Genomic DNA, 56083 nt, shown 5'->3' on the forward strand with positions numbered 1-56083 from the left:
CCTTGATCAGCTCGGAGACGCCGCCGCACAGCACGGCCTGCTCACCGAACAGGTCGGTCTCGGTCTCCTCCTTGAACGTGGTGCGCAGCGCGCCCGCGCGGGTGCCGCCGATGCCCTTGGCGTAGGAGAGCGCGAGGTCGAGCGCCTTGCCCGAGGCGTCCTTCTCCACGGCCACCAGACACGGCACGCCGCGCCCGGCCTCGAACTGACGGCGCACCAGGTGGCCGGGGCCCTTGGGGGCCACCATGCACACGTCCACGCCCTCCGGGGCCTCGATGAGGCCGTAGCGGATGTTCAGGCCGTGGCCGAAGAACAGCGCGTCGCCCTCGACCAGGTTGGGGGCGACGTGCTCGGCGTACAGGTGGCGCTGGATGTGGTCCGGCGCCAGGATCATCGTGAGGTTGGCCTCCTCCACCGCCTCCGACGGGGTGAGCACGCGCAGGCCGTCGTTCTCGGCCTTCTCGCGGCTCTTGGAGCCCTCGGGCAGGCCGACGCGCACGTCCACGCCGGAGTCACGCAGGGAGAGCGCGTGGGCGTGGCCCTGGCTGCCGTACCCCAGCACGGCCACGTGGCGTCCCTGAATGATCGACAGGTCGGCCTGGTCGTCGTAGTAAATCTCGGTCACTTGCTCAAAACCTTTCAGGCGGTACGGTCCAGTGCCCTGAGGGACCGGTCGGTGATGGAGCGGGCGCCGCGGCCGATGGCCACCATGCCCGATTGGACGAGTTCCTTGATCCCGAACGGCTCGAGGACCTTGACGAAGGCCTCCAGCTTGTCGGGAGTGCCGGTGACCTCGATGGTCACGGCGTCGGCCGCCACGTCGACGCAGCGGGCGCGGAAGAGGTTGACCAGCTCTAGCACGTGCGAGCGGCTCTCGGAGTCGGCCTTGACCTTGATCAGCATCAGCTCGCGCTGCACCGACTGGGTCGGGTCGAGTTCGACGATCTTGAGCACGTTCACCAGCTTGTTGAGCTGCTTGGTGACCTGCTCCAGCGGCAGCTCCTCGACGCTGACCACGATCGTCATGCGGGAGATGTCGTCGTGCTCGGTGGGCCCGACGGCCAGGGAGTCGATGTTGAACCCCCTGCGGCTGAACAGCGCCGACACGCGCGCCAGGACGCCCGGCCTGTTCTCGACAAGCACGGACAGCGTGTGTCTACTCATCGTCGTTCTCCCACTTCGGAGCCATGTCACGGGCGATCTGGATGGTGTCGTTGCTGGTGCCCGCCGGGACCATGGGCCAGACCATGGCGTCCTGGTGGACGACGAAGTCGACCACGACAGGCACGTCATTGATCTCCATGGCCTTCTTGATCACGGCGTCCACGTCCTCGGGACGCTCGCACCGCAGGCCCACACAACCATAGGCCTCCGCCAGCTTGACGAAGTCAGGGATGCGGCGGGGGGACTGAAGGTCGGTGTTGGAGTAACGCTGGTCGTAGAACAGCGTCTGCCACTGGCGGACCATGCCGAGGTTACCGTTGTTGATGACGGCGATCTTGATCGGCACGCCCTCAAGCGCGCACGTGGCCAGCTCCTGGTTGGTCATCTGGAAGCAGCCGTCGCCGTCGATCGCCCACACGGTGGCGTCCGGCTGGCCCATCTTGGCGCCCATCGCGGCCGGCACGGCGAAGCCCATCGTGCCCGCGCCGCCGGAGTTGATGAACGTGCCCGGGTTCTCGTAGTCGATGAACTGCGAGGCCCACATCTGGTGCTGCCCCACCCCGGCCACGTAGTACGCGTCGGGGCCTGCGATGGCGCTCAGCCGCTCCATGACGTACTGCGGGGCCAGCGAGCCGTCGTCGAACGTGTCGTACCCCAGCGGGTAGGTCTGCTTGTAGCCGTTGAGTATCGTCCACCACTCGTCGTAGTCGCCCTTCTGCCCGGAGGCCTGGACGGCGGCGATGAGGTCGGTGAGGACCTCCTTGCAGTCGCCCACGATCGGCACGTCGGCGTGGCGGTTCTTGGAGATCTCGGCCGGGTCGATGTCGGCGTGCACGACCTTCGCGTACGGCGCGAAGGACGGCAGGTGGCCGGTCACCCGGTCGTCGAAGCGCACGCCCAGGCCGATGATCAGGTCGGACTTCTGCAGCGCGCCCACGGCGGAGACGCTGCCGTGCATGCCGGGCATGCCCATGTGCTGCGGGTGGCTGTCGGGGAACGTGCCGCGCGCCATCAGGGTGGTGATGACCGGGATGTTCGTCAGCTCGGCGAGCTGCAGCAGCTCGGCCGAGGCGCGGGCCTTGTGGACGCCGCCGCCGACGTAGAGGATTGGCCGCCTGGACTCGGCGATGAGCTTGGCGGCCTCACGGATCTGCTTGGAGTGCGGCCTGGTGACCGGGCGGTAGCCCGGCAACTGCATGGTGGGCGGCCAGCTGAACGTGGTCTCGGCCTGCAGCGCGTCCTTGGAGATGTCCACGAGGACGGGGCCTGGGCGGCCGGTGGAGGCGATGTGGAAGGCCTCCATGATCGTACGGGCGATGTCGGCCGCGTCGGTGATCAGGAAGTTGTGCTTCGTGATCGGCATGGTGATGCCGGAGATGTCCGCCTCCTGGAAGGCGTCCGTGCCGATCATCGGGGAGGCCACCTGACCGGTGATCGCCACGATCGGCACGGAGTCCATGAAGGCGTCGGCAATGGGGGTCACCAGGTTCGTGGCGCCCGGGCCGCTCGTCGCCATGCACACCCCGACCTTGCCCGTGGCCTGCGCGTAGCCCTCGGCCGCGTGACCGGCGCCCTGCTCGTGCCGTACGAGCACGTGCCGGACCTTGGTCGAGTCGTAGAGAGGATCGTAGGCCGGCAGAATGGCACCGCCCGGGATCCCGAACACTGTGTCGACTCCCACGTGCTCCAGCGCCCTGACCAGGGCCTGTGCACCTGTCATCCGTTCGGTCATCGGCTCGTTCCTTGCGTGGCTACTCGCTTAAGGACATAAAAAATGCCCCTTCCCACCAGGCGGCGGGTCTGGGGCGGCGCGCAGGTCGTCGTGCTTCGCTATCGGCCTGCGCGCCGGCGAAGTACTACGAGAATCTCACTGCGAAGCATGCCCTACACCATAGCCGCTCCGAACGCCATCACGCCAACTTCGTGGACACAAGTCTCAAACAGTGAGACTCGTCCGCATCAGCGAGTCGACTCCGCGCGCCGCCATCGGCCGCGCCACGAGGAAACCCTGCCCCCTCGTGCAGCCCATCTGCTTGAGCAGTTCGAGCTGCTCGGGACGCTCGATCCCCTCGGCCACCACGATAAGCCCGAGGTCGTGCCCGAGCCGCACGATCGTGCGCGTGAGCAGGGTCAGCGTGTCGTCCTTGCCGAGCCCGGAGACGAACGACGGATCGATTTTGATCATGTCGACGGGCAGCTGCCTGAGGAAGGCCAGCGACGCGTAGCCGGTGCCGAAGTCGTCGATCGCCAGCCGCACGCCGAGCGCCCGCAACTCCGACAGCCGCTTAATGGTCTCCTCGGCGTCCTCGACGAGCATCTCCTCGATCACTTCGAGGGTGAGCACGGAGGCGGGCAGCCCGCTCTCGGTCAGCGCCTCCTCGACGGTCTCGACGAACCTGGGCGCCATGATCTGGCGGGCCGACAGGTTCAGCGACAGCCCGATGTCCCAGGACGAGGCCCGCCAGGCGGCCACCTCGCGGCACGACTCGCGCAGGATCCACTCGCTCAGCGGCACGATCAGCCCGGTGTCCTCGGCCGCGCCGAGGAACTGCTCAGGCGGCACGAACACCGACCCGCGCCACCAGCGCACCAGCGCCTCCACCGCGGTCACCCGCGAGGTGGCCAGATCGACCACCGGCTGGTACTCGATCGCGAACTGCTGCTCGATCAGCGCCCGCTGCAGGTCGGCCGCCAGCTCCAGGCGGCGCATGACGTCGGCGTGCATCTGCGCGGCGAACACCTCCACGCGCCGCCCGCCCAGCTCCTTCGAGCGGGCCATGGCCACGTCGGCGTTGCGCATCAGGTCGCCCGCGGGCAGGTCGTCCTCGGCGAAGGCGACGCCCACGCTCGCGGTCAGCGCCACGTCGCGGTCGGCGACCCGGAACGGCTCCTGCGAGACCGCCCGGACCAGCCGCTCGGCCAGGTCGACCGCGATCTGCGCGTCGCCGCCGGTCTCCACCAGCACCGCGAACTCGTCGCCGCCCCACCGGGCCAGCGTGTCGTCGGCGCGCACCGCCCCGCGCAGCCTGCGGGCCGCCTGCCCGAGCAGGTAGTCGCCGCTGGCGTGGCCGACCGAGTCGTTGACCGAGGTGAACCCGTCGAGATCGAGGAAGATCACCGCGACGTTCCCCGTGCCGGTGCCGGACGTGCGCCCCGAGAGCACCTCGCGGGTGCGCTCCTCGAAGTAGGCGCGGTTGGGCAGCCCGGTGACGCCGTCGTGGAAGGTCAGGTGGGCGACCTGGTTGCGCAGCGCCTCCTCGTCGCTGACGTCGCGGGTCGTCACGAGCATCAGGGCCTCGCCGCCGGCGTGGCGGGTGGCGACGGACTCGGTGGGACGCCAGGTGCCGTCGGCGGCGCGCACGCGGCAGGCGATCAGGCAGGCGCCGGGCGCGGTGTTGTCCTCGTCGAGGTTCATCGCGCGCATGGCGACCTGGATGCCGGGCACGTCTTCCGGGTGGATGTAGTCGAAGATCGACCCGCCGACCAGCTCCTGCGGGCTGTAGCCGTACGTGACCTCGACGCCCGCGCCGATCTCGCGCACCACGCCCTCGTAGTCGCAGGTGAACACCACGTCGCCGGTGCTCTCCGCCAGCTCCTTGAGCTGACGCTCGCTCAGCTTGACCAGGCCGCGCAGCCGTACGTTGGCCACCGAGACCACGAACAGGCGCACCAGCAGGAGCAGCACCACCGAGACCGCGACCACCACGACGCCGGTGACCGGCGGCCCGACGCGCCCGCCCGCCTGGTGCACCAGCAGCGTGCCCGCGGCCACCGCCACCAGCGCCAGGGGCACCAGCGCCACCGCGTGACCGACCGACGGCCGGCTGGCCTGCCTGACCCGCGGCCCCCAGGGGACGGCCGCCAGCAGCAGGAACGCGACGGGCGCGAGCATGACGCCCCAGAGCTGCGGCTCGGCGTCCATGAGCCGGGCCACCGCCGCCGAGATGCCGGCCACGGTCATCGCGGCCAGCGCGCCGACGCCCGCCAGGCCGAGCAGCCAGGACGACGACCTGCTGGTCAGCACCGACGGGACCACGGCGAACGTCACCAGCAGCCCCACCAGCGGCGGCAGCATGACCAGGGTGAAGGCGGCCGCGTCGGCGGTCTCGGCGTACACGTGGCGCAGCGCCACCATCCAGCCGATCAGGAAGAGCGAGGCCGTGCACAGATAGGCGTCGGTGAGATGCCGTAAGGCGACCCTGGCCGGGAACTTGCGGTCGGCGGCGAGCAGCGCGCCGCTCGCCATGACGACCGTGCCGAGCAGCATGAACATGGCCGCGAAGCTGTCGAAGAAGCTCTCGGTGAACGGCCGCAGCGCCACCCCGGCGGTCCAGATGACGGCCCCGCCGCCCATCCAGCGGGCGCCCATGGCCGTCGGGCGGTGCGTGGTCTGCTTCACCGAGGCGATCAGCAAGGAGGCCGCGGCGATCAGCGCCGCCACTCCTCCGGCGACCGCTCCGGTGACCAAGGCCGGGCTCTCCGTCAGGAGGGCGGCGGCGAACGCCACCGCGCCGGCGGCCGCAGCGGCGGCCGGCGGCACCCGGGGATCACGCCAGCGGATCACAGTCGTTGCCCATCCCGTCTCGAACTCTGCACCAGTGACCGCCGAAGCCCGGTCGATCACTTCGCCAGTGTGTGCTGTCGTGGGTGCGCGGGTGGTGACAACGCCGATGTCGTCACCGATCTGATAACCAGACAGACCAATTGCCGCCAAGAGCTCCTTGACAGTGAGTCAGGAACTCCCTGCAAACGCAACCGTACGCACCGAAGGTCACGGACCAGCCACGTTCCGGGATCCTCTCAGTACGAGTCGGTGATGACATTCACCAAGGGCTCTCCCGCCAGGTATCTCTCCACCTGGGCGCGGACGAGACGCAGCGTGCGGCGTACGGAGGCGGGGGTGCTGCCGGCCACGTGCGGGGTGATCAGCACGCCCGGCGCGCTCCACAGAGAGTGACCTTCGGGCAGCGGCTCGGGCGCGGTCACGTCCAGCGCGGCGCGCAGCCGGCCGGTCTTGAGCTCGGCCACCAGCGCCTCGGTGTCGACGACCCCGCCCCTGGCGGCGTTCACCAGCACCGCGCCGTCCTTCATCCTGGCCAGGAACGCGGCGTCCACCATCCCGGCCGTGGCGGCGGTGGCGGGCACCAGCAGCACCACCACATCCGCCTCCGGCAGCAGCGCGGGCAGCTCGTCCATGCCGTGCACGCCGTCGCGGGCGCTCCTGGCCACCTTGACGATCTCCACCTCGAACCCGTCCAGGCGGCGCTCCAGCGCGGCGCCGATCGAGCCGTAGCCGACGATCAGCACCGTCGAGTCGGCCAGCACGCCGGTGTGGTGATAGGTCCACTCGCCCCTGCGCTGCGCGTCCACGAACCCGGGGAACTCCCTGAGCACCGCGATCATGGCCCCCACCGCCCACTCGGCGGTGCCCGCCTCGTGCACGCCGCGCGCGTTGCACAGCACCGCGCCCTCGGGCATGTGCGGCCGGTACGGCTCCACCCCGGCCGTCACGGTCTGCAGCAGCCGCAGCGAGCTCATCCTGGCCAGCGTCCCCGGCACGTCCGGCACGGTGACCAGCGGAGGGATCCACACCTCCACTTCCTCCACCCCATCCGGCATCAGGGACGTGCCGTCATATACGGCACATTCGACGCCGGGAAGCTTGGACAGTTCATCAGCCACCGAATCGGACGGAACCCAGGTCTTCATGCCGAGAACCTTACGACTACGGGGGAAGTATGGAACACATGAGGAAGCTCTGGACGATCATGCTACTGACCGCACTCACGGCATGCTCCGGGCTCACGGCCTGCACCACTCGCGGCGGAGAAGTGCTCCCCACGGCGGCCGTGTCGGCGGGGGCCGCCCCGAGTGATCCCGAGGACGTGGTGACCGGGCTCGCCGTGCCGTGGGGGATCGCCTTCCTGCCCGGCGGGGACGCCGTCGTCACCGAACGCGACACGGCCCGCGTGCTGCGCGTCAGCCGAACCGGCCAGGTGACGGACCTGGCCAGGATCGAGGACGCCCACCCCGACGGCGAAGGCGGCCTCATGGGCGTGGCCGCCAAGGAGAACCAGCTCTTCCTCTACTACACCTCCGAGCTGGACAACCGCATCGTGCGCTACCGCCTCACCGGCAACGGCCTCACCGACCAGCAACTCCTCGTGCAGGGCATCCCCAAGGGCGGCATCCACAACGGCGGCCGGCTCGCCTTCGGCCCCGACGGCTTCCTGTACGCCACCACCGGCGAGACCGGCGACCGCGACCTGGCCCAGCGGCTCGACTCGCTCGGCGGCAAGATCCTGCGCATGACCGTGGACGGCGCGCCCGCGCCCGGCAACCCGTTCGGGACGCTGGTCTACAGCTACGGCCACCGCAACGTGCAGGGCCTCGCCTGGGACGGCTCCGGCCGCCTGTACGCCTCCGAGTTCGGCGCCAACAGCTACGACGAGGTCAACCGGATCGAGCCGGGGGCCAACTACGGGTGGCCCGAGGTGGAGGGGCGCGGCAACGACCAGCGTTACGTCAACCCGATCCTCACCTGGTCCACGGCGGAGGCTTCCCCTTCTGGGATGGCTTACGCGAACGGGTCGCTGTGGGTGGGGGCCTTGCGCGGGGCCCGGCTGTGGCAGATCCCCCTCGGTGAGGACGGCTCCGCCGGGGCTCCGGTGGCGCACTTCACCGAGCGGTACGGGCGGTTGCGGGCGGTCGCGGCTACGCCGGACGGGAAGCTCTGGGTGGGCACCAGCAACAAGGACGGGCGTGGTTCCCCCAAGGACGGTGATGACCGCATCATGGCCCTGACCCCGTCCTGACCCCGCTACGCCACCGTAGCGGGCTGAGGTCCTCAGAGGTATGCGCTGGGGCCGGGCGCCGGCGGGTGACCTGGCGCCCGGGTCTCAGCGGGTGACGGCCGTGCAGGTGGTCTGGGTCTGCGGCCGGTACTTGGTGGTCAGCTTCTTGTCCTTCTTGACCACCTTGCCGTCCTGGTGGAACACCCGGGTCACGTCGATGGTGAACCCCTGCTCCCCCACAGTCGGCAGGCAGTCGGCCGCCGAGCTGCTCTCCCGCCGGAACGGCGTGAAGTCCCGCCGCTCCGACTCCACGGCCTCGACCTTGTCGTAGCGCTTGGTGCTCCACAGCGACACCGTCACCGACGTCGCGGTGGACGCGGTCTTGATCAGCACGCCGTGCTCGGAGTCGTTGCGCCACTTCAGGTCCAGGTCGGGGTGGAGCAGCGCCACGTCGCGCCCGGCCGGGTAGCGCGGCGCGTAGTAGTCCATCGGCTGGTGCTCGACGTCGTCGAAGCCGCCGAAGAACGCCGCGTTGTACATGGTGGTCGCGAACTGCGACCCGCCGCCGCCGACGATGTTGACCATCCGGCCGCCGACGATCTGCCCGGCTTCGACGTACCCGTCCTCGACGGTCCGCTCCCCCAGCACGTCGTTGACGGAGAAGGTGTCGCCCGGCTTGACCAGGTACCCGTCCACTTTCTGCGCCATGAGCTGGATGTTCTTCACCCGGGGCTGGCAGCAGTCGAACGTGGTGGTGAACTCGCCCACGAGCTCCTTGATGCCGAGCCCCTGGATCTGCGTGGTCTCCACGGTGGGCGCGACGGTGCCGAGCCGGACCGGGATCGCGCGGGCCCCGCCCTCGGCGAACACCTTCTCGGCGTCCCTGGCCAGCAGCTTGTCGTTGACGCCGCGGCCCGCGCGCGCGGGCACCAGGACGGGCTTGCCGTCCACGATCTGGTAGGAGGCGTCGCGCGGCTGCTGCGCCGCGTCCACGAGGTTGCCCTCGACGGAGGCGAGCACCTTCTCGGCGTCGAACTGGGGCACGAGGGAGCCGTCGCCGTCGGCGTTGAAGGTGAGGTTCGCGGCGATCATGGCCGGCGGGACCTGCACCTGCTTGCCGTCGAGCGTCAGCGTGAGCGGCGCGGCGACGGCGGCCTTGGCCTTGGCGACGGCCGCGGTGACGGCTTCGGGGGTGGTGGCGGGCTTGGCGGGCCTGAGCGTGAGGACGACGGTGCCGCCGCCGTTCAGGAAGGCCTCGCTGACCCGGCTCACGGCGTCGTCCCTGTCGAGCAGCACGCCGTCCTCGGGCTGGCGGGCCCTGGGCTGCAGGCCGGTGAAGGTCACGCGCCCCTCGACGGCGGGCTTGTCGATGCTCTCCGCCAGGCCTTCGACGGTCCTGGTGAGCTGGGAGGAGTCGACGGTGATCTTGGGCTGGAGGTCGGTCCTGCCGACGAGCCCGCGCCACACCTCCTCGGGGCTGGGGAACCCGCTGGGCGCCTGCCCGATGGTGGCGACGACGTCGAGTTCGAGCCCGGCCTCGTCCGGCTGGATCGTGTCCTTCTTGCCGCCGATGTCGGCGATGACGGGCTTGGCGAGCTTGGCGCCCAGCTCGGTGCGGAGCTTGTCGGCGGCCTGCGTCACGGTGAGGCCGCCGATGTCCACGCCGGACACGTGGGTGCCGCGCAGGACGGAGCCGGACATGAGCACGGCCGGCACCACGTACGCGAGCGCGGCCAGCACCAGCACGAGGACGACGAGGCTCGGCAGCAGCCGGCCGCGGCGGGGCGGCTCCGGCTCGAACGGCGAGGGCCGTTCCGGCATGCCGAACGCGGCGACGGGCTGGGCCTTCTGGTCCTTCTCCGCGGCCATGGGCCAGGGCTGCGCGGGCGGCGCCACCGGTGGCAGTGCGCCGTTGCCCGCCGGACCGCCCGGAGCGCTCGGGCCTTGGGCCGGCCGGGGTTCCTGTCTCTCCGGCGGTCCGAAGATGTCCCGGGAGACTCCCGGGGGCAGTCCTTCGATCCGCGGCTTTCTGGAGACGGCCGACGTCGGTAAGGGCACCGAGGCGAACGGGTCGGTCGGTGATTCGATCGGTCCGGCGTTACGCACGCCTCAATCTCCTCCCGGTCCGCAGCCAAGTCTCAGGCAACAGTAAGGCACGGGGATCCGCATATGTCACGGGAAATGGCTACGGAAATGTGTCAACCTAGCCACCGGTAGCGATGTTCAGGCCGGCCGGCCGTGCCGTAACGTGGCCGAAACTCGGCCTGCCCCGCCGCGCACAGGTGTTCCAGATAACGGCGGGCGCTGACCCGCGACAGGCCCGTGAGCTCGGCAGCCTCGGCGGCTGACAGGTCGCGGCCCGCATCCCGCAGGGTATCGGCGACCAGCGCGCAGGTGGCCGCCGACAACCCTTTCGGCATGGGCACGGCGGTCTTGGGCGTGCCGAAGAGCCGGTCCACGTCGTCCTGGCGGGCCTCGGCGCCGATGGCGGTCAGGCGGTGGCGGGTGTCGGCGTACTGCTGGAGGCGCTCGGCCAGGGCGGCGGCGGTGAACGGCTTGATGAGGTAGTTGACCGCGCCGCCGCGCATGGCCTCCCTGACGGTGGGCACGTCGCGGGCGGCGCTGACCATGAGGACGTCCACGTCGTGCAGCGCCTTGAGCACCTCCAGGCCGGACATGTCGGGCAGGTAGATGTCGAGCAGCACGAGGTCGGGCCGCAGCTCGGCCGCCGCCGCGAGCGCGCCGGCGCCGCTGTGCGCGACGGACAGGACGCTGAAGCCCGGCACCCGGCTCACGTAGCCGCTGTGGATGCGGGCGACCATGAAGTCGTCGTCGACGACCAGTACGCCGATCATGAGCCTGCCTTCGCCGGGAGCAGCGCGGTGAAGACCGCCCCGCCCGCGTTCCGTACACGTACCCAGCCGCCTCTGCGCAGGCAGACCTGCCGGGTCAGCGCCAGCCCCAGCCCGCGCGGCCCCGACTGGGCGGCCTTCGTCGTGAAGCCCTCCCTGAAGACCTCCTCCACCAGGCCGGGCGCGATGCCGGGGCCCGAGTCGCCGACCCGCACGCGCAGCCCGCCCGCGTCGGCCCGCACCGAGACCTCGATCGTGCCCTGCGCGCCGTCGAGCGCGTCGATGGCGTTGGCGACCAGGTTGCCGACCACGAGGACCGCGTCGCGCGGGTCGCCGAGCAGGCCGTCGGGCACCGAGGAGTCGTCGGCGAGCACCAGCTCGGCGCCGCGCTCGGCCGCCTCGGCCGACTTGGCCAGCAGCAGGGCGGCGAGCGTGGGGTCCTGGATGCGCTCGCGCAGGCCGGTGGCGTAGGCGCCGTGGGTGATGCGGGTGATGAAGCCGACGGCCGCCTCGTGCTCGCCCAGCTCCAGCAGCCCGACCACGGTGTGCATGCGGTTGGCGAACTCGTGCGCCTGCGCCCGCAGCGCCTCGGTCGCGCTGGAGGCGTCGTCCAGCTCGCGGGCCAGGCGGATCAGCTCGGTGCGGTCCCGCAGGGTGACCACCCAGCCGCGGTGGCGCTCGCGCACCCAGACGGGGGTGCGGTTGAGCACCAGCACGCGGTCGCCGTGCAGCACGATGCGGTCCTCGCCTGGGTCGGCGCCGCCGAGCACGTCACGCATGCGCTCGGAGACCGGCATCTGCGTCAGGTCCTCGCCGACGTCCCCGAGCAGCTCACGGGCGGCGTCGTTGACCAGCGTCACCCTGCCTGCCAGGTCGAGCGCGAGCACGCCCTCCTTGACGCCGTGCAGCACGCCCTCGCGCTGCTCCAGCAGCGCCGCGATCTCGCGCGGCTCCAGCCCGAACGTCTGCCTGCGCACCCGCGCGGTGATCAGCACGGCCAGGGCCAGCCCGGCCAGCAGCACCGCCAGCGCCGTCCAGATCAGCGGCGGCAGCGCCTGGAAGACCTGGCTGATGACCGTGGTCTCCAGCACGCCGACCGAGACGAGGCCGATGACCGTGCCGTACTCGTCGCGGATCGGCGCCTTGCCCCTGACCGTGGTGCCGATCGTGCCGGTCTCGGTGCCGACCCAGCTCCGGCCCGTGCGCAGCACCGTGCTGCCGTCGGTGGACAGCCGCTTGCCGATCAGGGTCGCGTTGGGGTGGGCGTAGCGCTCCTGCTCGGTGTTGGCGATCACCACGTAGTCGGCGCCGGTCTCGTGCTGGACGCTCACCGCCAGCGGCTGCAGCACGACCTCGGGGCGTTCCAGCGTGAACGCCCGCCTGACCTCGGGCAGCCCGGCCACCGCCTGCGCGATCGCCAGCGCCCGCTGCTGGTGCAGCTCGTCGAGCTGGGCACGCGTGTGCTCGGCCCACACGCCGCCGGTGCCGCCGACGGCCAGCAGCACGATCACCATCTGGAGGACGAACAACTGGGTCCCCAGGGAGGCGTCACGAACCCGTCTCACGCTGCCCATGGAAACAAACCCAGGTCACGTCCGGGTCGCGACCAATACGACCACTATGACGCCAAGCGTGCAAAGGCTGTACGCGTCGGGGCCGGGACTTCACCATGCCAGTTCCATAACGGTGAAAATCCCCCCTGGAGTGATCATGCGCTTGCGCGTACTCGCCGCTCTCGCGGCACTCTCCCTCGGCGCGCTGACCGCGTGCGGCCAGTCGGGCGGCGGCGCCTCCGCCGCCGGCCCCCTGCGCATCATGGCCCCCGCCGCGCCCGGCGGCGGCTGGGACCAGACGTCCCGTACGGCGGAGCAGGCGTTCAAGGCGGCCGACCCGCAGCGCAAGGTCGAGGTCTACAACGTGCCCGGCGCGGGCGGCACGATCGGCCTGGCGCAGCTCGCCGGCGAGAAGGGCAACGGCGACCTGCTGATGACCATGGGCCTGGTCATGGTCGGCGCCATCGAGCAGAACAAGTCCAAGGTCACGCTCGCTGAGACCACCCCCATCGCCAAGCTGACCGAGGAGTACGAGCTGGTCGTGGTGCCGGCCGCGTCGCCGTACAAGTCGCTGGCCGACCTGGTGGCGGCCTGGAAGGCCGACCCGGCGAAGGTGTCGATCTCGGGCGGCTCGGCGGGCGGCACCGACCACATCGTGGCCGGGCTGATGGCCAAGGCCGCCGGCGTGGACCCCAAGCAGGTCAACTACATCGCCCACTCGGGCGGCGGCGAGGCGCTGAACGAGCTGCTCGGCAACAAGGTCAGCGCGGGCATCTCGGGCGTGGCCGAGTTCGCCGAGCACGTCAAGTCCGGCAAGCTGCGCGCCCTCGGCGTGACCTCCGCCGAGCGGGTGGCCGGTCTGGACGCCCCCACGCTCAAGGAGGGCGGGCTGGACGTCGTGCTGGCCAACTGGCGCGGCTTCGTCGCCCCCGGCGGCCTGTCCGAGGCCGACAAGAAGGCCCTGACGGACGCGGTCACCAAGATGCACGGCTCGCAGCCGTGGAAGGACGCGGTCGCCAAGAACGGCTGGATCGACTCCTTCCAGACCGGGCAGCAGTTCGCCGACTTCCTCGCCGCCGAGCAGACCCGGGTCAAGGCCATCATCGCCGAGATGGGGCTCGTCTCCTGATGATCAGGTCCCGGTGGCGGCCCGAGCTCGGGCTGGCGGTCGTGGTGCTGGTGCTGGGCGTGCTCGTGGTGATCGGCACGCTGGACGTGTCGGCGGCGGCCTCCCAGCTCGGCGTCGGGCCGCGCTTCTTCCCCATGCTGGTGGGCGGCGCCATGGTGGTCATCGGCCTGTTCTACGTGGCCGACGTGCTGCGCGGCGGGCACGGCGACCCCGAGGAGAGCGAGGACGTGGACGCCGCCGCGCCCACCGACTGGCGCAGCGTCGGCCTGGTCAGCGGCGTCTTCCTGGCCTTCGCCGCGCTCCTCGACCTGCTCGGCTGGATCGTCGGCGCGAGCCTGCTGTTCTTCGGCCTGTCGGTGGTGCTCGGGGCCGAGCACAAGGTGCGGGCCGCCGTGGTGGCCGTGGTCATGGGCGTGGCGACGTACCTGCTGTTCGTGCACGGCCTGGGCGTGAACCTGCCGGGCGGGGTGTTCGCGCCGTGACCTCGCTGCAGCTCCTGCTCGACGGCTTCGCCGCCGCGCTCACCCCCGTCAACCTCCTGTACGCGCTCATCGGCGTCACCCTCGGCACCCTGGTCGGCGTGCTGCCCGGCATCGGCCCCGCGATGACCGTGGCGCTGCTGCTGCCGATCACCTTCACGGTGCCGCCGGCCAGCGCGTTCATCATGTTCGCCGGGATCTACTACGGCGGCATGTACGGCGGCTCCACCACCTCCATCCTGCTCAACACCCCCGGCGAGTCGTCCTCGATGATCACGGCGCTGGAGGGCAACAAGATGGCCAGGCGGGGCCGCGCCGCCCAGGCGCTGGCCACGGCCGCGATCGGCTCGTTCGTGGCCGGCACCATCGCCACGGCGCTCCTGGTCGTGGCGGCGCCCGCGGTGGTGAGCTTCGCGATCGCGTTCGGCCCCGAGGACTACTTCGCGCTGGCGATCCTGGCCTTCACGGCCGTGTCGTCGGTGTTGTCCCGCTCGATCGTGCGCGGCCTGGCCTCGCTCGGCCTCGGCCTGGTGATCGGCCTGATCGGCATCGACCAGCAGACCGGCCAGGCCCGGCTGACGATGGGCATCCCGCAGCTCCTCGACGGCATCGACGTGGTGATCGTCGCGGTCGGCCTGTTCGCCCTCGGCGAGGCCCTGTACGTGGCCTCCCGCCTGCGCCACGCGCCTCCCGAGGTGGTGCCGGTGGGCCGGGCGTGGATGGGCCGCGCCGACTGGCGCCGCTCCTGGCGGCCCTGGCTGCGCGGCACCGCCCTGGGCTTCCCGTTCGGCGCGCTGCCCGGCGGCGGGGCCGAGATCCCGACGTTCCTGTCGTACGCGGCCGAGAAGCGCCTGGCCCGCGGCGTGGCGCGCGAGGAGTACGGCAGGGGCGCCATCGAGGGCGTCGCGGGCCCCGAGGCGGCCAACAACGCCTCCGCGGCCGGCACCCTGGTGCCGCTGCTCACGCTGGGCCTGCCCACCTCGGCCACGGCCGCGATCCTGCTGGCCGCCTTCCAGCAGTACGGCCTGCAGCCGGGGCCGCAGCTCTTCGACCACAACCCGGCCCTGGTGTGGGGCATGATCGCGTCGCTGTTCATCGGCAACGCGATGCTGCTGGTGCTGAACCTGCCGATGGCCCCGCTCTGGGCGCGCGTCCTGCGCATCCCCCGCCCGTACCTGTACGCCGGGATCGTGCTCTTCGCCGCCCTCGGCGTCTACGCGCTGAACGGCACCGTGGTCGACCTGTTCGTGCTGTACGTGCTCGGCCTGCTCGGCTACGCCATGCGGCGCTTCGGCCTGCCCGTCGCGCCCGCGGTGATCGGGATGATCCTCGGCCCGATGGCGGAGATCCAGCTCCGCCGGGCACTGGCCATCGGGGCGGGCGACGTGAGCGTGCTGGTGCGCAGCCCGATCGCGGCCGTGCTGCTCGCCCTGTCGGCGCTGGCGCTGCTGACGCCGCTGTTCAGGAAGCTCCTGGCCCGGCGCGGCTTCGCCCCGGCGCCGCGCAACGAGGAGTAGCCGGGGCCCGGGCCGGGCATCCTCATCGTGGTTCTTGGAGTGGCCCCGCCGATCTGTCCGGATCGACGGGGCCAACCGGTCTCAGCTACTCGGAGACGCCCAGCTTCTCCAGGATCAGCTCCCGGGCCCTGGCGGCGTCGGCCTTGCCCTTGCTGGCCCGCATGACGCCGCCGACGAGCGCGCCCGCCGCGGCGATCTTGCCGGAGCGCACCTTCTCGGCCGCGTCGGCGTTGTCGGCCAGCACCTGGTCGATGATCGCCGACAGCTCGCCCTCGTCGTTGACGATCTTCAGGCCGCGCCGCTCGACCACCTCGTCCGGCGTGCCCTCACCGGCCAGCACGCCTTCCAGCACCTCGCGCGCCAGCTTGTCGTTGAGCGCGCCAGAGGCCACCAGCTCGGTCACCCGGGCGATCTGCTCCGGCGTGATCGGCAGGTCGGCCAGCGGCGTGCCGCTCTCGTTGGACTTTCGCGCCAGCTCACCCATCCACCACTTGCGCGCGTCGGCCGCCGGCGCGCCGGCCGCGACCGTGGCCTCGACCAGCTCGATCGCGTCGGCGTTGTGCATGGCCTGCATGTCCAGGTCGGACAGGCCCCACTCGGCCTGCAGCCGCTTGCGCTTGACCGACGGCAGCTCCGGCAGGGCCGCCTTCAGCTCGGCCACCCACGCCGTGTCGGGCGCGATCGGCACCAGGTCGGGCTCGGGGAAGTAGCGGTAGTCCTGCGCCTCCTCCTTGGACCGGCCCGACGTGGTGGTGCCGGTGTCCTCGTGGAAGTGCCGGGTCTCCTGGAAGATCTTGCCGCCCTCGGCCAGGATCGCCGCCTGCCGCTCGATCTCGCTGCGCACCGCCCGCTCGACGCTGCGCAGCGAGTTGACGTTCTTCGTCTCCGTACGGGTGCCCCACTCGGACGAGCCGCGCGGCATCAGCGAGACGTTCACGTCACACCGCAGCGAGCCCTCCTCCATACGCACGTCGGAGACGCCCAGCGAACGCATGATCTCGCGCAGCTCGGTGACGTACGCCTTGGCCACCTCGGGCGCGAGCCGGTCGGTGCCGGGGATGGGCTTGGTCACGATCTCGACCAGCGGGATGCCCGCGCGGTTGTAGTCGACGATCGAGTAGTCGGCCCCGTGGATGCGCCCGGTCGAGCCGCCCACGTGGGTGGACTTGCCGGTGTCCTCCTCCAGGTGCACCCGCTCGATCTCGATCCGCACCGTCTGGCCGCCGACCTCGACGTCGAGGTAGCCGTCGAAGCAGAGCGGCTCGTCGTACTGCGAGATCTGGTAGTTCTTCGGCATGTCCGGATAGAAGTAGTTCTTCCGGGCCATGCGGCACCACTCGGCGATCGAGCAGTTGAGCGCCAGGCCGATGCGGATCGTCGACTCGATGGCCTGGGCGTTGGCCACCGGCAGCGCGCCGGGGAAGGCCAGGCAGGTCGGGCAGACCTGCGTGTTGGGCGGGGCGCCGAAGGTCGTCTTGCAACCGCAGAACATCTTCGACTTGGTGCCCAGCTCGACATGCGTCTCGAGGCCGAGCACCGGCTCGAAGCGCTCGAGCGCTTCGTCGTACGGCATGATCGTGCCGGCAGTCATCGTGAGGTCCTTCGTTCAGATCGGTGCATGTGCGTCTCGCCCTACAGCTCCGGGGCCTTGGACAGCAGGCTGCCGCCCCAGCGGCTCTCCAGCGCCTGCTCCACGGCCGCGCCGACGCGGTAGCAGCGGTCGTCGGCCAGGACCGGGGCCATGATCTGCAGGCCCACCGGCAGGCCGTCCTCGTCGGCCAGGCCGCACGGCACCGACATGGCCGCGTTGCCCGCCAGGTTGGACGGGATCGTGCACAGGTCGGCGAGGTACATCGCCATCGGGTCGTCGGCGCGCTCGCCGATCGGGAACGCCGTGGTCGGCGTGGTCGGCGACACCAGCACGTCGACCTGCTGGTAGGCGGCCTCGAACTCGCGCGCGATGACCGTGCGCACCTTCTGGGCCTGGCCGTAGTAGGCGTCGTAGTAGCCGCTCGACAGCGCGTACGTGCCCAGCATGATGCGCCGCTTGACCTCGGGACCGAACCCGGCGGCCCTGGTCAGCGCCATGACCTCCTCGGCGCTGCGGGTGCCGTCGTCGCCGACGCGCAGGCCGTAGCGCATCGCGTCGAAGCGCGCCAGGTTGGACGAGCACTCCGACGGCGCGATCAGGTAGTAGGCGGGCAGCGCGGTGGTGAAGGACGGGCAGGAGACCTCGACGACCTTGGCGCCGAGCGACTCCAGGAGCTGCACGGCCTCGTGGTAGCGGGCCAGCACGCCGGCCTGGTAGCCCTCGCCGCCGAACTCCTTGACGACGCCGATCCGCATGCCGGCCACGTCGGCGTTCCTGGCGGCCTCGACGACCGACGGCACGGGCGCGTCGATCGAGGTGGAGTCCATCGGGTCGTGGCCGGAGAACGCCTCGTGCAGCAGCGCCGCGTCGAGCACGTTGCGGGCGAACGGCCCCGGCGTGTCGAGCGAGCTGGCGAAGGCGATCAGGCCGTAACGGGACGAGCCGCCGTAGGTCGGCTTCATGCCGACGATGCCGGTGACGGCGGCGGGCTGCCGGATCGAGCCGCCGGTGTCGGTGCCCGTGGACAGCGGCGCCTCGTAGGCGGCGACAGCCGCGCTGGAGCCGCCGGAGGAGCCGCCGGGGATCTTCGTCAGGTCCCACGGGTTGTGGGTGGCGTGGTAGGCGGAGTTCTCCGTCGAGGAGCCCATGGCGAACTCGTCGAGGTTCGTCTTGCCCAGGATGACCAGCCCGGCCTCGCGCAGGCGGGCGGTGACGGTCGCGTCGTACGGCGGCCGCCACCCCTCCAGGATCTTGGAGGCGGCCGTCGTCGGCATGTCGCGCGTGGTGAAGATGTCCTTGTGCGCGATCGGCACGCCGGCCAGCGGCCCCAGCTTCTCGCCGGCCCGGAGCCTGGCGTCCACGGCGCGCGCCTGCTCCAGCGTGACCTCGCGATCGACGTGCAGGAACGCCTTGACCTTGGGCTCCACCTCGGCCATCCGGTCGAGGTGCGCCGCGGCCACCTCCTCGGCCGACACCTCGCCCGCGGCGATCATCGAGCCCAGCTCGGCGGCGGTCTTGCGGATCAAACTCATGCCTCCTCCCCGAGGATGCGCGGCACCCGGAAGCGGTCGTCCTCGACGGCGGGGGCGCCGGAGAGCGCCTGGTCGGGCGTCAGGGACTGTCGCACCTCGTCGGCACGGAAGACATTGGTCAGCGGAAGCGCGTGCGACGAAGGCGGCACGTCCTCGGCGGCGACCTCGGCCACCTTCGCGACCGACTCGATGATGGCATCGAGCTGGGTGGCGTAGTGATCGAGCTCGTCGTCGGTGAGCGCCAGCCTGGACAACCGAGCCAGGTGGGCGACCTCGTCGCGGGTTATGGCGGACATGAGTCGTTGAACCCGTTTCGTGGATGGAGTCTTTGGACACTGCCATCCTAGGGGGCTTGACCTAGCAGCCCCGAACCTTTATCGCTAGGCCGAGCTGCTGACCTCGGGCTGGTACCCGTACTCGACGGAGGCGCCCGCCCGGTCGCGCAGCCACACCGCGGCCTCCTCGGCCGGCATCGGGTGGCAGAACAGCCAGCCCTGCCCCACGTCGCAGCCCATCTCCACCAGCCGCATCGCCACGTCGTCCGACTCCACGCCCTCCGCGACCGACCGCAGCCCGAGCGAGCGGACCAGGTCGACGATGGAGCGCACGATGCGGTAGTCGTCCTCGGACTCGGCGATCCGGCGCACGAACGAGGCGTCGATCTTGACCTCCGACACGGCCAGCCGCTGGAGCCTGATCAGCGAGGAGTAGCCGGTGCCGAAGTCGTCGAGCGCCAGGGGGACGCCGAGCGCGGCCAGCGCCTTGATGGTCTCCTGCGTGTAGGCCTGGTCGCCGGTCAGGATGCGCTCGGTGACCTCCAGCTGGATGGCCGCGGGCGGCAGGCCGTACCTGGCCAGGCCCACCTCCAGTTGTTCGGGCAGCGCGGAGGCGAGCAGGTCGCGGGCGGAGATGTTCACGGAGATCTGCACCCGCAGCCCGGTGTGCCACCAGGCCGCGGCCTGCTCCAGGGCCTCCTCGATGACGTACGCGGTGAGCTGCCGCATCAGGTACGACTGCTCGGCCAGCGGCACGAAGTCGGACGGCGCGATCGGCCCGTGCACCGGATGCCGCCAGCGCAGCAGCGCCTCGACCCCCTGGACGTCGCCGCCGCCCAGCCCCACCTTGGGCTGGTAGTGCAGGCGCAGCTCGCGGTTGTCGATGGCGCGGCGCAGGTCGCCGAGCAGGGTGAGTCGCTCGGGCGAGTTGCGGTCCTTGTCGGGCTGGTAGAGCTCGACGCCGGTGCGGCCCTCCTTGGCCAGGTACATGGCCACGTCGGCGCGTTGCAGCAGCAGCTCGAAGTCGGGCGCGTGGTCGGGGTAGAGCGCGATGCCGACGGACGCGTCGAGGTCGAAGGTCATGCCCTCCAGGCGGACGGGCTCGGTGAGCGCGGCCCGCAGCCGGGCGGCCACCTCCCTGGCCGCGTGCGCGTCCCTGATCGAGGGCAGCAGCACGGCGAACTCGTCGCCGCCCAGCCTGGCCACGACGTCGCCGGGCCGCACGGAGTGGGTGAGCCGGTGCGCGATGAGCTGCAGCAGCCGGTCGCCCACGGGGTGCCCCAGCGTGTCGTTGACCTCCTTGAACCGGTCGAGGTCCAGCAGGAACAGCCCGACCCGCTCGTCCTGGCGCGACTCGGCCAGCGCCTCCTCGGTGCTGACGATGAGCATCTTGCGGTTGGGCAGGCCGGTCAGCTCGTCGTGCATGGCCTGGTGGTCGCGGCGCATGGACAGCGTGGCGGTGAAGTAGACGGCGGCCAGCGGGGCGACGAAGAGCGGCACGAGGCCGGGCGAGTGGCTCATGACCACCACGACCAAGGGCGCCAGGCCGAGCAGGCCGGTGTAGACGAGGCTCTGCGGGCCGACGGTGACCTTCACCACCCGCATGATCGAGCGCCGCTCGTGCAGCGCGACCGCGCCGCTCACGAGGGTGGCCCTGGTGCCGAAGTAGGCGATGCCGGACAGCGCGATCGCCAGCAGATCGCCCCCGCCGGGCACCCACGGTTCGGCGGGGCTCGGCACGATGCCGAACGTCCCCAGCACCACGGCGGCGGCGGTGAGCGCGAGCGTGGACTGGGCGATGTTGAACATGACCCGGTGCCAGGACCTGCGCGTCACCACGCCGTTGATCACGACGGCGACGGCCTGCATCAGCACCGCCACGGGCAGCCCGAGGTGCAGCAGCACGGCGAAGGTGAACATGGTGGACGGGTACGTGCCGCCCACGGCCGTCGCGGACGACACCATGACGGGCCGCAGCTCTCCCAGGACCACCAGCACGGCCAGCACCCAGAACAGCGGCGTGCGGGCGAGCCCGGCCACCCCGGCCGAGTCCAGCCTGAGCATGGCCACCACCAGGGCGGTGAAGCCGATCACAGTGATGCCCGCGAGGTAGCCCCACAAGGGTGTGCCGACGCGTGGTCCGGTGTCGCGGGTGTCGGTTGGGTCAGTCATCGGTAACAGAACCCCCATTAGGTCACTATGGGAGGGTACGACCTTCACCCCACTTCGCGAAACCAACCGCGTACGGTCCGTAATTCTCTCTTCCGACATATACCCAAAAAGCACCCTCAGTAGCAAACCGAACACACAACGGCGAAGGGGCCTGCCCGCGTCACCCGCGGACAGACCCCTCCTCGATCGTGAGGCTAGCCCTCCGGCGTCACGGCCACCCCGGCCGCCGCCTCAGGACCCTCCTCCAGCAGCACCTCGAACCCGGCCCCGTCGAGGATCGGCACGCCGAGGGTGACCGCCTTGTCGTATTTCGACCCGGCGTTCTCCCCCGCGATCAGGAACGACGTCTTCTTCGACACCGACCCGGAGACCTTCCCGCCCCTGCTGGTCAGCGCCTCGGCGGCGGTGTCACGCGTGTAGCCCTCCAGCGTGCCCGTCACCACGAACGTCAGCCCCTCCAGCGTCTGCGGGCCCTTCTCCGGCGCCGGCTCGTCCTCCATGCGGACCCCGGCCGCGCGCCACCGCTCGATGATCTCCCGGTGCCAGTCGACCTCGAACCACTCCTTGATCGTGGCCGCCACCCTGGGCCCGATGCCCTCGACCGCGGCCAGCTCCTCCTCCGAGGCGTTCATGACGGCGTCGATCGAGCGCATCGCGTCGGCCAGCGCCCGCGCGGTCGGCGGGCCGACGTGCCGGATCGACAGGGCCACCAGCACCTGCGCCAGCGAGCACTCCTTGGCCCGCTCCAGCTCCTCCATCAGGCGCAGCGCGTTCTGGCTGGGCTCGCCGCTGAGGTTGGAGAAGAACGTGACGACCTTCTCCTCGCCCGTCTTGGGGTCGATCTTGGGCAGGCCGGTGTCCTGGTCGCGGACCACCGACTTGATCGGGATGAGCTGCTCCAGCGTCAGGTCGAACAGGTCGGCCTCGGTGCGCACCACCGGCTGCTGCGGCGGCAGCGGCTGGGTCAGTGCGGTGGCCGCGACGTAGCCGAGCCCGTCGATGTCGAGCGCGCGCCGGCCCGCCGCGAAGAAGATGCGCTCGCGGATCTGCGCCGGGCAGCCCCGCGCGTTGGGGCAGCGCAGGTCGGCGTCGCCCTCCTTCTCGTAGGCCAGCTCCGTGCCGCACTCCGGGCAGTGCGTGGGCATCACGAACTCCCGCTCTGACCCGTCGCGCAGCGCCGTGACAGGGCCGACGATCTCCGGGATCACGTCGCCCGCCTTGCGCAGCACCACCGTGTCGCCGATGAGCACGCCCTTCTTCACCACGATCGCGGCGTTGTGCAGCGTGGCCCGCTCGACGGTCGAGCCCGACACCACCACCGGCTCCATCACCCCGAAGGGCGTCACCCGGCCGGTGCGGCCCACGCCCACCTGGATGTCGAGCAGCTTGGTGTTGACCTCCTCCGGCGGATACTTGAAGGCGATCGCCCAGCGCGGCGCCCGCGAGGTCGAGCCCAGCTCCCGCTGCGTGCGGAAGTCGTCGACCTTCACCACCACGCCGTCGATCTCGTAGGCCGGGTCGTGCCGGTGCGCGTGGTAGTGCTCGATGAACTCGTTGATCTCGTCGAGCCCCGGCACCACCTTGACCAGGTCGCTGACCGGCAGCCCGAACTCCCGCAGCCGGTCGTAGCAGTGCGACTGCGCCCGCGGCTCCTGCGTGCCCTCCCAGACGCCGATGCCGTGCACCAGCATCCGCAACGGCCGCTGGGCCGTGACGCGCGGGTCCTTCTGCCGCAGCGTGCCCGCCGCCGAGTTGCGCGGGTTGGCGAACGGCGGCTTGCCCTGCTCCACGAGCTGCTCGTTGAGCTGCTTGAAATCCTCGACCGGGATGTAGACCTCGCCGCGGACCTCGACCAGGCTCGGGACGTCGTCGCCCGTCAGCCGGTGCGGAACGCCCTTGATCGTGCGGACGTTGGCCGTCACGTCGTCACCCGTGCGCCCGTCGCCGCGGGTCGCGCCGCGCTCCAGCTTGCCGTCCCGGTAGACGAGCGCCACGGCCAGCCCGTCGATCTTCAGCTCGCACAGGTAGGGACCAGGGTCGCCCTCGGCCAGCCGCTCGGCCCGCGCCTGCCAGGCCGCGATGTCGTCAGCGGTGAAGGCGTTGTCGAGGCTCTCCATCCGGTTGAGGTGCTGAACCTTGGCGAAATCGCCCGACACCGGCGCGCCCACCTTCTGGGTGGGCGAATCGGGCGTCTGCAGCGTCGGATGCGCCTCCTCCAGCGCGAGCAGCTCCTTGAACCACCCGTCGAACTGGGCGTCGCTCACCGTCGGCTGGTCGAGCACGTAGTAACGCCAGCGGGCGTCCTCGACCAGCTCACTGAGCTCCGCGTGCCGCTTCAACACCTCGACCGGCACACCCTCGACCTCAGCCACGTGGGCCCCCTTCCGTACGACGACCTGTGCAAACGCTATCGCCGAGCACCGACAGAACCACCGCTCAACCCTCCCGCGGATCGTCCCTGAGCACCTGCGCCGCCTTGTGGCAGGCCGCCAGCGCCGCCCGCGCGTACGCCGGAGAGGCCCCCGCCAGCCCGCAGGCCGGGGTCAGCACGACCTGCGAGGCCAGCCGGTCGGGCGCGAACCCCAGCCGCCGCCACAGCTCCAGCGCCGGCTTGGCCACCACGCCCGGCCCGGCCAGCCGCGTGTCCGTACCCGGCACGACCCCCATGAACAGCGTCGCGCCCGCCTCGAACAGCTCGCCCAGCCGGTCGTCGTCCCTGCGCCGCAGCATCGCCGCGTCCACCGAGACGCCCCGCACCCCCGCCCTGCGCAGCAGCGCGAACGGCACGCCCGGCGCGCAGCAGTGGATCACCGGCGACTCGAACGAGCCCAGTGAGTCCTCCACCCGCCACTCCTCGACCGCCGCCAGCCGCCCGAACCCCGAGGCGGTCGGCACCGTGCCCGCCAGCACTCCCGGCAGCCCGGGCTCGTCGAGCTGGAGCACGATCTCGCTCACGCCCGGCAGCCGCCGCCGGATCTCGGCGCAGTGCTCGGCCACCCCCTGGGCCAGCGAGGCGGTCAGGTCGCGGACGGCGCCCGCGTCCGAGAGCATCTTGTCGCCGAACTTCAGCTCGATCGACCCGGCCAGCGTCCACGGCCCGCAGACCTGCACCTTCAGCGGCCCCGCGTAGTCGTGGCCGAGCTCCTCCAGCCCGTCGAGGTCGCGCCGCAGATGATCGACGGCCCGCCGGTGGTCGCGCCCCGGCCGGTCGCTCAGCCGCCACCCGGACGGCTGCACCTCCACGGGCAGATCGACGAGCAGCGCGGCCGTGCGACCCACCATGTCCGCGCCGACGCCTCTGGCGGGCAGCTCCGGCAGGTACGGCAGCCCTGGCACCTCGCCGAACACGACCCTGATCGCCTCAAGATGATCCTCACCCGGATGCGAACCGACCCCGGTGGCTTCCCACGTAGACATGGGCACAAGCGTAGGCTCTGCCGAATGAAGCTCACGAAGTTCGGCCACGCCTGTGTACGCGTGGAGAAGAACGGCAAGGTCCTGGTGATCGACCCGGGCTCGTTCAGCGACGGCGCGGCGCTCGACGGCGCCGACACGGTGCTCATCACCCACGAGCACGCCGACCACGTGGACGTCGAGAAGCTGAAGGCGGCCTCGCCCAAGCTGGAGATCTGGACCTGCGAGGGCGTCGCGGCCGACCTGACCGAGGTGCCGGGCAAGGTGCAGGTGGTGCGGCACGGCGACGACTTCTCGACGGCCGGGTTCCAGGTGAAGGTGTTCGGCGAGTGGCACGCCAAGAACCACCCCGACATGCCCATTGTGCAGAATGTCGGCTTCCTGCTCGACGACGAGCTGTTCTACCCGGGTGACGCGCTCACCGTCCCCCAGGCCGAGGTCGGCACGCTGCTGGTGCCGACCGGGGCGCCGTGGCTGAAGCTGTCGGAGATGGTGGAGTACCTCCGCGAGATCCGTCCGGCCCGCGCGTACTCCACCCACGACGGCCTCTACAGCGAGATCGGCCTCGGGCTGGTGGACAACTGGCTGCGCATGGAGGCGCAGAAGCAGGGCGCCGACATCCGCCGCATCCCGGTCGGCGAGTCGGCCACGCTCAGCTAGCCGGCCTTCTCAGCTAGCCGGCCTTCTCAGCTCGCCGAGACGATGGTCGCCGAGCCGATCACCGTCGCACCGGAGTAGAGCACCGCGGCCTGGCCCGCCGCGACACCCGTGGCGGGCCGGTCGAGCTCGATCGACAGCCCGCCCACGCGCTCCTCGAACCGGCACGGATAGACCTCGCCGTGCGCCCTGAGCTGCACCGTCAGGTCGTCGCGGCCGGACGGGCCGTTCCACACCGGGGTGCCGCAGACGATCGTGCTCACCTGCAGCGCCGAGCGCGGGCCGACCGTCACCGTGTTGGACACCGGCTCGATGGACAGCACGTACCGCGGCCTGCCGTCAGGCGCCGGCCGGTCGATGCGCAGGCCCTTGCGCTGCCCCACCGTGAACCCGTGCGCTCCCGAGTGGCTGCCCACCACCTCGCCGCTCTGATCGACGATGGGCCCCTGGGCCGAGCCGAGCCGCTCGGCCAGGAAGCCGCGGGTGTCGCCGTCGGCGATGAAGCAGATGTCGTGGCTGTCGGGCTTGTCGGCGACGGTCAGGCCGCGCCTGGCCGCCTCCTCGCGAACCTCGGCCTTGGTCGAGTCGCCCAGCGGGAACAGCGCGTGCCCGAGTTGCTGGCGGGTGAGCACGCCGAGCACGTACGACTGATCCTTGCCCTGGTCGACGCTCCTCGACAGGACGCCGTCGACCAGCTTGGCGTGGTGGCCGGTGGCGACGGCGTCGAAGCCCAGGGCCAGCGCCCTGTCGAGCACCGCCGCGAACTTGATCTTCTCGTTGCAGCGCAGGCAGGGGTTGGGGGTGCGGCCCGCGGCGTACTCGGCCACGAAGTCCTCGACGACGTCGCGTTGGAAGCGCTCCGCCATGTCCCAGATGTAGAAGGGGATGCCGATCACGTCGGCGGCCCGCCGAGCGTCGCGTGAATCCTCGACCGTGCAGCAGCCCCTGGCACCCGTGCGGTGGGATTGGGGGTTGGCCGAGAGCGCGAGATGGACACCAGTGACGTCGTGACCGGCCTCGGCTATGCGAGCGGCGGCCACGGCCGAGTCGACGCCGCCCGACATGGCGGCAAGCACACGCAGTCCCATGACCATTCCAGCGTACTGTCCGGCTGGGGGTGCGCGACCATGCCCTCCGTCTGGGAGTATTCGACCATGCGACTGTTCGGGCGCAAGGACGCGGACGAAGGGGCCGGTGGGCCGGCCGAGGCCATCGCCGGATTCTGGACATGGTGGCAGGAGGCCAGGCCACGGCTCGACGCCCTGCTGGGCGCGGGCGACGGCGAGGGGGTCGAGGAGCTGCTCACCCCGGCGGTCACCGCGATCCACCCGGGGCTGGTCTACGAGGTGGCCCCCGGCAAGGAGGCCGCGCACGCCCTCGTGGTGACCGCGGCGGGCGACGCCGAGCTGCGCTCGCTCGCGCACCGGTGGGCCAAGGCGGCGCCGCCGTCCGACCTGCTGTGGGAGTTCCACCCCTCGCGCCAGCCCAACCCGCAGGCGACGGAGCTCAGGCTCGACGTGGGCGGTTTCGTCTTCGAGCTCGACAAGCTCACGCTCGGCCTGCGCGTGCCCCGCAACCAGCCCAGGGTGGACGTGTCCGCCTACCATCCGATCTTCGGCGAGCTCGACGAGGACACCCGGATGGAGACCACGCTGCTGGCCCTCGACTGGCTGCTCGGCGAGGACGACGTGGCCAGGTGGGTGGGCGAGATCACCGCGGTCACGTTCGAGCCGATCGACTCCGTGGCGGCCGTGCACCTGCCCGCCGTCGTCGCCGACGTGGCCTCCGGCTACGCGCAGGAGGAGTGGGTGCTGCTGGAGGGCCAGACCGGCACCGGCGCGCCCCTGGTCGCCACCGCCCGCCACCCGCTGCGGCCGGTGGACCATCCGCTGTTCGACCAGCACATCGCCATCACGCTGCCGTACGCGCACCGCGACGAGAACGGCCTGCCGGTCGGCGACTCCCTGACCGCGCTGCGCGACTTCGAGGAGCGCCTGGCCGCCCGCCTGCTCAAGCTGCGCGGCGACGCCGTGCTGGCCGCCCACCTCAGCGCCGAGGGGCATCGGATCATCCACGTGTACGCCGACCCGACCGGCGACGCGGCGATCCACGCCAAGGAGCTGATCGTGGGGTGGGAGGAGGGCGAGCCCCGGGTGGACGTGACCTCCGACCCCGCCTGGACCGCGGTGGCCCCGTTCCTGACCTGAGCCCTGTTTCTGGTCCAGTCCAGGCCCGGACGCCGGGCGCGCTCGACCGCCTTAGCCCAGGCCCGCGCGGCGGGCGCGTTCGACCGCGGCTGGGAGCACCTCGATCAGCCGGTCCACGTCCTCGCGCGTCGAGGTGTGCCCCAGCGTGAACCGCAGCGACCCGCGGGCCGCCGCCGCGTCGGCGCCCATGGCCAGCAGCACATGGGACGGCTGCGCGACCCCGGCCGAGCAGGCCGACCCGGTCGAGCACTCCACCCCCTTGGCGTCGAGCAGCATGAGCAGCGCGTCGCCCTCGCAGCCGGGGAAGGAGAAGTGCGCGTTGCCGGGCAGCCGGTTGACGGGGTCGCCGTTGAGCACCACGTCCGGCACCGCGTCGCGGACGCGGCGGATGAGCTCGTCACGCAGCTCCACCAGCCGCCGCCCCAGCTCCTCCTGCTCGCGCACGGCGGTGCTGACGGCGGCGGCGAGCCCCGCGATGGCGGGCGCGTCGAGCGTGCCGGAGCGCACGTCGCGCTCCTGCCCGCCACCGTGCTGGACGGAGACCGGCGTCACGCCCCTGGCCAGCAGCAACGCCCCGGCCCCCATCGGCCCGCCGATCTTGTGGCCGGTCAGCGTGAGCGCGTCGGCCCCCGAGCCCGAGAAGGACACGGGCAACTGCCCGACGGCCTGGACGGCGTCGGTGTGGAACGGGATGCCGTGGTCGTGCGCGATGGCGGCCAGCACGTGGACGGGCTGGACGGTGCCGACCTCGTTGTTGGCCCACATGATGCTGATCATGGCCACGTCGCCGGGGTCACGCTCGATGGCGGCGCGCAGCGTCTCGGGGTGCAGGCGGCCGTGCTCGTCCACCTCCAGCAGCTCCACCTCGGCGCCCTGGCTGTCGGCCAGCCAGTGGGCGGGGTCGAGCGCGGCGTGGTGCTCCACCGAGCTGATCAGCACCCGCTTGCGCGGGCGGCGCGCCCAGTAGAGACCCTTGATCGCCAGGTTGTCGGCCTCGGTGCCGCCGGAGGTGAAGACGACCTCGCTGGGACGGGCGCCGAGCGCGCCGGCGATCGTCTCGCGCGACTCCTCCACCACCCTGCGCACCTGGCGGCCGGTCGCGTGCAGGGAGGAAGCATTTCCGACGCGTTTGAGTTGAGCCGTCATGGCCTCGATCGCTTCGGGCAGCATGGGGGTGGTCGCCGCATGATCAAGGTAGGCAGACGGTCTGGTCACGTGCTCAGGGTATCTCGCTTGCAACTGTACCGTCCGGACGGTACAGTTGAGGCATGCGAAGGGACGAGCTGTTGGACGCGGCAGAGGATCTGCTCTGCGACCAGGGCTCGGCCGCGCTCACCCTGGCGGCCGTGGCCGACCGGGCGGGCGTGAGCAAGGGCGGCCTCCTCTATCACTACGGCTCCAAAGAAGCCCTGATCAAGGGCATGGTGGAGCGGTTGATCGAAGACTTCGACGCACTGACGGCCGCTCAGCCCGGCGACACGTACACCGAGCGCTACCTGGGTGCCACCCTCGCCGCCGTCCGCTCCGGCCGGCTGCGACGATGGGCGGTCGTCACGGGGGCGTCGGGCAACCTCTTCCTGCTCGCACCGCTTCGCGAGGCCATGACCCGATGGCATCGCGAGGAGCTGAACGAAGAGCCCGACCCGGTGGCCTCGCAGATCGTACGCCTCGCGTGTGAAGGCTTGTGGGACGTGGCCAGCCACGACCCGGAGCTGAACACGGAGGCTGACCTCCAGGTCCTGGAGCAGCGCCTCAAAGCGCTGATCGCCCCGGCGTCCGCCTGAGTCCCTTCCCCTTCTCATCCGGCACGTCGCGCTGACGGCCGCGCGGCTCGCGGAGTTCCCGCATCCGACCGGCACGGGCTCCGCGCCACAGACACTTTTGCGGTGACCGGCCGCCTGGCTGGTCACCGCTGCTCTGCGCCCCCTCATGCGCTCGGGACGTCTCATGCGTTCAGGGCGTCCTATGCGCTCAGGGCGTCCTGTGCGTATCCCGGACAGATAAGACACATCCACGGGCGGCCCCAACCCCGCCCACCCTTTTCTTGAACTTCTTGTGAGGTGGCCTAATGACCCGCGAGCTGAGGAATGCCCGTTACGGGGCGATCCTCACCTTTGTCCTTGCCGGCCTGATGGTGGGCACGATGACCGTGCGCATCCCCGCCCTGACCGACAAGCTCGGCCTGTCCGAAGCCATGGTCGGCACGATCCTGCTGGTGTGGGGCCTGGGCGCGCTGGTGACCATGCAGTCCATGCGCCGCGTCATGGCGCGCGTGGGCAGCCGGACGCTCCTGCGGGCAGGCGGCCCCCTGACGGCACTCGGCCTCCTCGGCGTGGCCGTCGCCCCCGACCTTCCCCTGCTCCTGGTGGCCGTGGCGCTGTTCGGCATGGCCTTCGGCACCGTGGACGTCTCCATGAACGCCCAGGGTTCCGCCGTCGAGCAGGCGTACGGGCGGCCCTTGATGAACGGCATGCACGCCGGCTGGTGCGTGGGCGCCATCTCGGCGGGCGGCCTCGGCAGCCTGGCGATCGCCGTCGGACTGCCGTTCACCGCGAACGTGGCGTTGATCGCCCTGGTGTCCCTGCCGGTCATGGTGCTGCTGGGCCGCACGTACCTGCCGGAGCCGCCGGCCGCCGAGACCGCGCAGGCGGGCCGCCGGCGCATGCCGCCCATCGTCTACCTGCTCGGCGTCATCATGTTCTTCGCGTTCATGGTCGAGGGCACCGTCGCCGACTGGAACGGCCTGTACCTGCGCGACGAGCTCGGCGCGCCCGAGGCCGTGGCGGCGCTCGGCTACCCGGTCTTCGAGGCGGGCATGCTGATCGCCCGGCTCACGGGTGACCGGCTGCGCCTCCGGTTCGGGGTGCGCGGCATGCTGACCGTGTCCGGGGTGGCCACGGCCGGGTTCTTCGCGGTCGTGCTGCTGGCGCCGGCGGCGGTGGTGGCGGTGTCCGCGATGTTCTTCGTCGGGCTCGGCGTGGCGACCATCTCGCCGCTCACGCTGTCGCTCGCCGGCACCGCGACCGACACCCCCGGGCCCGCGATCGCCCAGGCGGGGGCCATGGGGTACGCGGGGCTGCTGCTCGGCCCCGTGGTGATCGGGTTCCTCTCGGACGTCACCTCCCTGCGTACGGCGCTGGGCATCGGCGTGGTGCTCGGCGTGCTGATCGCCCTGTCGGCGCGGGTCCTGCCCCGCCGCGAGCCCGCGACCGAGCTGAGCCCCCTGCCCGTACGCGAGACCGTGGAGGCCGCCGCCTGACATCATCGGGCGATGGATCTTGAGCGGAAGGTGCCCTTCGACGTCGCCGCCTACGTGGAACGCGTGCGGTCAGGCCGCTGCTTCATCTGCGCCATCGTGGCCGGCGACCCGGAGTACACGCTGGAGCAGATCGTCTACGAGGACGAGGAGCACCTGGCGTTCCTGGCGCGCTACCCCACCTTGCCCGGTTACGTCCTGGTGAGCCCGAAGCGGCACGTCGAGCACGTCGTACGCGACCTCGACGAGCGGGCGTTCCACGCGATCATGGGCGTCGTCAGGAAGGTGGCCCTGGCCGTGGAGTCGGTCGTCCCGTCGGAGCGCACGTACGTGCTGTCCCTGGGCAGTCAGCAGGGCAACTCCCACCTGCACTGGCACATCGCCCCGCTGCCCCCCGGCACCCCGTACGACCAGCAGCAGTTCCACGCCCTGATGGCGGAGAACGGCGTGCTTCCCTGGACCCGGGAACAGGCCGAGGAGCTGGCCGCCCGCCTCAGGGCGGCGCTGTCCTGAGGCATTCCTGTGAATCCCCGGTCTGATCCCCGCGACCGCTCACCCCGCCTGGGAGAAGTCCCCGTACGTCGGCGCGCCCGCCGGCCGGTAGACGCTGAGCACGCACCCACTCCCGGTCGTCCTGGACTCCACCAGCCGCAACGCCGCCGAGGTCAGGACACGGTGAACCCGCCGTCCACCGGCAGGATCGAGCCGGTGACGTAGGGCGCGCCGATCACGTACCTGATGGCGCCCGCCACGTCCTCCGGCCGTCCGACGCGGCCGGCGGGCAGAGTACCCGCGACTGCCTCGAACTGGGCCCGCCGCTGCTCCTCGGGCAGGAACGACCACCAGGCCGTGTCCACGACGCCCGGCGAGACGGCGTTGATCCGCACCGGGGCCAGCTCGGCGGCCAGCGGCGGCACGATCCGCTCGATCGCCCCGTTCACGGCGGCCAGCCCCGCCGTGCCTGGCAGGGCGGCGCGCGCGCTCGCGGCGGACACCATGGTGATGGAGCCGGTCACGCGGGCCCGCTGGATGGCGAAGAGGTACGGGAATAGCTTGCCGTCGAACGCGTCCCGCACGGCGGACACCTCCAGCTCCGCCAGCGGCCCCATCGCGTCGGCGCCGCCGCTGAAGGCGAGCACCAGGTGGTCCAGCTCGCCCACCCGGTCGAAGAAGGCGGCCACCTCCTCCCGCGAGGTGCCGTCCACCTGCTCGGCCGCCGCCACGCTCGCCTTCGCGGCGGCCAGCCTCTCAGGGTCGCGGCCGGTGACGATCACCTCGGCGCCGTCGCCCGCCAGCAGCCGCGCCGTGGCCAGCCCGATGCCCGCCGTGCCACCCATGATCACTACACGCATCTTCCATCCTCTTTTCTAGACGTTCAGTCTCGTTTTTATACGAGACGATGAGTCTTGTAAAGTGGGCGGCATGACAGGCGAGCGACGGCTGGGACGGCCCCGCAGCGAGGGCACGCGCACCGCGATCCTCACGGCGGCCCTGGAAGAGCTGGAGTCCGGCGGCTACGCCGCACTGACCATCGACGGCATCGCGCGCCGCGCCGGCTGCGGCAAGCAGACGATCTACCGGTGGTGGCCGTCCAAGGCGGACGTCGTCCTGGAGGCGCTGCTCGAACGGGCCGAGACCACGATCGAGATCCCGGACGAGGGGTCGCTCTCCGACGACCTGCTCGCCTTCCTGACGGCCACGTTCCGGCAGCGGGGGCAGCGCCCCACCCTGGTCGGGCTGATGGCGCAGGCGCTGCTCGACCCCGTCTTCGCGACCGCGTTCAAGGAGAAGTTCCTGTTCAGGCGGCGGGCCGCGCTGCGGGTCGTGCTGGAGCGGGCCGCCGCCCGGGGCGAGCTGGCCGAGGGAGCCGACCTCGAACTGCTCATGGACGTCGTCTACGGCGTGCTCTGGTACCGGCTGCTGCTCGACCACGCGCCGCTGGACGAACCGGCCGCGGAACGGCTCGCCGCGCTGATCGTACGGGCCACGCGGTGAGCTCCCCGCCAGGACGGCGTCAGCTCGCCTGGCCGGTGGGCATGATGGTGACCTGCTGCAGGTTCGCCCGGGGCGGCAGGCTCGCCACGAACCCCACCGTCTGCGCGACGTCCTGAGGCGTGAGCCACTCCATCTCCTGCTTCGACCCCTCCAGCCACGCCCGCGCCCCCTCGTCGGTGACGTGCCCCTGCAGCTCGGTGCCGACGATCCCCGGCTCGATCGCCGAGACCCGCACGTTCTTGGCCCCCAGCTCGGCCCGCAGGTGCCGCGACAGGTGCGTGACGAACGCCTTGGTGCCGGAGTAGACGGCGAAGTTCGGGAAGATGTTCTGCGCGGCGATCGACGAGGTGTTGATCAGATCGGCCACTCCGCGCTCCCCCGCGGCTCGTACGAGCTGGGGGACGAACGCGCCGATCACGTTCATCAGACCCGTCACGTTGAGGTCGATCTGGCGCTGCCACTGGCCGGCGGCCAGCTCCTCGATCGGTGCGGGCAGCATGACGCCCGCGTTGTTGAACAGCAGGTCGGCCCCGCCCAGCTCGGCGGCCACCCGCTCAGCGGCGGCCCGCACGGCCGCCGCGTCGGTCACGTCGGCCGCCAGCGCCACGGCCCGGCCCCCGGCCCGCTCGATGCGGGCCACCAGGTCGTCCAGCCGCTCGGCGCGCCGCGCCAGCACGGCCACCTGCGCGCCCAGCCCGGCCAGGTGCTCGGCCGTGGCCTCGCCGATCCCGCTGGAGGCACCGGTGACGACGGCGACGCGTCCGGAAAGAGAGGTGCTCATGAGGTACGCCCTTCGAGAGTCACACGCGGCCGGTTGACCGCGTTCCTCCAACAGCACATCAGGGAGAGCACCCTTCGCAGGGCACCCGAGCGTGCCCTGACCAGGCAGGTAATCGCGAGGCAGGTACTGGCAGGGCCACCCCTGAGTCATCGCGGCCACGCGGGGCGGGCCACACTGGAGACCATGGACCGCAGCCGCGAGCTAGCCGACTTCCTGCGCTCACGTCGCGCCAGGATCACCCCCGACCGCACGGGGCTGCCCGCCGACGGGCGGGCCCGCCGCGTGCCGGGCCTGCGCCGCGACGAGGTGGCCCGGCTGGCCGGCGTCAGCACGGAGTACTACACCCGGCTGGAGCAGGGCCGCGCAGGCAACCCGTCGCCCGAGGTCACCGAGGCGCTCGCGCAGGCCCTGCAACTCGACCCCGCCGAACGCGAACACCTCACGGACCTGCTGGCCCGACCCGCCCGACACGCCCCGATCGCCCCGCAGCGGGTCAGGCCGGGGCTGCACCTGATGTTGCAGACCCTCGACCACGTGCCCGCCTTCGTCCTGGGCCGCCGCACGGACGTCCTGGCCACCAACCGCCTGGCCCGCGAGGTGCTGACCGACTTCGACGCCCTGCCCGCGACCCAGCGGAACCTCGCCCGCTACTACCTGCTCGACCCGGCGGCGCGCACCCGTACCGGCGACTGGGAGCAGATCGCGGCGGAGACCGTCGCGATCCTCCGCCTCGAAGCGGGCCGCTACCCGCAGGACCGCCGCCTCGGCGACCTCGTCGGCGAGCTGACCCTGCGCTCGCCCGAGTTCAGCACCTGGTGGAACGACCACCGCGTGCTGCGCCGCACCCACGGCACCAAGCGCTACCACCATCCGCTGGTCGGCGAGCTGCACTTCTCCTACGAGTCGTTCCAGCCGCCCGGCGACCCGGACCAGACCTTGTGCGTCTACAACGTCGAGCCGGGCTCACCCACCGCCGAGGCGCTCCGCCTCCTCACGAGCTGGACGGCGCCCGCCGCCTCGGCCTAGAACGTGCTCACGTCGCGCGGCAGCACGTTCAGGAAAGGGATTGCTGGAAGAGGAAGACGATGAGCGAGGCCAGGATTCCGGCGACGTACTGCAGGATGCTGGCGGTCTTGATGGGCAGCGCGCGCAATGTCGAATAGTAGGAGTACGCCTTGAGCTGCTCCTCGGAGTTGTTGAACCGCACCCATGAATCACGGGGTTGCGTATCGGACTCCAGCAGCGGCAGCAGGACGTCGTCCAAATGCCGGCGCACGATCCTGGCGAGAGTGACGTACGGCTGCACGCCGACGTACAGGGCGATGCCGGCGCCCACCACGGGGAAGCTGATGATGAAAAGGCTCAACGCCATGCCGGGATTCTGTCTGGCCAGGATGATGCCGGTCAGCTCCGTCCCGATGAGCCCCACCCCCATCGCGGCCGCGACCAGGGCATAGCAGCGGCACAAGTGGACCATCGCCGGCGTTCGCGCCGGGTCGATCCAGGAGAATCGCAACCCGCTGAAATATCGAATACGCAGCGGCAGGTCGGCAAAGGTGATCAGCCAGTACAACGCGTTGCCGCCGAGGAATCCCGACCAGCCGGCATGCACGTACAGAGCCACCGTCGAGTCCATGCTGCTGGCCGGCTGCAACGATGTGAACAACACCAGGGCGCAGGCGATGACGACTCCACCCAGCGAGCTCAGCAACTGCCAGCCGAATCTCATGCGCCTGCGCAGCCAGCCGATCAACTCACCGCGTTGCGGAGAATCGCCGAGCAGCTGCCCGAGAGGAATCACGAGCCGTTTCGCGTACGACCACGAGCTCCACGCGAAGGCGAGCATGAGCAGCGCCGTAAAGGTCACGGACCCGGTCCACAACAGTTCCTGTCCGCCGCGCAGTGCCTGGCTCGGCGCCACGACAAGAAGCAGCAGGTCTACCACGTACGGCCAGGTCGCCACGAGCAGGACGGAGATCCCGGCCGCCAGTCGATTCGTTTTCGCGGCCCGAGCCGCCAGGCACCGGGAAAGCCAGACGATGAAGACCTTCCGATATCCCGACTCCAACACGTCGAAGAGCCGGCCCGTGTACGAAGAATCGTGCCGGCCTGCCCGGTCGGCGATGATCGGCCGCTCAAGAGGCTCGCTCGACATGTCCCTCCTCAAACGGGAGATTGCGAGAGGGGCGGCCTTTCGGGCCAGTATCCATCAGAGCCGAACTCCGGGATAGTGCCATCGATCCCCACTTCCGTTCTCGCGTGAACGCGGCCGGAGCCCGCGGCGTCAGCCGTCGATCGGGGCGCAGATCACGTACACGTCGATCGGCGTCGTCTCCTCCTTGTCGTTCATGAACAGGAAGCTCCACGCGTTGTTCACCTCGTCCGGCTTCCCGCTCGTGTTGCTGGGAGCGTTGACCTCGGCGATCACCGGGCGCTCCCTGTCGTGCTCGCCGAGATGGGCGTAGCCGCCGCCGACGGCTTGCTGCCCCTGCGGGCACACCACGTTCGTGGACAGATAGCCGGCCGGGATCGTCCTGCGCTCCTTGACGTAGCTGACGTGCTCGCCGCCGCTCCACGGGAGCCCGTCCGCCAGCGCCACACCGCCCGCGACGAGTGCCCCACCCGCCAGCGCGCCCGCCGCTACCAGCCCGATCACCCTGCCGAACCGTCCCATGACCTCACCCTCCCCGTGCCGGTGCTCGGTCACGGTAGACCGTCCTGGTTGACGATCACTTGCACGGCTCGCGGATCGCGGCCCGCTGCTGCCGCTTCGTCCTCGGTCGTGAGTACGCCGAGCCCGATGCCCGCATGCCGGGCGCGTTCGAGGCGAGCATGGCGGCCGACACGTCGCGCCTGCTGACCTGGCCGCCGCATGGGTCAAACGCCCAGCGACCAGGACGACCTGTTCTTCCACCCGTACGTCCGCCTCACCCCGGACCGGCAGCAGCAGCCCCCCGCCGCCCGAGAATCTTCGCCGTAGCCTCGTCAGCGGGCAGAAACGCCTCCAGCCGCAGCTCGGACAACGTCACATCCACGGCGGTCGCGAACGACGTCAGCGTGGTGATGAGCCGCAACTCCCCCTCAGGGGCCCGCAACCGCAACGGCACGGAGAACCCGAGATGCTCAGCCGGCGGCTCCAGATCGGGCAGGTAACCGTCCAGCTCGGCGATGAACGCGTCAAGCCCCGGATCAGGGCTGCGCACCGCCTGCTCCCGCAGACTCCCGGTGATGTGCCGCCCCCACTCGGCGAGGTTCACCACCCGCCGCGCCATCCCCTCCGGATGCAGAGCCAGCCGCAACACATTCACCGGCGGCTCCAGCAGCGCGGGCGCGACCCCCTCCCCCAGCACCCCGAACGCCGCGTTCGCCGCCACCAGCTCCCCATACGGCCGCACGACGACGGCGGGATACGGCAGATGCCCGTCCAGGATGCGCTCCAACGCCTCCCGCACCGGACTCAGCTCAGGAGCATCCAGCCTGGACTCCGCATAAACGGGGGCAAACCCAGCAGCGAGCAGCAACCCGTTCCGCTCCCGCAACGACAGCTCCAACGACTCGGCCAGCCGCACCACCATGGCCCGCCCCGGCCGGGAACGCCCCTGTTCGAGGAAGCTCAGATGCCGCTGCGTCGTATCGGCTCTGATCGCCAGATCGAGCTGGCTGAAGCGGCGCCGCGTCCGCCAGCGCCGCAGCTCGCTCGCGAACCGATCAGGCTCCGTCGACACCGTCATGCCCCCATTCATACTGCACCCCCGCGCCTGCGCCATTCCCTCCGGGGAATCGCGCAGCCGCAGCCCGCGCCCGCACACTGCTGGGCATGAGCTTCGATGTCCAGCAGTTGACCGACCGTTACATCGCCCAGTGGAACGAGCCCAACCCGGCGACCCGCGCCGCCCTCGTCCACGAGCTGTGGACGAGCGACGCCGTCCACGTCCTCACCAACCCGCCCCAGGCGATCCGCGACGCCGCCGCCTCACTCGCCCTCCCGGCGCCGCCGCTGGAGGCGCGGGGTCACGCCGCTCTGGAGGACCGGGTGGGGCGGGCCTACGAGATGTTCGTGGAGCCGGGCGAGCACGTCTTCGAGGCGGCTGGGGAGGCGGTTCTGCTCATGCCGCAGGTGGTCGGGGTTCGGTGGTCGATGAGGTCGACCCGTACGGGGGAGGTTGTGGGGGGTGGGCTGGACGTTCTGACTGTGGACGACGACGGGCGGGTCTGTAGCGATCACCAGTTCATTGAGTGATCGGGCGGACGAGGGGGCGACGGACTCGCGGTCGGACGGCGGGAGGTCGCCGAGGAGGCGGGTGCGGGATGGCTCGACAGGGGTTACTCATCCGCAGCTCGGCTGATTGAGCGGGGCAGCCTCAGAGCTTGATGACGTCCAGACCTGGCATGTCGTCGTAGTCGGCATCCTGCGTGACGACGGGGACCTTGTGAGCTATTGCTGTCGCCGCGATCCACGTGTCATTGATCGGCGCCTTGCGACCGGCAACACGCAGGCGGGAGACCAGGAGAGCCCATGCATCGGCAACGGTCTCATCAATCGGGATGGGCTCGAAACGTTCAGCTAGCTGGTACGTGGACAGACGCCTTGCTGATGATTCCGGATCGCGCGCCTGGAGCACTCCGAACCTGAGCTCACCGAGGGTCACCACCGAGACCCCCCACTCGAAATCCGCGAACCGGTCGACGTCGAAGCGTGCCGCCTCCAGCCCGATGAAGATCGATGTGTCGGCGACCGCCCGCCTGCGTTCTACCAAGGCAGATCATCCGTCGTTTCAGTGAGCGCTTCTCGCAGTTCGTCTGTGAGGCCCGTGCTGTCGGCGCCGAGACGAGTCAGCTCAGCACCGATCTCCGCTGCGGAGATCCATCTCCGTCGGCGAGAAAACGGAATGATCTTTGCCACAGGGCGATTGTCGCGAAGAACTTCGATCTCCTCGCCCGACTCAACGCGCCGCAGCACCTCTGCGGTGTTGTTACGCAGCTCCCGTGCAGGAATGGCTGTCATACCCCGATCGTAGGATGTTTGCTACAGTCGTAGCAAGCTCTACGCTGAAAGCGGTCGCCACTGAGGCAGCAACCGGCAGCGGTCCGCCTTGATGTGAAGAGGTGCCGGCCACTGCACGGACGAAATCGAGTGTGGGCGCGAAGCGCCGCGGGAGGCCCAAGCGTGTAGACCTGGGCCCCCCGATGTCACAGCCTGCCCGTCAGGAAAGACCGTGCCCTACTTGCGCTTGGTGACTTCCTCGGTGAGCTGCGGCACGACCTGGTGAAGGTCGCCCACCACCCCATAGTCCGCCAGCTCGAAGATCGGAGCCTCAGGGTCCTTGTTGATGGCCACGATCGTCTTGGCGGTCTGCATCCCGGCCCGGTGCTGGATGGCGCCGGAGATCCCGGCCGCGATGTAAAGCTGGGGAGACACGGTCTTGCCCGTCTGGCCCACCTGGAACTGGTGCGGGTACCAGCCGGCGTCCGTGGCGGCGCGGGAGGCGCCCACGGCGGCGCCGAGGGCGTCGGCGAGGCCTTCGATGACGGTGAAGTTCTCGGCGGAGCCGACGCCGCGGCCGCCGGAGACGACGATGGCGGCCTCCGTCAGCTCGGGCCGGGCGCCCTTCTCCTGCTTGACGCGCTCGACCACGCGGGCGGCCTTGGCGGCCTCGGAGAGGGTGACCGAGACCTCCTCCTCCGTTCCGGCGCCGGCGGCGGCGACGGGAGCGGTGGAGTTGGGGCGAACGGCGACGATGGGCGTGCCCTTGCGCACCCGGGAGTGCACGTTGATGCCGCCGCCGAAGATGGACTGGTCGGCGACGAAGCCGTCGCTGAGGCCGACGGCGTCGGTGATGACGCCGGAGTCGGTCTTGATGGCGAGGCGGCCGGCGACTTCCTTGCCTTCGGCCGTGGCGGCGACCAGCACGGCGGCGGGCGCCTTGCCGGCGACGAGCTGGGCGAGCAGTTCGGCCTTGGGGGCGACGACGTGGTCGACGATGTCGTCGGCGCCGGCGACGTAGATCTTCTCCGCGCCGTACTCGGCGAGGCGGGCCTTGGCCTCGGGCGTGATGCCGGGGCCTGCCCAGACGGCGGCGGGCGTGCCGAGGGTGCGGGCCAGGGTCAGCAGTTCGAGGGTGACCTTCTTGACCTCCCCTTCGGCGTGCTCGACGAGAACGAGAATTTCCGACATTTCCGTGTAACCCCCGCTCTCAGATGAACTTCTTGGACGCCAGGAAGTCGGCCGCCTTCTCGCCGCCGTCACCCTCGTCCTTGACGATCGTGCCGGCCGCGCGCGGCGGGGCCGCGGCGAAGTCGACGACCTCGGACCAGGCGGCGGCCAGGCCGACCTGGGCCGCGTCGATGGAGGCGTCGCCGATGGCGAGCGTCTCGACCGGCTTCTTCTTGGCCGCCATGATGCCCTTGAAGGACGGGTAGCGGGGCTCGTTGATCTTCTCCACGACGGAGACGACGGCCGGCAGCGGGGCTTCGACCCGGTCGTAGCCGTAGTCGGTCAGGCGCTGGATGGTGATGGCGCCCTGGTCGACCTCGACCTTGTTGGCCAGGGTGAGCTGGGACGCGCCGAGCCGCTCGGAGAGCATGGCGGCCAGCATCCCGGTGCGCGCGTCGGTCGACTCGGAGCCCAGGATGACCAGGTCGAACCCGATCTTCTTGAGCACCTGGGCCATCGCGTACGAGGTGGACAGCGCGTCGGAGCCGTGCAGCGCGTCGTCGCTGAGGTGGACGGCCTTGTCGGCGCCCATGGCCAGTGCCTTGCGGATGGTGTCGGTCGCCTTGCCGGGGCCCATGGTGAGGACGGTCACCTCACCGCCGTGGGCCTCCTTCAGCTTCAGCGCCTCTTCGACCGCGTACTCGTCAAGCTCGTTGACCACGCCGTCGGCGGCGTCGCGGTCGAGCGTGTTGTCATCGGACCGCAGCTTGCGCTCGGTCGCCGTGTCGGGGACCTGCTTCACGCAGACGACGATGTTCATGGCCGGTGGCCGACCTCCCGTAGTTCGCGTGCGCCCCCGCCTCGCTGCGGTGGACGCCGAAATGCATCTGTCCAGACTGCCAGGTGCCCGGTGGGCATCCGACAGAGGGTCTGCCGTGGTTTCGCCGTTATGTTACCCATGGGTAGCTTACGTGCAAACCCACAGCCAGTGCCTACCATCCCCACCATACCGAACTTTATTCGGTCGTTGCTCACAGGTCGCCGGCAACCCCGGCAAAGCGTCAGTCACGCCGACAGCAGGAACACTACGCCCACCACCAACGCCGTCCCCGCGAACAGCGCCAGCGTGAACGTGCTGAACGACGCCGCCAGCCCGAAGCACAACCCGACCGCCCCCACCACGCTCACCAGGTCGACGACCATGCGGCTGCGCCTGAACGGCCCCCGCGAGAACAGCGCCACCCCGCCGTCGGCCACGACACCCAGCGCGTACGCCGCCAGCAGGAAGAGCGACACCTCGGGCAGCGGCTCACGCGCGGCAGCCGCCAGCAGCGCCACGAACAACCCCGAGCCGATCAGCCACCGCCTGCGCACCTTCTCCCGATGCCTGGCCCTGGACTCCTCCACGGAACGCCGGTACCGCTCCTTGCCGGGCCGCCACTCCCTGGTGTCGAGCTGGTCCGTGGCCTGGCGGACGGGGACGGGGACGGGGCGCGGCACGTACGACACCGGCGCGACCCCCAGCCTGGCGCAGATCTGCGTGGCCGTGGGCCGCGCGGCGGGATCGGTGGACAGGCACTCCCGTAACAACGGCTCCAGCCACTCGGGCACGCCTTCGAGGTCGGGCGGATGGTGCACGACCCGGTAGGCGACCGCGGAGGCGGGCCCCTGCCCGTACGGCTGCCGCCCGGTGGCCGCGTACGCCAGCGTCGCCCCGAACGCGAACACGTCGGCCTCCACCCCCACGGCCCGCCCTTCGAGCACTTCGGGGGCCAGGTAGCCGGGCGTGCCCACCACCGCGCCGGAGGCGGTGACGGACAGCGAGTCGAGCGCGCTGGCGATGCCGAAGTCGATCACGACGGGCTCGCCCTCGGTCATCATCACGTTGGCCGGTTTGAGGTCGCGGTGCACGACCCCGGCCTCGTGCATGGCCAGCAGCGCGTCGGCCAGCCCTGAGGCCAGCCGCCGCAGGTCGGCCACGGGCAGGGGGACGGAGCTGAGCGGGCGGCCCTGCACGTACCGGGTGACGAGGTAGGGCCTCGGGCCCGTCAGCGAGGCGTCGAGCACCTCGGCGATGTGCGGCCCGCCCGCCATCCGCATGGTCTCGACCTCGCGCGCCAGCCGCGCCAGCGCCACGCCGTCGGCGGCGACGTGCGGATGCAGGACCTTGACCGCGACCGTGCGGCCCTCAGGATCGAGCGCCAGGTGCACCTCGCCGAACCCGCCGGCCCCCAGACGGGAGAGAAGCTCGTACGGGCCGAGGCGCTCGCTCATACCTCATCTCTCCCCAGCGGGGACGGCGGGGACACTCACGCCCAGGGATTCAGCCACCCCAGCCCCAGACCGTTCAGCAGATCGCCGATCAGCCCCGTGATCAGGCCGATCGTGCTCTGCCTGGCGTCGCTCGCCAGATCGTCGATCACCTGCTCGGGCGGCCGCCACGGCGCCCATGAGGTGTCCTGGCCGAGCGCGAACATCACCGCGAACAGCGCCGCCGTGCCCACCAGCACGACCGCGACCAGCGCGGCGCCGGGGCTGCGCAGCACGCCGGTGAGCGTGCGCGTGACGGCCTTGCGCGGCGCGCCGCCGCCCGGCAGCACGAACAGCCCGGCGGCGAAGGCGCCCGCCGCGTAGGCCGCGGCCTCGTTGACGCCCAGCCGCCCGGCCCAGTACAGCACGCCCCACACGCAGACGCCGAACAGCAGCGCCAGCGGCACGTGCACCAGCGTCACGAGGGCCGACTTGACCAGCGCCCACGGCGTGCCGACGAGGGCGAGCAGCGGGTCGGCCGCGCTGCTGCCGCGCACCTGGCGGCGCTTGACCAGGTCGCCGAAGAGATACTCGCCCAGGCGCAGCACGAGCGCGAGCGCGACGGCCACGGCGCCGGCCATGACCGGCATCATCACCGTCAGCGCCACCAGCGTGACCAGCAGCAGCAGCCCGACGACCTGGCTGCCGAACAGGTACCGCTTGCGTTCCGACGGCGGCGTGTACTGCGGCGGCGGCGTGTAGGGCCGCACCTGCGACGGCGCGGTGGGCGGCGGCACGAGCCGCCGGTCGGGCGGCGGGTAGCCGGCCACCCGCTGGTCGGGCTGGGGCGCGGGCCTGGCGGGCATCGGCGCGGGCACGTAGGGCGGCGGCCGTTCCTCGCGGCGCTTCGGCCGCTCCTCGTGCCGCGTCGGCGCGGGCGGCGGCGCGGCCTTGCCGTACTCGACCGGCGGCAGCAGGTCGGAGAACGTGTCCATGGTCCGCGTGCGGGGCACCACCGGCTTCGTCCCGGTGGGCCCCTCGTTGAACGTGGTCACCGCCGGGTCGAGCGCCTTGGCCATCCGCAGCAGCTCGTGCGCGCCTGGCCGGGCCGACGGCTCGACCTGCAGCGCCCGGGTGAGCCAGCCGCGCAGCCACGCGGGCGCCTTGTCGATCTGCGCCCGCCCTTCCATGATGTTGAAGCAGACCGACTCGAACGTGCCCGTGCCGAACGGCGGCGCCCCTGTCGCGGCGAAGAACACCGTCGAGGCCAGCGCGTGCACGTCGGCCGCCTGGGTGATGTCGGAGTCGCGGATGATCTCGGGCGCCAGGTAGCCGGGCGTGCCCACGAACATGCCGGTCTGCGTCAGCCGGGTGGCGTTGACCAGGTGGGCGATGCCGAAGTCGATCACCAGCGGCCTGCTCTCGACGAGCATGACGTTGGACGGCTTGAAGTCGCGGTGGATCACGTCGGCCGCGTGGATGGCCACCAGCGCCTGGCAGAGCCCCTGGGCGAGCTGGATGAGCTGCCTGGCCTCCAGCGGCCCCTCGGCCAGCACGGTGTCCTCCAGCGTGCGGCCGGGGGCGAAGCGGGTCACCACGTACGGCTGGCTCCCGACGAGCTCGGCGTCGATCACCTCCGCGACGAACGGTGAGCGCACCCTCCGCATCGTCTCGACCTCGCGGGTGAGCCGGTCGCGCGCCTTGAGGTCGGCGGCGACGTGGGGATGCAGCACCTTGATGGCGACTTCGCGTCCCTCGCCGTCGAGACCGAGGTGGACGACCCCCATCCCGCCCTCGCCGATCTTCCTGACGAGGCGGTAGGGGCCGAGGCGTTCTGGTGCTTGGGTGCTCATCGCCGCCTTCCCCGCGTCATCCCCCGGAATTCCCCCCTAGGTTGTCGAGCTGGTCCGCCACTTCTCGGACGTTCAGCGGAGTCCATACGGCCTCCCCATCAGGCTTGTCCCCGAACGTGCTGTAAGCGAGGGTGAGTGAGAGCGCGGCACCCGCCGCGAGGACTCCCGCCATCACCATCGCCGCTGTTCTCGAGGGTACGAGCGATGAGAGCGTTCTGCGCATCTGCTTGCCGGGACCCTCGACTCCCGGGCCCGCGCAGACCGTCCACAACGCGATCGCCGCGCCCCAGGCCAGCGCGTAGTAGGAGTTCATCCCGGCCACGACGGTGAGCAGGAGCGTCACCGGGAGGCCCAGGATCAGCGCGTACAGCACGAGCGCCAGCGTGATGCCCGCCGACTTGGCCAGCGCCGCCGGGAAGGCGAACACGCGCACCACGTCGAGCGCCGCCGCGCCGGCCGCCCTGCGGGTGGCGAGCTGCGGCTGGGCCAGGTCGGCCGCGCGCAGCAGGACCGCGATCGGCAGGGCCACGAACGCGACCAGCACGGGCTTGAACACGGCCGCGACGATCATCAGGATCAGCAGCATGGCGCCCGCCACGCCGTACGCCCTGGAACGCTGCAGCGGCTTGCCGGGCTGCACGCCGGGGATGTACGGCTCCCGCTTGGTCAGCCGGTCGGGCTGGGCGGGCGGGAACTGCTGCTGGGCCGGGATGTAGGGCGGCGGCTGCACCGGGATGGGGTTCGGGCGGCCGTAGTCGGGCGCGTGGGGACCGGGCTGCGGGCCTGACCCGGGGCCCGGGTTCATCCGCCGGTAGTCGGCCGAGTCGGGGCGCACCCGCCTCGTCGGCACGTCGGTCTCGCCGGGCGCGGGCGCAGGCGCGGGCGCGGCCGGGCCGTTGCCGGTGGCCGGCGGCGTCTGCGGCGGGTAGACCCCGGCCTCGCGCTGGATCTGCCGCAGCTCCTCCGGCGAGACCCTGCGGGTCGGCCACGGGTCGGGCTGGTTGGGCAGCAGCGAGACGTACTGCTGGTCGGGCGCCGGCGGGGCCGGCTGCTCCTGGTTCTCCAGCAGCCGCTTGGGCGTGACCGGCGGCGTGGAGATCTCGTACGACGGCCGCTCCGTGACCTTGGGCGGCACGACGGGGTCGGGCCTGGGCACGGTGGAGATCTCGTCGGGCGAGGTGCCCTGCGCCGGCTTGGGCAGCATGCGGGCGGTCTGCTCGGCCAGCTCGGCGGCCTTGGGACGCTTGCTGGGGTTGCGCTGGAAGGCCGCCTTGAGTAGCGGCTGCAGCTCGGCGGGGGCGGCGCTGATGTCGGCCTTGCCCGCCGTGATGTTGTAGAAGATCATCTCCAGCGTGCCCTTGCCGAAGGGCGGCTGGCCCGTGCCCGCGTACAGCAGCGTGCCGGCCCACGCGTGGATGTCGACCTCGGGACCCGCCTCCTGGCCCTCGATGATCTCGGGCGCGAGGTAGCCGGGCGTGCCGATGAACATGCCGGTCTGCGTCAGCCGCGTCGCGTCGACCGCCTGGGCGATGCCGAAGTCGATCAGGACGGGCTCGCCGTCCAGGATCAGCACGTTGCCGGGCTTGAGGTCGCGGTGGATGACGCCCATCGAGTGCACGACGGCCAGCGCCGAGGCCACCCCGTGGGCGACCTTGAGCAGCGCGGACAGGTCGAGCGGGCCGTCGTTCTTGACGATCTCGTCAAGCGGCGGGCCCGCCACGTAACGCGTGACGATGTACGGACGATGACCGGTCACGTCGGCGTCGAGCACCTCGGCGATGTACTTGCTGCGGACCCGGCGCATGGTCTCGACCTCGCGCGAAAGCCGCCGCCTGGCGACCTCGTCGCCGGCGACCTCTCCGCGCAGGACCTTGATGGCCACCTGCCGCCCCTGAGGGTCGACAGCCAGGTGGACAACGCCCATCCCGCCTTCACCGAGCCGCCTGAGCAGCCGGTAAGGGCCTAGTCGGTCATCGTTCATGGCATGAAGCACCATACCGGCTTAATCCCCGCCCACGAGATGAACCATGAGGCCACATTCCCACTCGTACAACGTCCAGAACGGCCTCATCGGTTTCCCATCCAACGGTCTCGAATCGGCCTCGATTTCGTTCAGCCGGCCAAGGAGAGCACCTCTGCCCTCTTCAGCCCGGCCAGCGTGGCGCCGGAGACGGCCAGCTTCGATCTGCGCACACCGCTTCCGATCACCACCTTCGGGTGCTCCGCGACGTGCGTGTCGACCAGGATCGGCCACTCCTCTGGCAGGCCGAGCGGCGTGATGCCGCCGTACTCCATGCCGGTCAGCTCGACCGCCTCCGCCATCGGGGCGAAGCTGGCCTTGCGGGCGTCGAGGTGCCTGCGCACCACGCCGTTCACGTCGACCCGCATCGTGGCGAGCACCATGCAGGCGGCGTAACGCGTCTCGCCGCCCCGCTTGGCCGCCACGACCACGCAGTTGGCCGACTCGTCGAGGGTCACGCCGTACTTCTCGCAGAACGCCGCGGTGTCGGCCAGATCGGGATCGATCCCGGCCACCTCGACGCCCTCCAGGTCGGGCACGGCTCGCGCCACCGGATCGGCCAGCAGGTCGATCCGTTCGGTGGCGGGCACCCAGTGCAACGTCATTCCATCTCCTCGATCGCCTCTCCCAGCAGCCTACTTGCGCTTCCGGGAGCCGCGGGCGGCGTCACGGAGACTGCAGCACTCTCCTGTGCAGTTGCGTGACGGCGGCGCGGGCGGACTCCATGGCCCCCGCCTGCCAGGCGATCAGATGGGTGAGCCAGTCGCCCGCGAAGTAAACCCTTCCGGCAGGGCGTTGCAGAAGAGTGAAGGACGAATCAAAGGACGGCCAGCGCACCCAGCCGCCCTGGATGTGCTCCTGGCGCTCCCAGGCGATGGAGACGCTGGACAGCAGGTTCTGGCGGTACTTCTCGCCGTGGATCTTCTTGCCCTGGGTGAGCGCCCTGCGCCGCCTGTCCTCCGGGGTGAGCGCGCTGTAGAGCTCGGCGACGCGCTCGGTGTTGTAGTAGCCGACGAGCAGGCCGCGCTCGGCGTGGTAGTCGTGCGAGGGGTACCAGATGTGGGTGAGGTCGAGGTCGGTCTCCGTGACGCCGCCGTAGATCCGGTCCTCCAGCTCCCACCAGCGCCTGCCGTACTCCAGGCCGATCTTGCCCGCGGCGATCGGGACGGGGGTGGCCAGCGCGGTGGTGATCTGCGCGCCGAGGTTGTGCGGGATCTTGGCCAGGACGTGCGGCGGGAGGGCGGCGATGCAGTAGTCGGCCTTGACGACGCCGCCGGTGTGGGTGACCTCGACGCCGTCGGCCATGGTGGTGATTTTGGTGACCTTGGCGCCGGTCCTGATCCTGTCCTGGCCGACGGCCTGCTGGAGCTTGGTGACGATGGCGTCCATGCCGCCGACGGGCTGGAACATGGGGGTGGCCTGCTCGTAGCCGAAGTCGTTGGTGATGGCGCGGCCGGTGCCGGCGGCGAGGACCTGGTGGAGGGTGCCGGGGTCCGGCATGGGCGTCCCGCCGTCTATGGACGGAAATTTCGTGAAACCGCGGCGCTCCGAGCCCGCGTAGTCGAGTTTGGGGCCCAGGTCGCCGAAGCGTCGCAGGAACTCCAGCAGGCTCTCCCTGTCGTTCCTGGTGAGAGCCTTGTCCAGCGCTCCGGCGTCGGTGGCCTTCGCCAGCAGTTCGGCGATGTATCCGTACATGTCGGCTCGGGCCGTGCGGGCCCTGACGGTCCGGCCGTTGGTGTGGACGTAGGCGGAGGCGTTGTTGTTGATGAACGTCTCGATGGGGATGCCCAGCTCGCGGCAGTAGTCGAGGGTCACCATCCACTGGGCGATGCGGCCGGGGCCGGCGTTGAAGTAGACGCCTGCGCCGAAGTTCACGTCCTGGGCCGCGCCGTTCAGCTCGGTCAGGCGGTCGCCGCCGCGCAGCGTGAGGTTCCGCCCGCCGGCCTTCTGCCTGGCCTCCAGCAGCGTGCAGTCGTAGCCGGCCTTGCCCAGCTCGTACGCGGCGGTCAGCCCCGCCACGCCCGCGCCGATGATCACGACCTTGGCGGACGCCCTGCCGCTCAGCGTGAAGTCGCCGGTGCGTGGCGGCGTGTACTCCTTGTCCTGCCCGTCGGGCGCCAGGCCGAGCGCGCCCATGGCGGCGTACATGGCGCCCGCGCCCCCGGCGGCCCCGATCCCGACGAGCAGCCCCCGCCGAGTCAGCGTGGCACGGTCGTTCTCAGCCATAGGGGCCGCTGCCGCAGGCCACCTGCCCGGCGATGCTCGCGAACAGGCCGAACAGGGCCATGATCTGGGTGAAGTCATCGGTGGTGAACTCGGTGTGCCGCGCTCCCGCCGTCTTCACGCCGGGGATCAGCGACACGGCCGCGGCGATGGCGGTGGAGTTCCACTCCACCCCGAGCGTGTACGGCGCCTCCACCACGTACGGCGTGAAGTCGGTCAACCGCCCCAGCGCCCGCTCCGTCGCCTCACGGATCCGCGCCTGGGCCACGACCGGCGGCAGCAGCTCGGCCGAGAACTTGTCGATGCCCTTCTTGACCGCGACGGTCTCCACGTCGCCGAGCAGCTCGCGGGCCTCGTCGCCGACGGCCTCGTCGCCGGTGACCAGCACCACCGGCACCCCGTGGAACCCCGCGCACGCCGCGACCAGCCGCGTCTCGCCGCACAGCTCGCCGTTGAGGTAGACGTTCTGGATCTCCTTGCCCATCCACGTGTGGTTGAGCACGCCGTGCGGGACGCCGGCGCGGGCGTGGTAGCCGACGAAGCAGGCCGCCTGGAACGAGCCGTCGAGCCCGTGCGCCATCCGCTGCGCCTTGCCCGGCCCCCTGATCAGGCTCGCCCGGGGGTCGAGGAGGTCGATGCGCAGGTTCTTGGTGGAGCCGTGGGCGTCGTTGACCAGCACGCCGCTCGCCCCGGCCGCGAAGGCGCCCTCGACGGCCGCGTTCGCGTCGGCGGTCATCAGCTCGCAGCCCCGCTCGTAGCCGCGCTTGCCGGCGTGCATCTCCTCGGGGTCGGTCAGCCCCGTCACGCCCTCCATGTCCACCGACAGATAGACCTTCACGCGCTCCCCCAAGACTCGACCCTGCGTACCTCGGACTCCGTCATCAGCCCGACGTTCTCCTCGACGAACGCCGCCGCCTGCGCCCGCCACTGCTCCGGGATCTCCGCCAGGGCCGGCGGGTAGCAGTGCTCCAGCCAGCTCGTGGCCTCCTCCGACACGTCGAAGTAGTCGAGCGCCGGGGCGAACAGCGTGTTCTCGATGCCCGGGACGCGGGCCAGCCCGTACTGGATCATCTCCTGACCCCCGTACGGCGGCTTCTTGAGGTACTTGCGCGCCATGGAGCGGTCGGCGGTGATCGGCGTGTCGAGCGGGCGGCGCTCCACGGCGGCCTGGATGAGCTCCTTGTACAGGCACTTGCCGCAGTTGCGGCACGGGCCGTCGGTGCCGCGCAGACACCAGCGGACCTGGTCCTTCAGCGGCGAGCCCAGGGCCAGGCGCATCGTGACGGCCTCGCTCACGCCGCCCACCGGCAGCACGATGTGCACGCCGGAGGCCGCGAACAGGCGGCCCCATCTGCCGTGCGGCGACCACATGGGGTTGTCGGGGGTGAAGCGCCACAGGTAACGGCCGCCGCCCAGCCAGCGGGAGCCCATCTCGTAGCCGAAGCCCAGGCCGCCCAGGTCGAGCCGGTCGGCCAGGAGCAGGGCGCCGGCGGCCACCGCGTGGTGCTCCGGGTAGCCGGGGCGGGGCTCGGCCAGGGTGTACTCCAGGTCGGAGGTGACCGTGCTCAGCTCGCGGCCGGTCTTCGCGGCCAGCCTGGCCAGCACGTCGGAGCGGTAGTGCGGCCAGCGGTTCGGCACGCGCGGGTGGGCCACCCGGCGGAAGTGCACGAACGGGGCCTCGGGGAAGATCGTGGCCGCCGCCACGGAGTCGGCGCCGCCGCTGTACGAGATCGCCAGTCTGGCGCCCGGCTTCCTCGGCTCCGCGCCCACCGGGCCCGCCTCGACGCCCCAGCCGTCGTGCAGCGCCCGCGCCAGCTCCGCCGAGATCGCCCGGTCGAACGTGATCCGCTTCCTGGTCCACGGGGCCACGATCGTCCAGGCGGCCACCGCGTACAGGTCGGGGTGGGCGTCGCCGGGCACCCCGCCGATGGAGCACGAATTGGTGGCCAGCTTGATCGGGTACTCGTCGGACGCCTGGCCGGTGATCTCGTCCTCCGGATCGAGCCGGAACGTCAGATGCGTGCCGGCGCTCCAGGTCACGCGCACGGTTGCTCCTCCGGTTTGCCCGGTTCGCCGCGCCGGGCCCGCAGGTCGTCGATGGCCTGCCAGACCAGGACCTCGTTCTGCAGCACCCCGTCCATGGCCTTGGCCGTCTCCTGCGCGAGCCGCTGGGTGTCGTCGATCCTGGCCTTCAGCGCGGGGTCAGGCTTGGGGGACGACGCCGCCGGACGGGCGTTCCGCAGCCGTTCGACCTCGCTCTGCAGGGTCGCCATCTCCCGCCTCAGGGTCTGGACCTCCCAGAGCGCGTCCCGGATGTCCTGGCGATGATCGGCGATGGAGATGTAGCGGGAGTCGAACCATGTGCGCACGGCCTTTCTGAGCCGGGCAGGGACGGGGACGCGCATCATGAAACGCCACCATAGTGGCAAACCATCATCGGTATGGACGACCCTTACCGAATGCATTGACTTCAGTTTGCACCGCCCGCGCCCGCCCGTTCGCGGACCGGATATGGCGAACGGTCGGACACGTGCCGTGCATGACTGCTAACGTTCCGCGACATGCCCTCCTCCGTGCATGAGGCGCTGAACGCCTTGTTTCGGAACCGGCCCACCCTCGCCGTCGATCTGCTCTGCGACGTGTTCGACATCGATCTGCCCGCCGACACCCTCGTCGAGGTGGCCCCCACCGGCACGGCCGTGGCGGTGCCCATGACCTGGTGCGAGCCCGCGCACGGCGTCATCGTCGAGCTGCAGCACACCGTGTCGGAGGAGGACCGGCAGGGCTGGGCCCGGCGGAGCGCCGCGCTCTGGCTGCTGCTCCGGCGCCCCGTGCTGGTGCTCGTGCTCGCACCCGACGCCCTGGTCTGCGACTGGGCGGCCCAGCCCGTGGTCACCAGCCTGCCCGGGTACGTGCTGCACCCGCTCGTCGTCGGGCCCGACCAGGTCACGCCCATCTCCGACCCCGCTCTGGCCGCGGAGTGCCTGGAACTGGCCGTACTGTCCGTCCTGTCCCACGGGGGTGACGCGGCGGTCGTGGGGACGTTCCTGGAGGCGCTCGCCAAGACGGAGGAGAGCCACGGGGCCCGCTACTACGAGTACGCCTACCGCCTGGCCTCGACCGACGTCCGGCGGGTACTGGAGGAGACCATGTCGTCCACCACCTGGCCGGTGTACAGCCCGTTCGCCCGCGAGCACTTCGCCAGGGGGCGCGCCGCGGGGCTGTCGGAGGGCAAGGTGCGGGCCGTGCTGGCCGTGCTGCGGGCGCGCGGGGTGAACGTCACGGACGACGCGTTGACGGCCATCACCGGGTGCGGGGATCAGGAGCAGCTCGACGAGTGGGCGCACCGCGCGGCGACCGCCCTGACCATCGAGGAGCTGTTCGTCTGAACACCCCCGCCGCCACCTTCACGCGCCCAGGACCCGCCTCGGGTTACCGGCCTGTGAACTTGGGCTTGGACTTCTCCGCGAACGCCCGCAACCCGATCTTGGCGTCCTCCGTCGCGAACAGCCCCGAGAAGTGCAGCCGCTCGATCTCCATGCCCGTGTCCAGATCGGTCTCCAGCCCGTGATCCACGGCCTGCTTGGCGGCGCGCAACGCGACGGCCGGCCCACCCACGAAGGTCGCGGCCCACTCCAGGGCGGCGGTGTAGACCTGCTCGTCCGGCACCACCCGGTCGACCAGCCCGATCGCCAGCGCCTCGGCGGCGGCCACGTGCCGCCCGGTGAAGATGAGGTCCTTCGCGCGGGCGGGCCCGACCAGGCGGGGCAGGCGCTGGGTGCCGCCCGCGCCGGGGATGATCCCGAGCAGGATCTCCGGCTGGCCCAGCTTCGCCGACTCGCCCGCGACCCTGAAGTCGGCGCAGAGTGCCAGCTCGCAGCCGCCGCCCAGGGCGTAGCCGGTGATCGCGGCGATGACCGGCTTGCCGATCCTGGCGACCGCGGTGAAGCAGGCTTGCAGCGTGCCGGAGTGGGCGGCCATGTCGGCGTACGACATGTCGGCCATCTCCTTGATGTCCACGCCGGCGGCGAACACCCGCTCCCCGCCGTACAGGATCACCGCCTGCACCTGCGGATCGGCGTCCACGATGCCGGCCGACTCGGCCAGCTCGCGCTGGACCTGGCCGTTGAGGGCGTTCATCTTCGGCCGGTCGAGACGGATCGTGGCGATCTGGTCGGCCACCTCGACGCTCACAAACTCACCCATGTGATCGAACCTAACAGGTGGTCAACGGGCCGCCGCCGCGGACTTGACCGCGTCCACCGACTTCTTGCTGCGCGAGACGCGCACCAGCGCGGCCGACAGGCGGGCCAGCTCGGCGCCCGAGTGCGCCAGCTCCGCCAGCGGGCGGGCCTGACGGGGCAGCCCCAGCTTGGCCGCGCCGTCCAGCACCCGCTTGTCCAGATGCGGCGCGACCTGCGGCCACACAGCCTGGACCTCGCGCAGGAAGATGTCCGCGCCCGTCGGCCCGATGCCGGGGAACTCCATCAGCAGGCCCGTGATCCGCCGCTCGTCGCCGCCCGCCTCGTCGCGCAGGCGGCGCAGGTCGCCCCGCCAGCGGTCGATGATCAGGGCGGCGCCGTCGCCGAGCATCGTGGCGGTGCGCTCGTCGTAGCGGCGGTAGTGGCCGCGGCCCAGCGCGTCCACCCGGTCCTGCCAGCTCGCCCCGCGCATGCCCTTCGGCGTGCCGTAACCCGCCGCGAACAGCTCCCGCGCGGCGGCCACGGCGACGTCCGCCGAGATGCGGGCGCTGAGCAAGGTGGCCAGGACGAGCAACTGGTAGAGCGGTTTCGGCTGGTCGGACAGCTTGATGTCGGCCTCCGCCGCGTACGTGCGGCCGAAGCGGTCGAGCAGGGCGTCCAGCACGGCTCCATCGGATTTGGCCATGCCGCTGCGCCTACCCCGGCCCCGGCGCGGCATGCCGGGGCGGTGTTTGGGCTCGTGGGAGCGGGTTAGTCGAAGTTCTTCCACTAGTTAAGGAGCAAGTCGTGCTGACATTGACCGACAACGCCGTGGTCGCCATCCGGGACCTCATGGTCGGGGAGGACGTGCCCGCCGACGCGGGGCTGCGCATCTCCCCCAAGGCCGACGAGGCGGGCACGCTGGAGGTCACGCTGACGAGCAACCCGCAGGCCGGGGACCAGGTGGTGGAGAAGGAGGACGTGCGGGTGTTCGTCGCCGAGGACGCGGTGCCGATCCTCGACGACAAGGCGCTCGACGCGCAGCCGGGGGCGCCGGGGCAGCCGACGTTCCGCCTCGACCGGCGCGCCTGAGCCACTTCGCTCAGCCCTGGTCGGAGTCGTTCTCGGGCGGGCGGGTGTCGCCGAGGCCGAACAGGCCCACCAGCGTCCCGTCCGCCCGGGTCACCACCACGTGATCCACCTTCGCCCGGTCCATGCGCTGGACCAGCGGGTCGATCTCCTCGCTCGGCCGCACGGTGGTGGCCCCGGCCCGCATCGCACTCTCGGCGGTCCCGTCGAGGTCGGCGCCCCTCAGCTCGCGCGACCCGATGACGCCCTGGACGACGTCGTCCTCGTCCACCACGACGGCCATCCCCGCCGGGTCGGCGATGAGGCGCTCGGTCAGCGTGCCGAGCGGATCGTCCAGCGCGGCGATCACCGGGTCCCTGCGCACGTTCCTGGACACCAGGGCCGCGTGGCCGTCGTAGGGCAGGTCGGCGGAGAGCCAGTCCATCTTGCCGGTCACGTAGTCGTACACCTCGCCGAACCCCAGCCGATCGAGGCGGTGCGCGGCGCGCGGGCTCAGGTCGCAGAGCGAGTCGTGGCAGTAGACGATGACCGGACGGCCCCGCTCCAGCGGCGGCGAGCCGTCGATGCGGCCCAGCGGCAGGTTGACGGCTCCCGGCAGGTGCGCCCACTGGTATTCGCTTTCCGGCAGCACCTCGACGAGCTGCGCCTGCCTGGTGTCCAGCAGATCCTGTACGGCTTCGCGGGCGATGGTGTGCGTCATGCCTGCCCCGTACCCCGAGGCGGCCAAGTCAGCGGGACACGCCGACGAGCACCCGCTCCAGGCCCCAGCGGAACTGGCCGGTCGGGACGTAGGCGGCGATGGCGTCGGCGGCGGCGTGCGTGCGGGGGAACGCCCGCTCGTCCGTCAGGGCTGGGCGACCGTCTGGATGTGCGCGGTCGCGGTCGCCACGGCGACGGGCTCGCCGTCCGGGCCGAGCAACTCGCCCGACATGAAGCACACCTGACGCCCCCGCCGGACCACCCTGCCCCGGCCCACCAGGCGGCCAGGACGGGCCGGGCGGAGGAACTGGACGTGCAGGTCGAGCGTCGGCGCGAACTGGCCCGGCGGGAGCGTCGCCACCAGCGCAGGACCGAGCGTGTCGTCGAGCATCGCCGCCAGGAAACCGCCCTGGACGACGCCCACCGGGTTGGTGAAGCTCGCGTCCGCCTTGAACGCCACCTCGATCGTGCCCTCGTCGGGGTCGATGCGCAGCAGCTCCCAGCCGAGCGTGGTCGCGGCGGGAGGTGGCGGCACCCGGCCGGACATCACATCCCAGAACGGGCCTTCGCGTGTCGGTGTCTCCATGGGGACATTCAACGGGGCGGCACCGACAGTAATGCGTAGGACAGTGGGTCCGCACACTGCGGGTTAGGGTGCTGTGAGGAAGCTGAAGGACTAGCAGGGGAAGGCGGCTGACCGCATGAGCGCGCCGGGCCATCTGACAGCGGGGACCGCAAGCGACCGAGGGATTGTGCTCGCTGACCAGGTGAATCGAATGATCGCGCTGGCTGAGGAGGCGCAGTCGGAGGAGACGTGGGCGTTCGATGCGCTCAGCCGGTTCGTGGTGGGGTGTGTGGAGGCCGGGCTGGATCCGCTGGTGGCCGTTGAGGCTGGACGGGCGGACGGCGTGGGCGCGGCGGTCGAGGGTGGACGAACGGGCTCTGCCGCCGCCGGGGGAGGACGGGCGGGCTCTGCCGTCGGCGCGTCCGAGGACGGTGCGGCGGGTGGTCGGCTCGTGAAGGTGCTCGAGGAGATCGTGCGGGCGGGGCATGACGAAGGTGCGTTGCGTGCCGATGTCGGGGCTGGGGATGTGGTGGGGGTTGTCGGGCTGGTCGTCCGGGGGCTGCCCACGGTGCCTGCCGGGGTGGGCGAGGAGTTGCGGGAGCGGGCCGCGCGGCTGGTGCTCGCCGGGATGCGTTCCCATCCCGCACCTGCACCACCAGGGGCGGCGTTGACGGTCGAGGCGCTGGCTCGGCGCGTCTCCGGGTAGGGCTGGGGCACCGTACGCGTTGCGCCGGACTCCACCGCACCACAACTCGCCGACCCGGCGCACGGAGGGCGACACGCCGCCATTACCCGGTACGCCACCGCCGCATGCCACCGCCGCGCGTGCTGCCGCCGGGCACACCGCCAACCCACTCACCGCCTTCCCCGTGCGTTGCCGTACCACGCACCGCCGCCCCACACGCTGTCGAGCAGGGCGGCGGACGAGGGGGCGGCTGGCTGGGCGTGCCGTGCGCGGGGGTGCCGTGCACCGGCGCGGCCCAGCCAGACGGTTCAGGCGATTCAGGCGGTTAGGCGGGTGAGCGGAACTCGTTCAGACCTGCGGGCATGCCACGCCGCACAGCCTGCACGATCTCCTGATGAAGGTGCGCCCCCCGATCGGCGGCCCGCCCGAGCGGGCTGCCCTCGACCTCGTACCACTCGTCCGCATCGAGGTACTGGACGCGCACCGTCACCCGCTCCCCCGTCACCACGGTCCGCACGGTGACCTCGCCGGTGATGACGCCGACCTCCTCGGTCATCACCCCGCCGGGCCCCGCGACGACGCTGCTCTCGTAGGTTTCGACGCTCACTGCGCCCCGTAGCAGGTCGCCACCATCTCGGCCAGCGCGTCCCGTTCGGCGGCGGTGATGGTGAGGTCGTAGCGGGCCTTGACGTCGATCCAGGCCCTGCTGTACGTGCACCAGTACGACCGCAGCGGCGGCCGCCACTGGTCCGGCGACTGGTCGCCCTTGGACCGGTTGGAGCCGGCCGAGACGGCGAGGAGTTGCGGCCCTTCGAGGTCGTTGGCGAACTCCTTGCGCCGGGCGTCGGTCCAGGTGTTGGCGCCTGAACGCCAGGCCTGGGCGAGCGGCACCATGTGGTCGATGTCGATGGCCGAGGCGCTGGTGATGTCCTTTCCGTCGTAGACGCTGTGCCAGGTTCCGCTGATGGCGCGGCAGTTCTCGTCCTGTTTGACGTC

The 56083-nt window shown here is 71.1% G+C and carries 54 protein-coding genes (1 of these 54 cut by a window edge); 15 read left to right on the forward strand and 39 right to left on the reverse strand.

The genetic code is table 11. The features are described 5' to 3' along the window. From ilvC to ABD331_RS42590, 5 genes are all read right to left on the reverse strand, one after another. Positions 1-616: ketol-acid reductoisomerase (ilvC, locus tag ABD331_RS42570; RefSeq protein ID WP_344488557.1), on the reverse strand; the 616-nt coding region annotated here is incomplete at its 3' end. A gap of 23 nt (positions 617-639) precedes the next feature. After that, the gene (gene ilvN / locus ABD331_RS42575) at positions 640-1164 is read right to left on the reverse strand and encodes an acetolactate synthase small subunit (RefSeq protein ID WP_344488275.1); all 525 of its coding nucleotides are present in this window, start codon (positions 1162-1164) and stop codon (positions 640-642) included. Continuing rightward, positions 1157-2896, reverse strand: coding sequence for an acetolactate synthase large subunit (locus ABD331_RS42580; RefSeq protein ID WP_344488277.1), 1740 nt, complete (start codon positions 2894-2896; stop codon positions 1157-1159). Before ABD331_RS42580 ends, ilvN begins: the two co-directional genes overlap by 8 nt. Positions 2897-3100: 204 nt before the next feature. Continuing rightward, the gene (locus ABD331_RS42585; protein WP_344488279.1) at positions 3101-5728 is read right to left on the reverse strand and encodes a putative bifunctional diguanylate cyclase/phosphodiesterase; all 2628 of its coding nucleotides are present in this window, start codon (positions 5726-5728) and stop codon (positions 3101-3103) included. A 236-nt stretch (positions 5729-5964) separates the two neighbouring features. After that, complete coding sequence (locus ABD331_RS42590) at positions 5965-6873, reverse strand: 2-hydroxyacid dehydrogenase (RefSeq protein ID WP_344488281.1); 909 nt, start codon at positions 6871-6873, stop codon at positions 5965-5967. A 38-nt stretch (positions 6874-6911) separates the two neighbouring features. Here ABD331_RS42590 and ABD331_RS42595 point away from each other — a divergent pair, with 38 nt between their 5' ends. Beyond that, positions 6912-7979: a PQQ-dependent sugar dehydrogenase gene (locus ABD331_RS42595; RefSeq protein WP_344488283.1), complete on the forward strand. Its 1068-nt coding sequence runs from the start codon at positions 6912-6914 to the stop codon at positions 7977-7979. An 84-nt stretch (positions 7980-8063) separates the two neighbouring features. Here ABD331_RS42595 and ABD331_RS42600 read toward each other — a convergent pair whose 3' ends face one another. From ABD331_RS42600 to ABD331_RS42610, 3 genes are all read right to left on the reverse strand, one after another. Continuing rightward, positions 8064-9827, reverse strand: coding sequence for a VanW family protein (locus tag ABD331_RS42600; protein ID WP_344488285.1), 1764 nt, complete (start codon positions 9825-9827; stop codon positions 8064-8066). A gap of 329 nt (positions 9828-10156) precedes the next feature. Continuing rightward, on the reverse strand, positions 10157-10813 hold the full coding sequence (locus ABD331_RS42605; protein ID WP_344488287.1) for a response regulator: 657 nt from the start codon (positions 10811-10813) through the stop codon (positions 10157-10159). Beyond that, positions 10810-12384, reverse strand: coding sequence for a sensor histidine kinase (locus ABD331_RS42610; RefSeq protein ID WP_344488289.1), 1575 nt, complete (start codon positions 12382-12384; stop codon positions 10810-10812). The genes ABD331_RS42605 and ABD331_RS42610 overlap by 4 nt, the downstream gene beginning before the upstream one ends. Before the next feature lie 136 nt (positions 12385-12520). Here ABD331_RS42610 and ABD331_RS42615 point away from each other — a divergent pair, with 136 nt between their 5' ends. Genes ABD331_RS42615 through ABD331_RS42625 form a run of 3 tightly spaced genes read left to right on the forward strand, consistent with a single transcriptional unit; the run spans position 12521 to position 15488 of the window. Next, positions 12521-13492, forward strand: coding sequence for a tripartite tricarboxylate transporter substrate binding protein (locus ABD331_RS42615; RefSeq protein WP_344488291.1), 972 nt, complete (start codon positions 12521-12523; stop codon positions 13490-13492). Beyond that, a complete protein-coding gene (locus tag ABD331_RS42620) occupies positions 13492-13974 on the forward strand; it encodes a tripartite tricarboxylate transporter TctB family protein (RefSeq protein WP_344488293.1) in 483 nt (160 codons plus the stop codon). Before ABD331_RS42615 ends, ABD331_RS42620 begins: the two co-directional genes overlap by 1 nt. After that, positions 13971-15488 (forward strand): tripartite tricarboxylate transporter permease, encoded by a 1518-nt coding sequence (locus ABD331_RS42625; RefSeq protein WP_344488295.1) that lies wholly within the window; start codon positions 13971-13973, stop codon positions 15486-15488. Before ABD331_RS42620 ends, ABD331_RS42625 begins: the two co-directional genes overlap by 4 nt. Positions 15489-15573: 85 nt before the next feature. On the opposite strand, the gene gatB is transcribed toward ABD331_RS42625, so the two are convergent. The 6 genes from gatB to ABD331_RS42655 all read right to left on the reverse strand — a co-directional run bounded on the left by gatB (position 15574) and on the right by ABD331_RS42655 (position 24475). Beyond that, positions 15574-17079: an Asp-tRNA(Asn)/Glu-tRNA(Gln) amidotransferase subunit GatB gene (gene gatB / locus ABD331_RS42630; protein WP_344488297.1), complete on the reverse strand. Its 1506-nt coding sequence runs from the start codon at positions 17077-17079 to the stop codon at positions 15574-15576. A 41-nt stretch (positions 17080-17120) separates the two neighbouring features. After that, complete coding sequence (gene gatA / locus ABD331_RS42635; protein WP_344488299.1) at positions 17121-18611, reverse strand: Asp-tRNA(Asn)/Glu-tRNA(Gln) amidotransferase subunit GatA; 1491 nt, start codon at positions 18609-18611, stop codon at positions 17121-17123. After that, the gene (gene gatC, locus ABD331_RS42640; protein WP_344488301.1) at positions 18608-18907 is read right to left on the reverse strand and encodes an Asp-tRNA(Asn)/Glu-tRNA(Gln) amidotransferase subunit GatC; all 300 of its coding nucleotides are present in this window, start codon (positions 18905-18907) and stop codon (positions 18608-18610) included. The genes gatA and gatC overlap by 4 nt, the downstream gene beginning before the upstream one ends. A gap of 84 nt (positions 18908-18991) precedes the next feature. After that, the gene (locus ABD331_RS42645; protein ID WP_344488303.1) at positions 18992-21058 is read right to left on the reverse strand and encodes a putative bifunctional diguanylate cyclase/phosphodiesterase; all 2067 of its coding nucleotides are present in this window, start codon (positions 21056-21058) and stop codon (positions 18992-18994) included. A 194-nt stretch (positions 21059-21252) separates the two neighbouring features. Beyond that, the gene (ligA, locus tag ABD331_RS42650) at positions 21253-23430 is read right to left on the reverse strand and encodes an NAD-dependent DNA ligase LigA (RefSeq protein ID WP_344488305.1); all 2178 of its coding nucleotides are present in this window, start codon (positions 23428-23430) and stop codon (positions 21253-21255) included. Between the two features lie 64 nt (positions 23431-23494). Beyond that, positions 23495-24475 (reverse strand): methionine synthase, encoded by a 981-nt coding sequence (locus ABD331_RS42655; RefSeq protein ID WP_344488307.1) that lies wholly within the window; start codon positions 24473-24475, stop codon positions 23495-23497. A gap of 24 nt (positions 24476-24499) precedes the next feature. Between ABD331_RS42655 and ABD331_RS42660 the strand changes: the two genes are divergently transcribed. Further along, a complete protein-coding gene (locus tag ABD331_RS42660; RefSeq protein ID WP_344488309.1) occupies positions 24500-25132 on the forward strand; it encodes an MBL fold metallo-hydrolase in 633 nt (210 codons plus the stop codon). A gap of 26 nt (positions 25133-25158) precedes the next feature. Here the strand turns inward: ABD331_RS42660 and mnmA are convergent, their stop codons facing one another. Beyond that, on the reverse strand, positions 25159-26217 hold the full coding sequence (gene mnmA, locus ABD331_RS42665) for a tRNA 2-thiouridine(34) synthase MnmA (RefSeq protein ID WP_344488311.1): 1059 nt from the start codon (positions 26215-26217) through the stop codon (positions 25159-25161). Positions 26218-26283: 66 nt separating this feature from the next. Between mnmA and ABD331_RS42670 the strand changes: the two genes are divergently transcribed. Next, on the forward strand, positions 26284-27336 hold the full coding sequence (locus ABD331_RS42670; RefSeq protein WP_344488313.1) for a DUF695 domain-containing protein: 1053 nt from the start codon (positions 26284-26286) through the stop codon (positions 27334-27336). A 51-nt stretch (positions 27337-27387) separates the two neighbouring features. Here ABD331_RS42670 and ABD331_RS42675 read toward each other — a convergent pair whose 3' ends face one another. Continuing rightward, positions 27388-28551, reverse strand: a complete 1164-nt coding sequence (locus ABD331_RS42675; RefSeq protein ID WP_344488315.1) for a cysteine desulfurase family protein — start codon at positions 28549-28551, stop codon at positions 27388-27390. A 53-nt stretch (positions 28552-28604) separates the two neighbouring features. Here ABD331_RS42675 and ABD331_RS42680 point away from each other — a divergent pair, with 53 nt between their 5' ends. The 3 genes from ABD331_RS42680 (at position 28605) to ABD331_RS42690 (ending at position 31105) form a co-directional block, all read left to right on the forward strand. Then, positions 28605-29120, forward strand: coding sequence for a TetR/AcrR family transcriptional regulator (locus tag ABD331_RS42680; protein ID WP_344488317.1), 516 nt, complete (start codon positions 28605-28607; stop codon positions 29118-29120). 284 nt (positions 29121-29404) lie between these two features. Further along, positions 29405-30595, forward strand: coding sequence for an MFS transporter (locus ABD331_RS42685; RefSeq protein ID WP_344488319.1), 1191 nt, complete (start codon positions 29405-29407; stop codon positions 30593-30595). Between the two features lie 12 nt (positions 30596-30607). After that, complete coding sequence (locus tag ABD331_RS42690; RefSeq protein ID WP_344488321.1) at positions 30608-31105, forward strand: HIT family protein; 498 nt, start codon at positions 30608-30610, stop codon at positions 31103-31105. Between the two features lie 152 nt (positions 31106-31257). Here the strand turns inward: ABD331_RS42690 and ABD331_RS42695 are convergent, their stop codons facing one another. Further along, the gene (locus tag ABD331_RS42695) at positions 31258-31944 is read right to left on the reverse strand and encodes an SDR family oxidoreductase (RefSeq protein WP_344488323.1); all 687 of its coding nucleotides are present in this window, start codon (positions 31942-31944) and stop codon (positions 31258-31260) included. Between the two features lie 70 nt (positions 31945-32014). Here ABD331_RS42695 and ABD331_RS42700 point away from each other — a divergent pair, with 70 nt between their 5' ends. Then, positions 32015-32587 (forward strand): TetR/AcrR family transcriptional regulator, encoded by a 573-nt coding sequence (locus tag ABD331_RS42700; RefSeq protein ID WP_344488325.1) that lies wholly within the window; start codon positions 32015-32017, stop codon positions 32585-32587. Between the two features lie 19 nt (positions 32588-32606). On the opposite strand, the gene ABD331_RS42705 is transcribed toward ABD331_RS42700, so the two are convergent. After that, entirely contained in the window at positions 32607-33368 is a 762-nt protein-coding gene (locus ABD331_RS42705) for an SDR family oxidoreductase (RefSeq protein WP_344488327.1), read from the reverse strand. Positions 33369-33551: 183 nt separating this feature from the next. On the opposite strand from ABD331_RS42705, the gene ABD331_RS42710 reads away from it, so the two are divergent. Next, positions 33552-34394, forward strand: coding sequence for a helix-turn-helix transcriptional regulator (locus tag ABD331_RS42710; RefSeq protein WP_344488329.1), 843 nt, complete (start codon positions 33552-33554; stop codon positions 34392-34394). A gap of 28 nt (positions 34395-34422) precedes the next feature. Here the strand turns inward: ABD331_RS42710 and ABD331_RS42715 are convergent, their stop codons facing one another. From ABD331_RS42715 to ABD331_RS42725, 3 genes are all read right to left on the reverse strand, one after another. Then, on the reverse strand, positions 34423-35523 hold the full coding sequence (locus ABD331_RS42715) for a hypothetical protein (RefSeq protein ID WP_344488331.1): 1101 nt from the start codon (positions 35521-35523) through the stop codon (positions 34423-34425). Positions 35524-35652: 129 nt separating this feature from the next. After that, entirely contained in the window at positions 35653-36075 is a 423-nt protein-coding gene (locus ABD331_RS42720; RefSeq protein ID WP_344488333.1) for a hypothetical protein, read from the reverse strand. Between the two features lie 220 nt (positions 36076-36295). Beyond that, complete coding sequence (locus ABD331_RS42725) at positions 36296-37099, reverse strand: helix-turn-helix domain-containing protein (RefSeq protein WP_344488335.1); 804 nt, start codon at positions 37097-37099, stop codon at positions 36296-36298. An 86-nt stretch (positions 37100-37185) separates the two neighbouring features. Here ABD331_RS42725 and ABD331_RS42730 point away from each other — a divergent pair, with 86 nt between their 5' ends. Next, complete coding sequence (locus ABD331_RS42730; protein ID WP_344488337.1) at positions 37186-37608, forward strand: hypothetical protein; 423 nt, start codon at positions 37186-37188, stop codon at positions 37606-37608. Positions 37609-37729: 121 nt separating this feature from the next. Here ABD331_RS42730 and ABD331_RS42735 read toward each other — a convergent pair whose 3' ends face one another. The 12 genes from ABD331_RS42735 to ABD331_RS42790 all read right to left on the reverse strand — a co-directional run bounded on the left by ABD331_RS42735 (position 37730) and on the right by ABD331_RS42790 (position 50276). After that, positions 37730-38125 (reverse strand): type II toxin-antitoxin system VapC family toxin, encoded by a 396-nt coding sequence (locus ABD331_RS42735; RefSeq protein ID WP_344488339.1) that lies wholly within the window; start codon positions 38123-38125, stop codon positions 37730-37732. Further along, positions 38119-38373 (reverse strand): type II toxin-antitoxin system Phd/YefM family antitoxin, encoded by a 255-nt coding sequence (locus tag ABD331_RS42740; RefSeq protein WP_344488341.1) that lies wholly within the window; start codon positions 38371-38373, stop codon positions 38119-38121. The genes ABD331_RS42735 and ABD331_RS42740 overlap by 7 nt, the downstream gene beginning before the upstream one ends. A gap of 216 nt (positions 38374-38589) precedes the next feature. Next, entirely contained in the window at positions 38590-39543 is a 954-nt protein-coding gene (locus ABD331_RS42745) for an electron transfer flavoprotein subunit alpha/FixB family protein (protein WP_344488343.1), read from the reverse strand. Positions 39544-39562: 19 nt separating this feature from the next. After that, positions 39563-40342: an electron transfer flavoprotein subunit beta/FixA family protein gene (locus ABD331_RS42750; protein ID WP_344488345.1), complete on the reverse strand. Its 780-nt coding sequence runs from the start codon at positions 40340-40342 to the stop codon at positions 39563-39565. 245 nt (positions 40343-40587) lie between these two features. Continuing rightward, the gene (locus ABD331_RS42755; RefSeq protein WP_344488347.1) at positions 40588-41796 is read right to left on the reverse strand and encodes a serine/threonine-protein kinase; all 1209 of its coding nucleotides are present in this window, start codon (positions 41794-41796) and stop codon (positions 40588-40590) included. A gap of 35 nt (positions 41797-41831) precedes the next feature. Next, positions 41832-43625: a serine/threonine-protein kinase gene (locus ABD331_RS42760; protein ID WP_344488349.1), complete on the reverse strand. Its 1794-nt coding sequence runs from the start codon at positions 43623-43625 to the stop codon at positions 41832-41834. 16 nt (positions 43626-43641) lie between these two features. Next, positions 43642-45606 carry a serine/threonine-protein kinase gene (locus ABD331_RS42765; protein WP_344488351.1) on the reverse strand — a complete coding sequence of 655 codons (1965 nt, stop codon included), beginning with the start codon at positions 45604-45606 and terminating at the stop codon, positions 43642-43644. A 131-nt stretch (positions 45607-45737) separates the two neighbouring features. After that, positions 45738-46250 carry a YbaK/EbsC family protein gene (locus ABD331_RS42770; RefSeq protein ID WP_344488353.1) on the reverse strand — a complete coding sequence of 171 codons (513 nt, stop codon included), beginning with the start codon at positions 46248-46250 and terminating at the stop codon, positions 45738-45740. 61 nt (positions 46251-46311) lie between these two features. Further along, positions 46312-47871 (reverse strand): flavin monoamine oxidase family protein, encoded by a 1560-nt coding sequence (locus ABD331_RS42775; protein ID WP_344488356.1) that lies wholly within the window; start codon positions 47869-47871, stop codon positions 46312-46314. Further along, positions 47864-48706: a M55 family metallopeptidase gene (locus tag ABD331_RS42780; protein WP_344488358.1), complete on the reverse strand. Its 843-nt coding sequence runs from the start codon at positions 48704-48706 to the stop codon at positions 47864-47866. Before ABD331_RS42780 ends, ABD331_RS42775 begins: the two co-directional genes overlap by 8 nt. Continuing rightward, positions 48703-49914, reverse strand: coding sequence for a DUF6395 domain-containing protein (locus tag ABD331_RS42785; RefSeq protein ID WP_344488359.1), 1212 nt, complete (start codon positions 49912-49914; stop codon positions 48703-48705). The genes ABD331_RS42780 and ABD331_RS42785 overlap by 4 nt, the downstream gene beginning before the upstream one ends. Continuing rightward, positions 49905-50276, reverse strand: a complete 372-nt coding sequence (locus ABD331_RS42790; protein ID WP_344488361.1) for a hypothetical protein — start codon at positions 50274-50276, stop codon at positions 49905-49907. Before ABD331_RS42790 ends, ABD331_RS42785 begins: the two co-directional genes overlap by 10 nt. Positions 50277-50429: 153 nt before the next feature. Here ABD331_RS42790 and ABD331_RS42795 point away from each other — a divergent pair, with 153 nt between their 5' ends. Continuing rightward, on the forward strand, positions 50430-51257 hold the full coding sequence (locus ABD331_RS42795) for a hypothetical protein (RefSeq protein WP_344488363.1): 828 nt from the start codon (positions 50430-50432) through the stop codon (positions 51255-51257). Positions 51258-51300: 43 nt separating this feature from the next. Here the strand turns inward: ABD331_RS42795 and ABD331_RS42800 are convergent, their stop codons facing one another. Both ABD331_RS42800 and ABD331_RS42805 read right to left on the reverse strand, forming a co-directional pair. After that, on the reverse strand, positions 51301-52074 hold the full coding sequence (locus tag ABD331_RS42800; protein ID WP_344488365.1) for an enoyl-CoA hydratase/isomerase family protein: 774 nt from the start codon (positions 52072-52074) through the stop codon (positions 51301-51303). Positions 52075-52095: 21 nt separating this feature from the next. Further along, positions 52096-52755, reverse strand: coding sequence for an endonuclease (locus tag ABD331_RS42805; RefSeq protein ID WP_344488367.1), 660 nt, complete (start codon positions 52753-52755; stop codon positions 52096-52098). A 101-nt stretch (positions 52756-52856) separates the two neighbouring features. Here ABD331_RS42805 and ABD331_RS42810 point away from each other — a divergent pair, with 101 nt between their 5' ends. Continuing rightward, positions 52857-53141 (forward strand): Fe-S cluster assembly protein HesB, encoded by a 285-nt coding sequence (locus ABD331_RS42810; protein ID WP_344488368.1) that lies wholly within the window; start codon positions 52857-52859, stop codon positions 53139-53141. A 10-nt stretch (positions 53142-53151) separates the two neighbouring features. Here the strand turns inward: ABD331_RS42810 and ABD331_RS42815 are convergent, their stop codons facing one another. After that, the gene (locus ABD331_RS42815; protein ID WP_344488370.1) at positions 53152-53838 is read right to left on the reverse strand and encodes a rhodanese-like domain-containing protein; all 687 of its coding nucleotides are present in this window, start codon (positions 53836-53838) and stop codon (positions 53152-53154) included. A 144-nt stretch (positions 53839-53982) separates the two neighbouring features. Beyond that, positions 53983-54423, reverse strand: coding sequence for a PaaI family thioesterase (locus tag ABD331_RS42820; protein ID WP_344488372.1), 441 nt, complete (start codon positions 54421-54423; stop codon positions 53983-53985). A 190-nt stretch (positions 54424-54613) separates the two neighbouring features. Between ABD331_RS42820 and ABD331_RS42825 the strand changes: the two genes are divergently transcribed. Continuing rightward, positions 54614-55108 carry a hypothetical protein gene (locus tag ABD331_RS42825; protein ID WP_344488374.1) on the forward strand — a complete coding sequence of 165 codons (495 nt, stop codon included), beginning with the start codon at positions 54614-54616 and terminating at the stop codon, positions 55106-55108. Between the two features lie 304 nt (positions 55109-55412). Here ABD331_RS42825 and ABD331_RS42830 read toward each other — a convergent pair whose 3' ends face one another. Then, positions 55413-55694 carry a hypothetical protein gene (locus ABD331_RS42830; protein WP_344488376.1) on the reverse strand — a complete coding sequence of 94 codons (282 nt, stop codon included), beginning with the start codon at positions 55692-55694 and terminating at the stop codon, positions 55413-55415. Next, positions 55691-56083 carry the 3' portion of an HNH endonuclease family protein gene (locus ABD331_RS42835; RefSeq protein ID WP_344488378.1) on the reverse strand. The gene runs 270 nt beyond the window's last position, so only the last 393 of its 663 coding nucleotides appear in the window; its start codon lies off the right edge, out of view — the gene reads right to left on this strand; the stop codon is at positions 55691-55693. Before ABD331_RS42835 ends, ABD331_RS42830 begins: the two co-directional genes overlap by 4 nt.

It is taken from the genome of Nonomuraea monospora (assembly GCF_039531895.1).
Lineage (GTDB): Bacteria > Actinomycetota > Actinomycetes > Streptosporangiales > Streptosporangiaceae > Nonomuraea > Nonomuraea monospora.

Bases quoted from the DNA above. Each gene is read 5' to 3' on its own strand.
- ABD331_RS42725 (WP_344488335.1), bottom strand. From the start codon at position 37,099: ATGACGGTGTCGACGGAGCCTGATCGGTTCGCGAGCGAGCTGCGGCGC.
- ABD331_RS42815 (WP_344488370.1), bottom strand. From the start codon at position 53,838: ATGACGCACACCATCGCCCGCGAAGCCGTACAGGATCTGCTGGACACC.
- ABD331_RS42765 (WP_344488351.1), bottom strand. From the start codon at position 45,606: ATGAACGATGACCGACTAGGCCCTTACCGGCTGCTCAGGCGGCTCGGT.
- ABD331_RS42730 (WP_344488337.1), top strand. From the start codon at position 37,186: ATGAGCTTCGATGTCCAGCAGTTGACCGACCGTTACATCGCCCAGTGG.
- ABD331_RS42655 (WP_344488307.1), bottom strand. From the start codon at position 24,475: ATGTCTACGTGGGAAGCCACCGGGGTCGGTTCGCATCCGGGTGAGGAT.
- ABD331_RS42615 (WP_344488291.1), top strand. From the start codon at position 12,521: ATGCGCTTGCGCGTACTCGCCGCTCTCGCGGCACTCTCCCTCGGCGCG.
- ABD331_RS42695 (WP_344488323.1), bottom strand. From the start codon at position 31,944: ATGCGTGTAGTGATCATGGGTGGCACGGCGGGCATCGGGCTGGCCACG.
- ABD331_RS42680 (WP_344488317.1), top strand. From the start codon at position 28,605: ATGCGAAGGGACGAGCTGTTGGACGCGGCAGAGGATCTGCTCTGCGAC.
- ABD331_RS42795 (WP_344488363.1), top strand. From the start codon at position 50,430: ATGCCCTCCTCCGTGCATGAGGCGCTGAACGCCTTGTTTCGGAACCGG.
- ABD331_RS42715 (WP_344488331.1), bottom strand. From the start codon at position 35,523: ATGTCGAGCGAGCCTCTTGAGCGGCCGATCATCGCCGACCGGGCAGGC.
- ABD331_RS42645 (WP_344488303.1), bottom strand. From the start codon at position 21,058: ATGACTGACCCAACCGACACCCGCGACACCGGACCACGCGTCGGCACA.
- ABD331_RS42660 (WP_344488309.1), top strand. From the start codon at position 24,500: ATGAAGCTCACGAAGTTCGGCCACGCCTGTGTACGCGTGGAGAAGAAC.
- ABD331_RS42580 (WP_344488277.1), bottom strand. From the start codon at position 2,896: ATGACCGAACGGATGACAGGTGCACAGGCCCTGGTCAGGGCGCTGGAG.
- ilvN (WP_344488275.1), bottom strand. From the start codon at position 1,164: ATGAGTAGACACACGCTGTCCGTGCTTGTCGAGAACAGGCCGGGCGTC.
- ABD331_RS42800 (WP_344488365.1), bottom strand. From the start codon at position 52,074: ATGGGTGAGTTTGTGAGCGTCGAGGTGGCCGACCAGATCGCCACGATC.
- ABD331_RS42790 (WP_344488361.1), bottom strand. From the start codon at position 50,276: ATGATGCGCGTCCCCGTCCCTGCCCGGCTCAGAAAGGCCGTGCGCACA.
- ABD331_RS42610 (WP_344488289.1), bottom strand. From the start codon at position 12,384: ATGGGCAGCGTGAGACGGGTTCGTGACGCCTCCCTGGGGACCCAGTTG.
- ABD331_RS42700 (WP_344488325.1), top strand. From the start codon at position 32,015: ATGACAGGCGAGCGACGGCTGGGACGGCCCCGCAGCGAGGGCACGCGC.
- ABD331_RS42710 (WP_344488329.1), top strand. From the start codon at position 33,552: ATGGACCGCAGCCGCGAGCTAGCCGACTTCCTGCGCTCACGTCGCGCC.
- ABD331_RS42690 (WP_344488321.1), top strand. From the start codon at position 30,608: ATGGATCTTGAGCGGAAGGTGCCCTTCGACGTCGCCGCCTACGTGGAA.
- ABD331_RS42600 (WP_344488285.1), bottom strand. From the start codon at position 9,827: ATGGCCGCGGAGAAGGACCAGAAGGCCCAGCCCGTCGCCGCGTTCGGC.
- ABD331_RS42620 (WP_344488293.1), top strand. From the start codon at position 13,492: ATGATCAGGTCCCGGTGGCGGCCCGAGCTCGGGCTGGCGGTCGTGGTG.
- ABD331_RS42825 (WP_344488374.1), top strand. From the start codon at position 54,614: ATGATCGCGCTGGCTGAGGAGGCGCAGTCGGAGGAGACGTGGGCGTTC.
- ABD331_RS42750 (WP_344488345.1), bottom strand. From the start codon at position 40,342: ATGAACATCGTCGTCTGCGTGAAGCAGGTCCCCGACACGGCGACCGAG.
- ABD331_RS42770 (WP_344488353.1), bottom strand. From the start codon at position 46,250: ATGACGTTGCACTGGGTGCCCGCCACCGAACGGATCGACCTGCTGGCC.
- ABD331_RS42685 (WP_344488319.1), top strand. From the start codon at position 29,405: ATGACCCGCGAGCTGAGGAATGCCCGTTACGGGGCGATCCTCACCTTT.
- gatA (WP_344488299.1), bottom strand. From the start codon at position 18,611: ATGAGTTTGATCCGCAAGACCGCCGCCGAGCTGGGCTCGATGATCGCC.
- ABD331_RS42755 (WP_344488347.1), bottom strand. From the start codon at position 41,796: ATGAGCGAGCGCCTCGGCCCGTACGAGCTTCTCTCCCGTCTGGGGGCC.
- gatC (WP_344488301.1), bottom strand. From the start codon at position 18,907: ATGTCCGCCATAACCCGCGACGAGGTCGCCCACCTGGCTCGGTTGTCC.
- mnmA (WP_344488311.1), bottom strand. From the start codon at position 26,217: ATGGGACTGCGTGTGCTTGCCGCCATGTCGGGCGGCGTCGACTCGGCC.
- ABD331_RS42775 (WP_344488356.1), bottom strand. From the start codon at position 47,871: ATGGCTGAGAACGACCGTGCCACGCTGACTCGGCGGGGGCTGCTCGTC.
- ABD331_RS42820 (WP_344488372.1), bottom strand. From the start codon at position 54,423: ATGGAGACACCGACACGCGAAGGCCCGTTCTGGGATGTGATGTCCGGC.
- ABD331_RS42605 (WP_344488287.1), bottom strand. From the start codon at position 10,813: ATGATCGGCGTACTGGTCGTCGACGACGACTTCATGGTCGCCCGCATC.
- ABD331_RS42805 (WP_344488367.1), bottom strand. From the start codon at position 52,755: ATGGCCAAATCCGATGGAGCCGTGCTGGACGCCCTGCTCGACCGCTTC.
- ABD331_RS42705 (WP_344488327.1), bottom strand. From the start codon at position 33,368: ATGAGCACCTCTCTTTCCGGACGCGTCGCCGTCGTCACCGGTGCCTCC.
- ABD331_RS42595 (WP_344488283.1), top strand. From the start codon at position 6,912: ATGAGGAAGCTCTGGACGATCATGCTACTGACCGCACTCACGGCATGC.
- gatB (WP_344488297.1), bottom strand. From the start codon at position 17,079: ATGACTGCCGGCACGATCATGCCGTACGACGAAGCGCTCGAGCGCTTC.
- ABD331_RS42590 (WP_344488281.1), bottom strand. From the start codon at position 6,873: ATGAAGACCTGGGTTCCGTCCGATTCGGTGGCTGATGAACTGTCCAAG.
- ABD331_RS42740 (WP_344488341.1), bottom strand. From the start codon at position 38,373: ATGACAGCCATTCCTGCACGGGAGCTGCGTAACAACACCGCAGAGGTG.
- ABD331_RS42670 (WP_344488313.1), top strand. From the start codon at position 26,284: ATGCGACTGTTCGGGCGCAAGGACGCGGACGAAGGGGCCGGTGGGCCG.
- ABD331_RS42760 (WP_344488349.1), bottom strand. From the start codon at position 43,625: ATGAGCACCCAAGCACCAGAACGCCTCGGCCCCTACCGCCTCGTCAGG.
- ABD331_RS42745 (WP_344488343.1), bottom strand. From the start codon at position 39,543: ATGTCGGAAATTCTCGTTCTCGTCGAGCACGCCGAAGGGGAGGTCAAG.